This is a genomic window from Brotaphodocola sp., assembly GCF_983179755.1.
Genome location: NZ_CFAHBC010000003.1, coordinates 115343 through 159983, shown reverse-complemented (window position 1 = coordinate 159983; position 44641 = coordinate 115343). Strand labels below are relative to the sequence as shown.

General features: G+C 47.5%; 35 protein-coding genes and 1 tRNA gene (1 of these 36 only partly in view). 35 read left to right on the top strand and 1 reads right to left on the bottom strand.

Going from position 1 to position 44641, the window contains the following annotated elements; all coding sequences use genetic code 11:
* Positions 1-264: 264 nt before the first annotated feature.
* The 13 genes from nifS to AC4EVX_RS02620 all read left to right on the top strand — a co-directional run bounded on the left by nifS (position 265) and on the right by AC4EVX_RS02620 (position 16272).
* A complete protein-coding gene (gene nifS, locus AC4EVX_RS02680; protein WP_490159513.1) occupies positions 265-1446 on the top strand; it encodes a cysteine desulfurase NifS in 1182 nt (393 codons plus the stop codon).
* A 241-nt stretch (positions 1447-1687) separates the two neighbouring features.
* A complete protein-coding gene (gene mnmA, locus AC4EVX_RS02675; RefSeq protein ID WP_490159518.1) occupies positions 1688-2764 on the top strand; it encodes a tRNA 2-thiouridine(34) synthase MnmA in 1077 nt (358 codons plus the stop codon).
* 203 nt (positions 2765-2967) lie between these two features.
* Positions 2968-4038 (top strand): N-acetylmuramoyl-L-alanine amidase family protein, encoded by a 1071-nt coding sequence (locus tag AC4EVX_RS02670; protein ID WP_490159517.1) that lies wholly within the window; start codon positions 2968-2970, stop codon positions 4036-4038.
* 217 nt (positions 4039-4255) lie between these two features.
* A complete protein-coding gene (locus AC4EVX_RS02665) occupies positions 4256-5590 on the top strand; it encodes an enolase C-terminal domain-like protein (RefSeq protein ID WP_308450389.1) in 1335 nt (444 codons plus the stop codon).
* Positions 5591-5860: 270 nt separating this feature from the next.
* Positions 5861-5948: transfer RNA gene (locus AC4EVX_RS02660), tRNA-Ser, on the top strand.
* Between the two features lie 92 nt (positions 5949-6040).
* Entirely contained in the window at positions 6041-6823 is a 783-nt protein-coding gene (locus tag AC4EVX_RS02655; protein ID WP_490159512.1) for an HAD family hydrolase, read from the top strand.
* A gap of 136 nt (positions 6824-6959) precedes the next feature.
* Positions 6960-7949: a peptidylprolyl isomerase gene (locus AC4EVX_RS02650; RefSeq protein WP_490159511.1), complete on the top strand. Its 990-nt coding sequence runs from the start codon at positions 6960-6962 to the stop codon at positions 7947-7949.
* Between the two features lie 115 nt (positions 7950-8064).
* Positions 8065-8565: a DUF5721 family protein gene (locus tag AC4EVX_RS02645; protein ID WP_490159510.1), complete on the top strand. Its 501-nt coding sequence runs from the start codon at positions 8065-8067 to the stop codon at positions 8563-8565.
* A gap of 146 nt (positions 8566-8711) precedes the next feature.
* A complete protein-coding gene (htpG, locus tag AC4EVX_RS02640; protein WP_490159509.1) occupies positions 8712-10712 on the top strand; it encodes a molecular chaperone HtpG in 2001 nt (666 codons plus the stop codon).
* 269 nt (positions 10713-10981) lie between these two features.
* Entirely contained in the window at positions 10982-11848 is an 867-nt protein-coding gene (gene aroE / locus AC4EVX_RS02635) for a shikimate dehydrogenase (RefSeq protein ID WP_177977330.1), read from the top strand.
* Positions 11849-12338: 490 nt separating this feature from the next.
* Complete coding sequence (locus tag AC4EVX_RS02630; RefSeq protein ID WP_490159508.1) at positions 12339-13859, top strand: WYL domain-containing protein; 1521 nt, start codon at positions 12339-12341, stop codon at positions 13857-13859.
* Positions 13856-14923: a WYL domain-containing protein gene (locus tag AC4EVX_RS02625; RefSeq protein WP_490159507.1), complete on the top strand. Its 1068-nt coding sequence runs from the start codon at positions 13856-13858 to the stop codon at positions 14921-14923. Before AC4EVX_RS02630 ends, AC4EVX_RS02625 begins: the two co-directional genes overlap by 4 nt.
* A 29-nt stretch (positions 14924-14952) precedes the next feature.
* Positions 14953-16272: an RtcB family protein gene (locus AC4EVX_RS02620; RefSeq protein WP_490159506.1), complete on the top strand. Its 1320-nt coding sequence runs from the start codon at positions 14953-14955 to the stop codon at positions 16270-16272.
* Between the two features lie 307 nt (positions 16273-16579).
* Here AC4EVX_RS02620 and AC4EVX_RS02615 read toward each other — a convergent pair whose 3' ends face one another.
* Positions 16580-17941, bottom strand: coding sequence for a hypothetical protein (locus AC4EVX_RS02615; protein WP_490159505.1), 1362 nt, complete (start codon positions 17939-17941; stop codon positions 16580-16582).
* Positions 17942-18228: 287 nt separating this feature from the next.
* Here AC4EVX_RS02615 and AC4EVX_RS02610 point away from each other — a divergent pair, with 287 nt between their 5' ends.
* The 22 genes from AC4EVX_RS02610 to hemZ form a co-directional block, all read left to right on the top strand.
* The gene (locus AC4EVX_RS02610) at positions 18229-19338 is read left to right on the top strand and encodes a hypothetical protein (RefSeq protein ID WP_490159504.1); all 1110 of its coding nucleotides are present in this window, start codon (positions 18229-18231) and stop codon (positions 19336-19338) included.
* A 159-nt stretch (positions 19339-19497) separates the two neighbouring features.
* Positions 19498-21270, top strand: coding sequence for an arginine--tRNA ligase (argS, locus tag AC4EVX_RS02605; protein ID WP_177977336.1), 1773 nt, complete (start codon positions 19498-19500; stop codon positions 21268-21270).
* Between the two features lie 238 nt (positions 21271-21508).
* Positions 21509-22063: a biotin transporter BioY gene (locus AC4EVX_RS02600; RefSeq protein ID WP_177977337.1), complete on the top strand. Its 555-nt coding sequence runs from the start codon at positions 21509-21511 to the stop codon at positions 22061-22063.
* Positions 22064-22316: 253 nt separating this feature from the next.
* Complete coding sequence (locus AC4EVX_RS02595; protein WP_490159503.1) at positions 22317-23228, top strand: AEC family transporter; 912 nt, start codon at positions 22317-22319, stop codon at positions 23226-23228.
* Positions 23229-23551: 323 nt separating this feature from the next.
* Positions 23552-24217 (top strand): CRISPR-associated endoribonuclease Cas6, encoded by a 666-nt coding sequence (gene cas6 / locus AC4EVX_RS02590; protein ID WP_490159502.1) that lies wholly within the window; start codon positions 23552-23554, stop codon positions 24215-24217.
* A 2-nt stretch (positions 24218-24219) separates the two neighbouring features.
* The gene (cas10, locus tag AC4EVX_RS02585; RefSeq protein WP_490159501.1) at positions 24220-26499 is read left to right on the top strand and encodes a type III-A CRISPR-associated protein Cas10/Csm1; all 2280 of its coding nucleotides are present in this window, start codon (positions 24220-24222) and stop codon (positions 26497-26499) included.
* Positions 26496-26897, top strand: a complete 402-nt coding sequence (gene csm2, locus AC4EVX_RS02580; RefSeq protein ID WP_490159500.1) for a type III-A CRISPR-associated protein Csm2 — start codon at positions 26496-26498, stop codon at positions 26895-26897. Before cas10 ends, csm2 begins: the two co-directional genes overlap by 4 nt.
* Before the next feature lie 70 nt (positions 26898-26967).
* Positions 26968-27633, top strand: coding sequence for a type III-A CRISPR-associated RAMP protein Csm3 (gene csm3, locus AC4EVX_RS02575; RefSeq protein WP_490159499.1), 666 nt, complete (start codon positions 26968-26970; stop codon positions 27631-27633).
* A 10-nt stretch (positions 27634-27643) separates the two neighbouring features.
* On the top strand, positions 27644-28582 hold the full coding sequence (gene csm4 / locus AC4EVX_RS02570; RefSeq protein ID WP_490159498.1) for a type III-A CRISPR-associated RAMP protein Csm4: 939 nt from the start codon (positions 27644-27646) through the stop codon (positions 28580-28582).
* Between the two features lie 9 nt (positions 28583-28591).
* Positions 28592-29725, top strand: a complete 1134-nt coding sequence (gene csm5, locus AC4EVX_RS02565) for a type III-A CRISPR-associated RAMP protein Csm5 (protein ID WP_177977343.1) — start codon at positions 28592-28594, stop codon at positions 29723-29725.
* 883 nt (positions 29726-30608) lie between these two features.
* Entirely contained in the window at positions 30609-31619 is a 1011-nt protein-coding gene (locus AC4EVX_RS02560; RefSeq protein ID WP_490159497.1) for an isocitrate/isopropylmalate dehydrogenase family protein, read from the top strand.
* 239 nt (positions 31620-31858) lie between these two features.
* Positions 31859-33493 carry a precorrin-2 C(20)-methyltransferase gene (cobI, locus tag AC4EVX_RS02555; protein WP_490159496.1) on the top strand — a complete coding sequence of 545 codons (1635 nt, stop codon included), beginning with the start codon at positions 31859-31861 and terminating at the stop codon, positions 33491-33493.
* Positions 33494-33583: 90 nt separating this feature from the next.
* Positions 33584-34312, top strand: coding sequence for a precorrin-3B C(17)-methyltransferase (cobJ, locus tag AC4EVX_RS02550; protein WP_308450725.1), 729 nt, complete (start codon positions 33584-33586; stop codon positions 34310-34312).
* Between the two features lie 155 nt (positions 34313-34467).
* Positions 34468-35541, top strand: a complete 1074-nt coding sequence (cobT, locus tag AC4EVX_RS02545) for a nicotinate-nucleotide--dimethylbenzimidazole phosphoribosyltransferase (RefSeq protein WP_490159495.1) — start codon at positions 34468-34470, stop codon at positions 35539-35541.
* 129 nt (positions 35542-35670) lie between these two features.
* Complete coding sequence (cobM, locus tag AC4EVX_RS02540) at positions 35671-36453, top strand: precorrin-4 C(11)-methyltransferase (RefSeq protein ID WP_490159494.1); 783 nt, start codon at positions 35671-35673, stop codon at positions 36451-36453.
* A 118-nt stretch (positions 36454-36571) separates the two neighbouring features.
* Complete coding sequence (locus AC4EVX_RS02535) at positions 36572-38167, top strand: cobyric acid synthase (RefSeq protein ID WP_490159516.1); 1596 nt, start codon at positions 36572-36574, stop codon at positions 38165-38167.
* Positions 38168-38260: 93 nt separating this feature from the next.
* Positions 38261-38887, top strand: coding sequence for a precorrin-8X methylmutase (locus AC4EVX_RS02530; RefSeq protein ID WP_177976929.1), 627 nt, complete (start codon positions 38261-38263; stop codon positions 38885-38887).
* 178 nt (positions 38888-39065) lie between these two features.
* Complete coding sequence (locus AC4EVX_RS02525; RefSeq protein WP_177976925.1) at positions 39066-39908, top strand: MerR family transcriptional regulator; 843 nt, start codon at positions 39066-39068, stop codon at positions 39906-39908.
* Between the two features lie 141 nt (positions 39909-40049).
* Positions 40050-41081 (top strand): dihydrodipicolinate reductase, encoded by a 1032-nt coding sequence (locus tag AC4EVX_RS02520; protein WP_177976924.1) that lies wholly within the window; start codon positions 40050-40052, stop codon positions 41079-41081.
* Positions 41082-41243: 162 nt separating this feature from the next.
* Positions 41244-43523 carry a RelA/SpoT family protein gene (locus tag AC4EVX_RS02515; protein ID WP_308450721.1) on the top strand — a complete coding sequence of 760 codons (2280 nt, stop codon included), beginning with the start codon at positions 41244-41246 and terminating at the stop codon, positions 43521-43523.
* A gap of 98 nt (positions 43524-43621) precedes the next feature.
* The gene (locus tag AC4EVX_RS02510) at positions 43622-44272 is read left to right on the top strand and encodes an MBL fold metallo-hydrolase (protein ID WP_490159493.1); all 651 of its coding nucleotides are present in this window, start codon (positions 43622-43624) and stop codon (positions 44270-44272) included.
* Positions 44273-44348: 76 nt separating this feature from the next.
* Positions 44349-44641: the start of a coproporphyrinogen dehydrogenase HemZ gene (hemZ, locus tag AC4EVX_RS02505; protein WP_490159492.1), read on the top strand. Its footprint extends 1213 nt past the window's final position; the window shows 293 of its 1506 coding nt (coding positions 1-293); it begins with the start codon at positions 44349-44351; the stop codon falls past the right edge of the window.

The window sequence follows — 44641 nt, the reverse complement described above, 5'->3', positions numbered from 1 at the left end:
GTACGCACGGTGGTGTGAGAGGACGGCGGTTAGTCACCGCCTCCTACTCGATTTTTCCATGTGATACAGTGATATAGTTTGTGCATCACAGGAATGGGAATCAATTCTGCGGGAAAGGACATATAATAGGATACGGACAGATTGAAACTCGATCACTCAAATGCTATAATAAAAAAATGAGTGGATATTTAGTACTGTAAAGTGAAAAACAGTTACAGGATAAATGACAGAAAGTTTGAAGATTTTCCGGAAAGGCGGAGAAAAATGGAAAAGAAAAATATTTATCTGGATCATGCGGCGACGACGAGAACAAGACCGGAAGTCGTGGAAGCCATGTTGCCGTATTTTACAGAATTATATGGAAATCCTTCGTCTGTGTATGATTTCTCAGCGCCATGTAAGCAGGCGGTTGCAAAGGCGAGGGAGATAATCGCAAAATCGATCGGGGCAAAGCCGTCCGAGATCTATTTCACAGCGGGTGGAAGCGAGTCGGACAACTGGGCACTCGAGGCGACCGCAGATGCACTTAAGGACAAAGGTCGCCATATCATTACGAGTAAAATTGAGCACCATGCGATTCTTCACACCTGCAAGTATCTCGAGGAGCATGGATTTGAGGTGACCTATCTCGACGTGGATGAGAACGGAGTTGTGAAACTCGACGAGCTTCGTAAGGCGATCCGCCCGGACACGATCCTGATCTCTGTGATGTATGCGAACAATGAGATCGGCACGATTCAGCCGATTGCAGAGATTGGAGCGATCGCGAAGGAACATGGAATCTGGTTTCACACAGATGCCGTGCAGGCTTATGCTCATGTCCCGATCGATGTCAATGAGAGCGGGATCGACATGATGAGTGCGAGCGGACATAAATTTGGCGGACCGAAGGGAATCGGTTTCCTCTATATTCGGAGCAACGTGAGAATCCGCGCGTTTATTCACGGGGGAGCGCAGGAGCGTGGACGCCGTGCAGGAACGGAGAATGTTCCGGGAATCGTCGGCATGGGAAAAGCGTCTGAGCTTGCGATGGAGACGATGGAGGAGCGCGCAGAGCGTGAGGTGGAGCTTCGCGAGTACCTGATTGAGCGTGTGATGGAGAGAATTCCTTACACCCGTGTCAATGGTCACCGGACGCTCCGTCTGCCGAACAACGTAAACTTTGCATTCCAGTTTATTGAGGGGGAATCTCTGCTGATTGTCCTTGACAGCAAAGGAATCTGTGCCTCAAGTGGCTCGGCATGCAGTTCCGGTTCCCTCGAGCCGTCCCATGTGCTGATGGCGACGGGACTTCCGAAGGATATTGCCCACGGCTCCCTCCGCCTGACGTTAGGAGAGGAAAATACGAAGGAAGAGCTTGACTATGTGGTTGACTGCATGGAGGAGACCGTGAAGCGCCTTCGCAAAATGTCTCCGAAATATGAGGCATTTATAACTGCTCAGTAGGTCTGCGCACTTGTTGCGCTGACCGTAAGAAAACATAGGCTAGAAGGCAAAAATCCCATCGGCGTAGCCGATCTGGAATGGATTTTTGCTCGTAACTATGAATAGAGGAATGTGTGGATGGACTGTATGAGAATTCGACAGACCAGATTCTTTGTTAGAAATTTTGTGACTGTGAAGGCTGATAAGAGATGAAATGAAACAGTTACGAACAGGTGGAAGAGGAAAAGAAAGGAAGACACGATTGGCGAAGAAAGTAGTAGTAGGAATGTCGGGCGGAGTGGACTCCTCCGTCGCAGCATGGCTTTTAAAACAACAGGGGTATGACGTGGTTGGCGTGACGATGCAGATTTGGCAGGATGAGGACAGCAGTGTCGTTCAGGAGAACGGTGGATGCTGTGGTCTCTCGGCTGTGGATGATGCGAGACGGGTTGCATGGGAGATCGGAATCCCCTATTATGTAATGAATTTCCGTGATGAGTTCAAGGAACATGTGATGGATTATTTCGTGGCGGAGTATTTAAGAGGTCACACTCCGAATCCGTGTATTGCGTGCAACCGCTATGTGAAGTGGGAGTCTCTGCTTCACCGCAGTCTTGCGATCGGAGCAGATTATATTGCGACAGGTCATTATGCGCGCGTGGACAAATTGCCAAATGGCAGATATGCGCTGAAAAAATCAGTGACTTCTGCAAAGGATCAGACGTATGCGCTTTACAACCTGACTCAGGATCAGCTTGCGCGGACTCTGATGCCGGTCGGAGATTACACAAAGGATGAGATCCGGCGCATTGCCGATGAGGCGGGACTTCCGGTTGCGCATAAGGCGGACAGTCAGGAGATTTGCTTTATCCCGGATCACGACTATGCGAAGTTTATTGAGGAGAATGCACAGAATGTGCCGGGACCGGGCAATTTTGTGGACAAGAACGGAGTAATTCTCGGTCGTCATGAGGGCATCACGCACTATACGATCGGTCAGAGAAAGGGACTCAATCTTGCGATGGGGCGTCCGGTGTTTGTGACGGAGATCCGCCCGGAGACGAACGAGGTTGTGATCGGAGATGGAACCGATGTTTTCACCGATTATCTTGTCTGTGACCGCATCAACTGGATGAGTGTTGATGGACTGCATGGAGAGGAGCGGGAGATTGTTGCAAAGATTCGTTACAGCCACAAAGGTGCGCCGTGTATGATCCGCGAGATTGGGGAGGATCGCGTGGAGTGCCGGTTCCTTGAGCCGGTGCGCGCTGTGACACCGGGACAGGCGGTTGTGTTCTATGATGGAGATTATGTAATGGGGGGAGGTACTATTTTATGAGAAAGAAAGTGATGTGTGCGGTTGCAGTGATGACGGTTGCAGTGATGGCGAGCGGATGTCAGAAGCAGGAACAAGCTGGCGATGGCAGTGTTTCGGCAGTTTCGACAGTTTCAGCAGAGACTTCTTCGGCGGGAACTTTGGCTTCTCAGTTTCAGGGGACAGAAACGCCGGAACTTGTGCAGACGACCACGGCTACACTTGAAATGCAGAAGAGCGCACATGAGACGGAGCGAACGATGATGCCGATGGAGACGAGAAATGAGACGGTCTATGTCAATGCGGATCAGCTCAATGTGCGCAAAGAGCCTGGAACAACGGCAAAAATTGCCGGGAGAGTCAACCGCGGAGATACGCTTACGAGAATCGGATACAGCGATGAGTGGAGCCAGGTGATGTACAACGGCTCTGTGTGCTATGTTGCGACGACCTATCTGAGCACAGAAAAGGTGGAACCGACTGTGACGAAGACGGTTTCTGCTGATTCCACAACTTCTACAACGTCTCAGAGTGTTCCGGAAAATGCAGTTGTCGTCTCTCTGAATCCGAAGTGGACGTATGCGGGATTTGCGAAGATTACGTCGGGTTCTGCCCTGCTGTATCAGTCAACTTCTGCCTCAAGAAATGGAAAAGTGGTCTGCGTGAATGCGGGACATGGAACGAAGGGTGGATCTTCCGTCAAGACCCAGTGTCATCCGGACGGAACGCCGAAGGTGACCGGAGGAACTACGGGAGCCGGTGCGACCTCGGCAGTCGCAGTTTCCGGCGGAACTACCTTTCAGGATGGAACACCGGAGGCGAAGGTAACGCTTCAGGCGGCCCAGAAACTCAGAGACAAACTTCTCGATAAGGGATATGATGTGTTGATGATCCGCGACAGCGATGATGTTCAGCTCGACAACATTGCAAGAACCGTGATTGCGAACAACATGGCAGATTGTCATATCGCTCTGCACTGGGATTCCACGAAGAATGACAAGGGCGCATTTTATATGAGTGTTCCTGATGTAGCATCCTACCGTGCGATGGAGCCGGTTGCCTCGAACTGGCAGAAACATCATGCACTCGGTGACAGCCTGATCACGGGTCTGAGAAGTGCCGGAGTCAAGATTTTCTCAAGCGGAACAATGGCAATGGATCTGACGCAGACCTCCTACTCCACGATTCCGTCTGTGGATATTGAGCTTGGAGACACGGCATCTGATCACTCCTCGGCAACGCTGAACACACTTGCAGACGGACTCGCGGAGGGCATTGACCAGTTCTTTGAGAGATAATCCAATCCATTTAATTTGTTTTTTGAGAAGTTGTCGAAAATAAGAGGAAATCGAAAGAGAATCATAGGAAAGCTCAAGAAAAATAATTAAGAGAAATCTAAATTCTATTAATTTTACTTATGATTCCTCCTGTGATATGATGGTGTCAGTGAGAGATACAAACACTTATGCAAAACAGAAAAACAAACAGGCATTCAAATATAAGGAGGGTATTCACATGATTCCAACAATCACAAAAATGGAAGTTTTCCCGGTAGCAGGTCATGACTGCATGGAGCTGAACTTGAGCGGTGCTCATGCTCCGTACTTCACCCGTAACATTGTTATCCTGACTGACAGCGAGGGCAATGAGGGTATCGGTGAGGTTCCGGGCGGTGAGAAGATTACCGATGCTTTAGAGAAGATCAAGGATATCGTGATCGGAACGAGCATTGCAGATTACAAGCAGACCCTGAACAAGATTCGTGCATGGCTGTCTTCCAACGTAAAGGATGACAAGCGTGGTCTTCAGACCTTCGATCTGCGTGTCGGTGTACATGTAGTGACCGCAGTAGAGGCTCCGCTTCTCGACCTTCTCGGCAAGTTCTTAAACGTTCCGGCAGCCGCTCTGATGGGTGACGGCATTCAGCGTGACAAGGTACGTTTCCTGTCCTACCTCTTCTATGTTGGAGATCGCAAGAAGACGGATCTGGAGTATGAGGAAGAGCCGGATTCCGATTGCGATTGGTATCGTCTGCGTCATGAGGAGGCTGTAACTCCGGAGGCAATCGTTGCTTTAGCAAAGGCAACCAACGAGAAGTACGGTTTCGAGGACTTCAAGTTAAAGGGTGGCGTTTTCACTCCTCAGGAGGAGTTACAGGCTGTAACCGCAATCAAGGAAGCATTCCCGAATGCACGTGTAGACCTTGACCCGAATGGTTGCTGGAGCTTAAAAGAGGCTCTGGAAGTTGCACCGGGTCTGAAGAAGGTTCTGGCTTACTGTGAGGATCCGTGTGGTGCTGAGGATGGTTTCTCTGGCCGTGAGGTTATGGCAGAGTTCAGAAAGGCAACGATGATGCCGACTGCAACCAACATGATCAATACCGATTGGAGACAGATGTGCCATGCAATCGCTCTTCAGAGTGTTGATATTCCGTTAGCAGATCCGCACTTCTGGACGATGGAAGGTTCCGTTCGTGTTGGTCAGCTCTGCAACGACTTCGGTCTGATGTGGGGATGCCATTCCAACAACCACTTCGATATTTCTCTGGCTATGGTTGTACAGTGTGCAGCAGCAATCCCGGGCAAGATGAACGGTATTGATACCCACTGGATCTGGCAGGAGGGCCGTGAGCGCCTGACCAAGGAGCCGTTACAGATCGTTGGCGGATGCATCGACCTGCCGAAGAAGCCGGGTCTCGGTGTTGAAGTAGATCGTGATCAGATCATGAAGGCTCATCAGCTGTACATGGACAAGTGCTATGGCAAGGGTGCTCGTAACGATGCTGTTGGTATGCAGTACCTGATCCCAGGCTGGAAGTTCGACAACAAGAAGCCGTGTATGGTTCGATAAGCGAGACTGGCAAGCTTGATACAACTGCTGTGAACTTAAGAATCCTATAAAAACCATAATAAAGTCATAAAAATCCTGTATAGATAAAGAGGGCTGTCGCATTGGTAAATGTATTTTACTGTGCGACAGCCTATTTTCGTCTAACGCGGAAATCCAAAATGATTTCTTGGAAGAAGTCGAAGAGGATGAGTGCGAAGAATTAATTAATGATTTTGCTTTACAATTTTCCTAAGATCGTATATAATGGAAAAGCTGGCAGGTGCCAGCTACGGAGATGTACCCAAGTGGCTGAAGGGTCCGCACTCGAAATGCGGTAGGTCGGGTAACCGGCGCGAGGGTTCAAATCCCTCCATCTCCGTTGAAAACCGGACTCGGGCGACTGAGACCGGTTTTTTTCGTATTATGATAAAAAAACAGGCAGGTATTTTCAAGGAAAAGAGGAGGCGCGGAATGATCAAATTAGTAGTGTCGGATATTGACGGAACCCTTTTGCCGGACGGCGGACATGACATGAATCCGGAACTGTACGAGGTTATTTTAAAACTGCGCAAGGCGGGGATGCAGTTTGCGGCGGCGAGTGGCAGACAGTGGGCGAGCATTGAGCAGGTATTTGATCCGATCAAGGAAAAGATTTTTTATCTGTCGGACAATGGCGCTTATGTGGGATGCTGTGGTCGTCGCCTTATCGTAAATCCGATTGATCGTCATCTCGTTGTCGATGTGATTCAGGATATCCGTTCTGCTGGTTTGATTGCGATGTACAGTGGACCTGATATGGTCTACTTGGACGATCCTGATGAGGATTTTTATGACTGGCTGGTCAACGGATACAAGTTTCGTGTCCAGAGAGTCGAGGATGTGCTCAAGGTGGATGATCCGTGTATCAAGATTTCTGCATATAAAAAGTTCGGGATTGAACCGGCGACAACGGCGATCCGCGAGAAGTATAACGATAAAATGAAGATCACGATCTCCGGCGACATGTGGATGGACTGTATGAAGACCGGCGTCAACAAGGGTGCAGCAGTCAAACTGCTTCAGGACAGCCTGTCGATCAAGCCGGAGGAGACGATGACGTTCGGAGATCAGCTCAACGATATTGAGATGTTAAAGCAGGCATATTACAGTTTTGCAGTCGCAAATGCACGTCCGGAGGTGAAGGAAGCCGCGCGGTTTGAGACGGATTCCAATGTGCAGGATGGCGTTCTCAAAATCTTGAAATTTCTTGTATAGATGGATTATAGATTATATAGATAGATTATATAGATGGATTATGTAAATAGATGTGATGTATTTTGTGCAGGCAGATAGACAGTAGACATTTGTTTTGCGTAGACGGGTAGAGAGGAGACCGGAGAGAAAGAAAAGAATGAGAAGAGCAGGAACAAGAAAGCGGATTCTTCTGGCAGTGGCGGTGGCAGTGATGCTGGCGGGAGGTGTGTCGGGATGCAACGGAAAGATTTCTTCTATTGTCTCAGAGAGTATGGGAACGGAGGGATTTTCCGATGCGCAGATGATGCTGATTGTGGCATCGGAGCGGAACCGTTGTCAGAAGATTTATACCGATCAGATCTGGGACACCGTGGTGGATGATGCGGGGACGACCTTTCAGACGTATCTGTTAGAAGAGATCCAGAAGTTTTTGAGAGAACTGAAGGTCATGAATCTGCTTGCAGATGAGCGTCAGATCGCACTCTCTGCGCGGGAGAAAGAGGAGCTGAATGCGCTTGCAGATTCCTACTACGAGTCGATGAGCGACGCGGATCGTGCTTACACAGGTGCGACGCGGGATGATGTCTACACGATGTATGAGGCGTACCATCGCGCCAATCGTCTCGTTGATGCATTGACTCAGAATGTCAATCTCGAGGTCAGCGACAGTGAGGCGAGAGTGATTACGGTTTGTGAGGCTTCGTTTTCCCAGGAGAGTGAGGCACAGGCGTTTTTAAATCGCGTGACGGAGGATGGCGTGGATTTTGCGACAGCAGTCAAGGAGAGCAATTTAGAGGGAAGTGCCGAGAAATCGGTCGGACATGGAGAACGCTCGAAGGCGTATGAGGATGCAGTATTTGCGCTTGAGAGTGGGCAGATCAGTCCAGTCTTTCAGGACGGTGACCTCTGGTATGTCGTGAAATGCGTCAACGACTATGATGAGAATGCGACGCTTGATCGCAAACAGAAGATGGCGCTTGAGCGGAAGAATCAGGCATTCCGCCAGATCTATGACAGTTTTGCCGAGGATCATCAGGTGGAGTTAAACGGAAGTTTCTGGGAAAAACTTTCTCTGAAAGAGGGAACGGATTCACAGACGGACAATTTCTTTGAGCAATACCGTCAGATGATGGATGGAGAAAACTAGAAGACGAAGATATCAAAAGCCAGAGTTTTGAACAACGAGAAATATGGGAAACGACAAGGGATAGCAGGGATAACAAGGATAGCAGGAGAAAGACGAGGAGAAGGGAGCGGGAGATATGATTGCACTGAAGATAGAGGATCTCAAACATTTTACCGGTCAGCTCTTTGCCGGGGAGGCATTTGATCACTGGCAGGTTCGTGATGTCTCGATTGTGACGTTTAACACGTTCACGATCGACGGGCGGATTCGTCCCGCATACTACTCGGAGGAGGAGCGCAGGGAGCAAAAGATCAGGTCATACTCGCTCTGGAGCAGTCTGCGCCCGTTCTGCTATTCGTTGATTCGCGGGAAGCGTTTGCCGGAGAGTTTTCGGATCACACTTCAGCTTGCGCCGGATCAGACGGAAGATTTCTTAAAGAGTTCCGGAATTGGATTTACCGCAGATCAGATCGGAAGTCTCTGCTTAAACATCCGCTATGAGAACCGCGAGCTTATTTGTGTGACGGGTCTTTCGATGAATATTTTTACGTTGGATAAGCAGGCGGAGTATGCGTGGGATGAGGCAGTGCGCCGTTACTTTAAGGCGAAGCAGATTCCGTTTACGGAAGAGAATTGAGAATGATAAATTTTTTTGAACTGCGATATTTTATTAGCACTCATTTGAAATGAGTGCTAATTTTTTATTGACATTTGAATTCTGCTGTATTAAAATACCCTTTAGTGGCTTATTAAAGAATGAAAATTCGATAAGGAGTGAGATTGATGAGCAGTAAGAGTGGCAATTTATCTATTAACAGTGAGAACATATTCCCGATTATCAAGAAATGGCTGTATTCCGACCATGATATTTTCTATCGTGAGCTGGTTTCCAACGGCTGCGATGCAATTACAAAACTGAAAAAACTGGAGCTGATGGGAGAGTACACGAAGCCGGAGGATCTTGAGTACAAGGTTCAGGTCAGTGTGAACCCGGATGACAAGACGATCACCGTGACCGATAATGGTCTTGGTATGACTGCTGATGAGGTTGAGGAGTATATCAACCAGATCGCATTTTCCGGCGCACAGGATTTCCTCCAGAAGTATAAGGACAAGGCAAATGAGGATCAGATCATCGGTCATTTCGGACTGGGATTCTACTCCGCATTCATGGTAGCTGACAAGGTGACGATCGATACCCGCTCCTACAAGGAGGGAAGCACCCCGGTACACTGGGAGTCTGAGGGCGGTCTGACGTTTGAGATGAAGGATGGCGACAAAGCAGAGCAGGGAACTTCGATCACGCTGTATTTAAACGAGGATAGCTATGAGTTCTCCAACGAGTATCGCGCAAGAGAGGTGCTGGAGAAGTATTGTTCGTTCATGCCGGTTCCGATTTATTTAAAGAATGAGAAGGCAGAGCCGGAGTACGACACGATCGACAAGGACCAGCTGACGGACAAGGATACCGTGATTGAGACGGTACTCGAGCCGGCAAAGACCGAGGAGAAGGAAAATGAGAACGGCGAGAAGGAGACAGTTGAGGTAGAGCCGGCAAAGGAGCGCTACAAGATTCTGAGACGTCCGGTTCCGGTCAACGACACGAATCCGCTGTGGAACAAGCATCCGAATGAGTGTAAGGATGACGACTACCGTGACTTCTACCGCAGGGTCTTCCACGATTACAAGGAACCGCTGTTCTGGATTCATCTGAACATGGATTACCCGTTCAATTTAAAGGGAATCCTGTACTTCCCGAAGATCAACACGGAGTACGATTCCATTGAGGGAACGATCAAACTGTACAACAACCAGGTATTTATCGCAGATAACATCAAGGAAGTTATTCCGGAGTTTTTGATGCTGTTGAAGGGCGTCATTGATTGCCCGGATCTGCCGTTGAACGTATCGAGAAGTGCACTTCAGAACGATGGATTCGTCAAGAAGATTTCGGATTACATCACGAAGAAGGTTGCTGACAAGCTGACCGGTATGTGTAAGACGGACCGTGAGAATTATGAGAAATACTGGGATGACATCGCTCCGTTCATCAAGTTCGGTTGCCTGAAGGATGAGAAGTTTGCCGAGAAGATGAACGATTACATCCTGTTCAAGAATCTTGATGGCAAGTACCTGACCCTGAAGGATTGCCTTGAGGAGAATAAGGAGAAGCATGAGAACAAGGTCTTCTATGTAACCGACGAGAAGGAGCAGAGTCAGTACATCAACATGTTCAAGGAGGCTGGTCTGGACGCAGTGATTCTTCCGCACAGCATTGATTCTCCGTTTATCGGACATCTTGAGCAGAAGAATGAGGGACTCAAGTTCCTTCGTATCGATGCAGATCTGAATGATACCTTCAAGGAAGAAGTGAAGGAAGATGATGAGGTATTCAAGAAGAATGCGGAGACTCTGACCGCTGTCTTTAAGAAGGCACTTGGAAATGACAAGCTTGAGATCAAAGTTGAGAAGCTCAAAAATGAGGGGATTGCCTCGATGCTGACGGTATCTGAGGAGAGCCGTCGTATGCAGGATATGATGAAGATGTACAACATGTACGGAATGGACCCGTCGATGTTCGGCGGTGCCGGTGAGACGCTTGTGCTCAATGCGAACAACAAGCTGGTTCAGTATGTGATGGAGCACGGCGATGAGGAGAATACCTCAAAGATCTGCGAACAGCTCTATGATCTGGCACTTTTAAGCCACGGAACTCTGTCTCCGGAGCGTATGACGAACTTCATCAGCCGAAGTAATGAGATTATGATGATGCTTGCAAAATAACCTGCAAATAAAGTGGAATAAGTGGAATAAAGTGTTTGCAGGGCAATGCAGGATAAGCTACAATAAAATAAAGCGAAAACGAGATTATAAAATTAGATTATTAAGGATTAGATTATTAAGATAGTAATTTAAGTTATTAATCAAATCAAAGGATCTCGGGATCGATTAAAAGGACAGCCCTGTGCGCAAATATGTGTGCAGGGCTGAACTGGATTTCAGATGTTTTGTAGCGTGAAAAAAGATGGAAAAAGATGAAGGAGGAGTGATACATGGAAATCAACGGACACACTCGGATGCTTTGCCTGATTGGAAGTCCTGTGGGACATTCCGGATCTCCGGCAATGTACAATTACAGCTTTGAAAAATGCGGATTGGATTACGCGTATCTCGCATTTGATGTCAAGGAGGATGAGACAAAGAAGGCGATTGATGCGCTTCGTCTTCTGAATGTCAGAGGATTCAATATCACGATGCCGTGCAAGACGAAGGCTCTGGCATGCTGTGATGAACTCTCAAAAGACGCAGAGCTGATCGGCGCAGTTAATACGGTTGTAAATGAGGATGGAAAACTGATCGGTTACAACACGGACGGACGCGGTTGGGTCAGAAGTCTCAAGGAAGCGGGAGTCGATATTCACGGAAAGAAGATGACGATCGCGGGTTCTGGCGGTGCGGCAACCTCGATCGAGATTACATCTGCGCTGGAGGGACTCAGAGAACTCACGATTTTTGCAAGAAAATCATCGGCTTCTTTTGCAAATGCGGAGCACACAGTTGAGAAGATTCGCAGTGCGGTTGAGGAGTGCAAGGTTAATCTGTATGATATTGCGGATCGGGAGGTGTTTGCGAGAGAGATTGCGGACAGTGATATTTTCACGAATGCGACGAGTGTCGGAATGAAACCGCATGAGGATCAGACCTTGATTGATGATCCGGCAATGTTCCATCCGGGTCTTGTTGTATCGGATGTTGTATACAATCCGCGGAAGACGAAATTGCTTGAGGATGCCGAGAAAGCTGGATGCAAGATCGTGCCGGGAATTGGTATGCTCTTGTGGCAGGGCGCAGAGGCGTTCAAATTGTATACTGGAAAAGAGATGCCGGCGCATGAGGTAGAGGAGAAATATTTTCGCTGAAAAGCGTGAGGCGCATGACGCAGGAAATGCTAGAAGAGTTAGAATTCAAGTCGATGCTCACGGAGACTTGTCGCGTGATTTTGGTCAGCTCTGCTGACACCTTCCCATCAAAATTACTGTGCATTCACTCTGGGTTATAAACGGGATAAGAAATTTGAAAATAATAAGAGAAAAAAGGGGCTTCCCTGGCGAACAAAGTCACGCAAACTCGTTCTCCGGGAAGCTTATTTGAAGTTTTTAATCTGGTTTTAAGTTCTGGATGTCTTTATATCATTTATTTTTTATTTCATATATTTTGTGAATCCGATAAGTTACTGCATTAAAAGAAAAAGATCGCTGTTTTTTGTGTCGTTAAGTCTGAGAGGTTGCGTTTTTGATAGAGAAACCATATCTTCGCATCTTTTTTTCCATGACAAAGCAGGTGTGCGATGCTATCATTTTGGTAACAGGAAAGAGTACAGATGAAGCGATAGAGGGCTGAGGTGGAAGGATGGCATATAATGAGCTGATTAAGAAATTCAACCGGACTCGCGATTATATGCGGGAGTTTTACATATATGGATTTAAGAGCAGGGAAGAGTATACGAGAAAGAGTGCGCGCTCCTATGACGATGAGCGTAGGCGCATTGAGGCATGGCTCGGAGATTATATGGGATTTCGCCAGACTGCGGATGGAAAAAATGTTTTTCTCTCAATCGACAGTCGTCAGTCCCGCCACAATCCGTTTTACCGCGCATGGAAGATGAAGAGCTTTACGGATGGAGAGATTACCCTGCATTTTATTCTGATGGATATTCTTGCGTGTGCAGAGGAGGAGTTGTCGCTTGCACAGATCACTACGAAAGTTGATGCGTATCTTGCGGAATTTGAGACTCCACGCCTTTTTGATGAATCGACGCTTCGTAAAAAGCTCAAGGATTACGAAAAAGAGGGGATTGTCAGTTCCCGAAAGAAAGGTAAATTGGTCTATTATCGTTTGGCACAGAGTTGTGTGATGGAGAAATGTTTGACAGAAAGCTTATCGGTGGAAAGTCCGTCAGGGGATTTTGTGAAAGGAACTCAGGAGTATCTGGATTTGCTAGATTTCTTCTCGGAGGTAGCGCCGTGTGGTGTCATCGGTTCTTATCTGATTGATCGCGCTGAGGAAAATCGGGAGTGCAGTTCGAGTGCGAACATAAGGGAGCGAAAGGAATGCGGGGAAAGGGACGGGGAGTCGGAGAAAAACGGGAACAGGGGCAACGATAGCCATGTCGAACATTTCGTGTTCAAACATCACTATATCACATCTGCGATGGACAGCGAGATCCTCGGCGAATTGTTTCTTGCGATGCGGGAAAAAAAGAATATTACGCTTGAGACGATTAATCGGAATCGGGATAGGATTGCGGAAAATCACGTTGTTCCGCTTCAGATCATGATCAGCGTTCAGAGTGGTCGCCAGTACCTGATGGCATATATGCCGAGGCTCAAGAGGATCGCTTCGGTGCGGATTGACTCGATTGTGTCGGTTAAAATCAATGACAGAAATCCTCGCTTTGAGGAACTGCGTGAACGACTTCGCGCGATGCAACCTCACATGTGGGGCGTCAGCACACAGGGAAGATCCGGTCAGCGCTTGGAGCATGTGGAGTTTACGGTCTGTTACGGTGAGGGCGAGCAACACATTCACCGGAGACTTGAGAGGGAAAAGCGATGTGGAACGGTGAGAAAACTCGATGAGCACACGAGTCATTTTTCAGCGGATGTCTATGACGCGAGCGAGCTGATTCCGTGGATTCGGACATTTCTCTGCCGGATCACGCAGATCCATTTTTCCGATCCGCGTCTCGAGGCGCAGTTTAAGCGGGATATCGAGGAGATGTACCGTCTTTATGGGCTTGAGGAAGGGGATAAGGAAACACGAGATTATTGGCGTGATCAGACAGAGATGATGGATACGGAGCGGAGAGAAGGAAATTGTGTGTGCCCCAAGATAGGGGAATATTTGGAGAGAGAAGGTGAGGGGCGATGATGTTTCATGAAATTTATGGAAGCTATTATCAGACAGTCGCCCGTGTGCTGAGAACGGCAGTCGATCATCCGCTTGCGCCGAATGAACTAAAAGAAATCATCACAGGGCATGCGTTTGGGGAGAGTGAATGGAATATTGAGAGTGCTCTGCGGGAGGAGAGGTGGCAGTTGATCCGAAAGGATGGCACGACTCCGATCCGAAAGAAGCCAACTTGCCCACTCACTCTGCTTGAAAAGCGTTGGCTCAAGGCGATTTTGATGGACCCGAGAATTCAACTTTTTATGGATGCGGGTTGCGATGCAATTCCTGATTTTATTAAAATCGCGGATGCTGGTGAGTCGATCGAAGTGCTTGATTTATCAGAGGTGGAACCGCTGTTTTCGCCGGAGGATATCCGGGTGTTTGACCGGTATGAGGACGGTGATCCCTATGAGAACCCGGTTTATCAGAGAAATTTCCGTACAGTGCTCTCAGCGTGCAGAACACACAGTTCGATCGTCGTCGACAGCATGAATCGGAAAGGGCGAATTCGGACGGAGACTGTGGTTCCGGAATACCTCGAGTACTCTGAAAAAGATGATAAGTTTCGTCTGGTCGGCACGGGAAGCCGTTACGGCGGAATGATCAACCTCGCAAGAATCATCAGCTGTAAGGTCTGCGAAGAGGATGGAATGTGGAAGGAAGATGGAGGAAAAAATCCGAAGAATTCAAAAGAAGACGGGAAGAAGAAGCTGAGTGGTGAGGGCTGGAAAGAGACAACGGAACGAAAAGGTTCTGGGAGTCGGATGGTCGAGTTTGAGCTTATCGATCAGAGAAATGCGCTTGAGCGGGCGCTTCTCCACTTTGCTCACTTTGAGAAAGAGGCAGAGAGGATAGAAAGAAACCGCTATCGCATCAGAGTGAGATATGACAAGGACGATGAGACGGAACTTGTGATTCGGGTGCTCTCGTTTGGACCGATGATCCGGGTCACTGCGCCAGAAGTTTTTGTCGATCTGATTCGTAAGCGTTTGATCCGGCAGAAACATTGTTTCCTGAAAAATTTGACAGAGAAGAACGTTTGAATGAAATCAAAGTAGAAAAGGAGCGGAACATGCTTGAAATTAAAGGAAAAGTCAATACGGCGATCTGTTATGCGAAGGAGATTGAGGATGAGGCGATTGAACAGATCCGTCGGATGTGTGATTATGAGCTGACGCGCGGAAGCCGGGTGAGAATCATGCCGGATGTCCATGCCGGGAAGGGATGTACGATCGGGACGACGATGACGGTCACCGACAAGGTTTGCCCGAATATCGTCGGAGTCGACATTGGATGTGGAATGTACACGGTGCGCCTGAAGAAAACGGAGATTGATTTCGAGAAGATTGATGAAGCCTGTCATTTTATTCCGTCTGGAATGAATGTCTGGGAGGGGAGAATCGAGAGATTTCCGCTCACAGAACTTTACTGTTACCGTGCACTCAGAGATTCAAGGCGGCTTGAGCGTTCGCTTGGAACCCTGGGTGGTGGAAATCATTTTGTCGAGATCGACCGCGCAAAGGATGGAACGAACTATCTCGTGATTCATTCCGGAAGCCGAAATCTTGGAAAGCAGGTGGCGGAGTACTACCAGCAACTTGCGATTGATCTTCATATGGGAAAAGAGGAGTACTTCAAAGAGAGGGAGGAGATCATCCGCACTTACAAGGAAGCGGGGAGACGGTCGGAGATTCAGTCTGCACTCGGAAAACTCAAGCGAGATTATCAGGTGCACGCCCTGCTTGTGCCGGAGGATATCTGTTGGCTCTATGGGACATTTCTCGACGATTATCTTCAAGATATAGAGATCTGTCAGCAGTTTGCGCGCCGGAATCGTGAGAAGATGGCGGAAATCATTCTCGAGCGGACGGGAATGACGGGTGAGGAGAGTTTTCACACGATTCATAATTACATTGATGTGCAGGAGCGGATTTTGCGAAAGGGAGCAATTGGCGCACATAAGGGCGAGAAGGTGCTGATTCCGATCAATATGAGGGATGGGTCGATTCTTGCAATCGGGAAAGGAAATCCAGAGTGGAATGACTCTGCACCGCACGGAGCAGGGCGCGTGATGTCGAGAAAAAAGGCTAAGGAGTCTCTGGATATTGAGGCATACCGGGAGTCAATGAGAGGAATCTACACGACTTCGGTCAACGAGGCGACGATCGACGAGGCGCCGATGGCATATAAGTCACTTTGTGATATCATCGATGTGATTGGAGAGTCTGTCAATGTGATCGAGGTGTTGAAGCCGGTCTACAATTTCAAGGCATCGGATGAGGAGCCATGGGCAAAGAAGACAAAAAAAGATGATAAAGAAAAAATGGACGGGGAGGAGAAAAAACAGGAGCAGACTAAGAGTGCAGAGCAGGAGAGTGAAAGAAAAGCGTAAAAAAAGAGATCGATAAGAAAAATAAATAAGAAAAATGAATAAGAAAAACGAATTAAAAAGAAAAATCAGAAAAGAAAGAATGAGACAGAAAATCCGGTTGAAAGTGCCAGAAATCTGGTGTTTTCATCCGGATTTTTTGTGCTCGTTATCTCTGATAGCGATCGTTCATTGAGACCGCGGAAAGGTTACTGGACACGGACATCTTTGAGAGCATCATTAATCAGCAGTCGAACGATGTCGCAGGAGTGCAGAAATTCAATGATTTTTCGACAGATGTTATTTCTGCGTTCCAGTGGTGTTTTGAGGTTTAGGCTCCGAACTGTTTGATCGCGTCGAGGAGTGTCTGGATTGCGGAGTTGACTCCGCTCGCGAGGTCAGCTCCTGGTCCGCTGGCCGATGAGGTCTGGGCGGTGAACCGGCAGTTCATCATCAGCAGGTACTGTCCCTTCTCCAGCGTGATCGGGACTGGGGTTGTGTCAATGTATTTCATGGAAATCATATCTTTGTATTGACGTCGCGTCGCGGACATCACGAAAACGATTCCGGTGTTGTCCGGGTCATCCGTCACGAAATACCAGGTGCCTGCCGGAATGTGAACACCGACTTTGAATTCGGTTGCACTGCGATAGTCGAGATTCGGAACCTCCTCAATCGGGGAGGCAGTGGCATTTTCAAAAGTCAGATATTCTCCCTCCTTGACCGCTACAATCGCGTCTGTCTGGATTCCGCCATAGTCGATCAGATCCTCATGTTTGTCTGGATCTGCCTTGTCAGAAATCATATAGACACCAGGTTCTTCTCCGGTGGAGAGCAGAACGTACTCTCCGACAGGGAGGTCGGAACCGACGAGGTAGGTGTCGGCAGGATAGATCGTCTCCGGTTTGGAGGTTGAGGTCGAAAGTCCGGCAACGAGATCACCCGATACAAGGATCGGAGAGGTCTGCTGGCGTTTCAGCGCTTCCTCCTCGGCAATTGCGGTCTCTGAGGCGGTTGGAATGCGGTAGCGCTTGATGTCTTCCGCAGAGGCGGTCGAAGCGAGCAGGCAGTCCTCAAGCTGGAGATATTCTCCCTCGTGAACCGTAATCACCGCATTGTCTTTCACTTCCATGTAATCGATCACGCAATCGTAGGTGTTGCTCGGCCATGCGAGTGTGAATGCAACACCTGCCTGTGCATTTTTCGCACGCTTGAGCCGGTAAGTGCCCGCCGGAATGTGGTAACCAATCTTGTACATATTTCCGTAAAAATGATCGATCTGCGGAACCTCAGCGATCGGGGAGGCACTGCACCGCGTGAGCTTGAGCACTTGCCCCTCGCTCAGCGTCACGATTGAGTTGTACGGAAATGAGGCGTGATCAAGCACCTGAGCCTCGTCACTCAAGTCAGACAGAATTGAGTAGGAACCTTTGATTCCGTTTGTCAGCGTGAAGATCATGTATTCTCCGGCAGGAAGATCTGTTCCGACCTGGTAGATTCCCGGTCGGTAGACAGTCTCCGGAATGGAAGTGGATGTGCTCAGGATGTCTTTCGGTTTCAGAATTCCGCGACTGCTCGTGATGACCGGTGAGGTCGGAACAGCGGTTGCATCGGTATCCGCCCCGTAAGCGGGGGTGAGGACGGAAATCGAGAGGAGAAGAGCAGAAAAAAAGGTATGGAGTGGTTTCATCATGTCCTTTCTTAAAAAGGCAAGGTCAGCACAGTGTGAGAACCGTACCTCTTAAAGTTTCAAATTAAAAAAATCAGGGTCTTTAAAAACAGACCTTTAGATTGTACTATATAATTGAGACAACTTCCATAGGAAATCTGAAAGATTTATAGGGAGAAAACAAAAATAATTTCGTGAGTGTTTTTTCAGGTGAACGTTTCTTGACATTTGATGAAATGCGCGATATATTGAACCAAATTCGTTCTTGAACCGTTCTTGAACGAAGAACTTAGAAAAAGGAGCCGATCATTATGGTTTGTCCGAGATGTGGACGAAAATCATCTGGAAAAATATGTGTCTGGTGTCGGAGTGGGCGAAATTTGTCCGAGTATTCGATCAAAGATTATGATAAGTATAGCGCTGAGATCCCGGAAGAGGATTACAGGAGAGAGCTTGAGGAAAAGATCCGAGAAGAGCAGGAACGTGCAAAGAATGGGATTTTAGATCCGATTTTGGAGAATCAGGAACATAGAGAAAATAGAGAAGATAGAGAAAACCGGGGAAACGAAGAAAAACGGAAAAACGAAAGTCGGGAAAATGGAGAGGAGGAGATGAAAGAGGCACAGAGCGGGCGCGGGCGTTCGCGAAAAAAGGCGACAACGACACAAAAGCGGTCTTGGCGCAATGCAGATGCAGATCGCAGTGAGCGAAAGGAAAAAAAGCAAAAAGAGAGACAAAGAGAAAAACAAAAGGAAAAGAAAGATAAGCGAATTCGGGCGATGCAGTCAGAGCTTGAGGATTTGAGGGCGCGCCAGCAGGAGCACGAAGATTTAGAGCGGGAGCGGAAACGTCAGGAAAAAGAACAGAGTCGCCAAGATAAATTTCAGGAAAAAGCACAGAGCCACCAGGAGAGAGCGAAGGAAAAAATAAAGCCATCCGTTCTTGCGGTTGTGGGATTTTCCCGCCTGCTCCAGCTCGCATCAGCAGTTCTGATGGCACTTTTGACGGTGATGAGTGTATTTTCATTCTGGCAACACCGGGAGGGACTCGGAGGAATTATGACGATTCTCGATGAGCGAAACTATGCGCTTGCGCTCTATCTCGCGTCAGCCGGAGCTGTGGTCTTCTTCGGGATGATCTGGACGCTCTGGATTATGAGCCGAAAGGGAGCAGGCGGAGAGGTGCGCATGAAGACTTACGACACGGGACGGGGATTTCTGCCGTTTCTTCTGTGCCTGGGTGCAGTTTGTGTTGTGACCCGCCTGTCCGGGTTAGTGCCGGAGGATGGCGAGATGTGGCACGGAATGGCAAAGGCGGTCAGTGCGATTGTGATAGCCGTGCAGGAGGAGCGTCGTCAGCTGATGCTTGTGAGCACTGCGGGAGTCATCTTTTCTCTGATCCGCAAAATCCTTCATGTATAAAAAGTGCTGTTTGCGCAAAGCGTGAACAGTAACGAGAGGGTTGTCTGTCAGGACAAACCTGAGAGAAGCGGGTTGTATTTTCCCGTGAAATCCATTATAATAAGAAATCAGTCTGAAGAAATCTGAAGAACATTGAAGAAAAAAGGAGAGTTTGAGAACGTGAAGAAGATTCTGAATCTGATCGAAGAAAAGATGCGCACAGCGTTTGAGACCTGTGGCTACGAAGCCTCTTACGCAAGAATCGTGCTGTCAAACCGCCCGGACCTGTGTGAGTACCAGTGCAACGGTGCAATGGCAGCAGCAAAAGCATACAAGAAAAAACCGATTGACATTGCAACGGCAGTAGTGGAGAATCTGACCGGAGACGAGATGTTTTCCGAAATTACTGCAGTGATGCCGGGATTCATCAACATCCGTTTAAATCCGCAGTACCTTGCAGATTACCTTGGCGGTATGCAGAAGGAAGAAAAACTGGGTCTTGAGGAGACCGGACACGGTGAGACGATCATCGTCGATTACGGTGGTGCAAATGTAGCAAAACCGCTTCATGTCGGTCATCTGCGTTCCGCAGTTATCGGTGAGGCTGTGAAGCGCATGGGTAAATTCCTCGGTTACAATATGATCGGTGATGTTCATCTCGGAGACTGGGGTCTTCAGATGGGACTGATTATTGAGGAACTGCGCGATCGCAAGCCGGATCTCGTATACTTTGATGAGTCCTACACCGGAGAGTATCCGGCAGAGGCTCCGTTTACGATCAGCGAGCTTGAGGATATCTATCCGACCGCAAGCGGAAAGGCAAAAGAGGACCCGGCATTCAAGGAGCGCGCGCAGACTGCAACCTTCAAATTGCAGAATGGCTATGCACCGTTTACCGCAATCTGGAAGCACATCATGTCCGTTTCCCTCGCAGATCTGAAGAAGAACTACGGCAATCTGGATGTTCACTTCGAGCTCTGGAAGGGCGAGAGCGACGCTCAGAAATATATTCCGTGGCTGATTCAGGATCTTCAGGACAAGGGACTTGCACATGAGAGTGATGGTGCTCTCGTTGTCGACATTGCAGAGCCGACCGACAGCAAGGAGCTTCCGCCGTGTATCGTCCGCAAGTCTGACGGTGCTGCATTGTATGCGACCTCTGATCTCGGAACAATCATCGAGCGTGAGAAGGACTTCCAGCCGGTTAAATACATCTACATCACCGATAAGCGTCAGGAGCTTCATTTCGTTCAGGTCTTCCGTGTTGCGAGAAAGGCAGGCTATGTGAAGCCGGAGACCGAGATGATTCATATCGGATTCGGTACGATGAACGGAAAGGACGGCAAGCCGTTTAAGACGAGAGAGGGCGGAGTCATGCGTCTCGAGCGTCTGATCGCTGACATTGATTCTGCTGTTTATGATCGTATCATGGAGAACCGCACCGTATCTGAGGAGGAGGCAAAGGAGACTGCAAAGACCGTTGGACTTGCTGCGCTGAAGTACGGCGATCTGACAAACCAGGCATCCAAGGATTATGTCTTCGACCTTGACCGCTTTATCTCCTTCGAAGGAAATACCGGTCCGTACATCCTGTACACGATCGTTCGTATCAAGTCGATTCTGAACAAGTATCAGGAAACTCAGGCAGAGACTGCACCGGCAGACGCAAAGATTCTTCCGGCAGTGGGAAATGCAGAGAAGGATCTGATGCTTCGCCTTGCACGCTTCAATGATGTGATGGAGAATGCATTTGCAGAGACCGCACCGCATAAGATCTGCCAGTATATCTACGAGCTGTCCAATGCATTCAACAGCTTCTACCATGACAATCGAATCCTTGCGGAGGAAGACAAGGCTCGTCAGGCAAGCTGGATTCAGCTGATCACGCTGACGAAGGACGTTCTGACGACCTGTATCCACGTTCTCGGTTTCGAGGCTCCGGAGCGCATGTAATTGAGCGCCCATTTACTTATAAAAAAATTCTCAGATCGACGTGGCCGATTTGAGAAAAATAAAGTGAGACATACAAGAAAAGCACCTTCCTAGGGAGGTGCTTTTCTTTATGGCAAAATAGTGACAGAAAAATAGTGATTGTAATGGAATAAGAGAGAAAAACCTGTTATAATGAGATTGTTAAATACAGAACAGGGAAGGAGATACTGAGTTGATTAAACAAAAGAGGGGGGCGTCCATGAGCCTTGCGGTTTGTGGATTGTTTGCAGCACTGATTGCGGCAGGTGCATTTATCAAGATTACGATTCCGATGCCGTTGACGGACATGCATTTCACAATGCAGTGGTTTTTTGTCTTGCTTGCGGGACTTCTGCTCTCGTCCAATCAGGCATTCATGAGTGTGGCGACATATCTGATCGTTGGTCTGATCGGAATTCCGGTGTTTGCGTCCGGCGGTGGTCCGGCATATCTGTTGAAGCCGACATTCGGATTTCTTTTGGGCTTTGCGTTTGCTGCGTGGGTGATGGGATTCCTGAATGAGAGAATGCACACGATGCGCGCACTTCCAATGATGATTCCGGCGACAGCAGGATTTGTGGTATATTATGGAATGGGTCTGATCTATTTTTACATGATCGCGAACTTCCTGCTTGCCAATCCGATCGGCTGGAAAGAAATCTTTGTCGTGTACTGTGTAGGCACGATGGCACCGGACTATATTCTCTGCGTACTTGCGGTGGTTGTAGCAGGACGACTCAAGCCGGCGATCTCGCAGATGATGATGTATTCATAAGATGACTCAGAGAGAATGTCATTCGCTCTTGTGGATGGGGACCGCAAAGTGTATGCATGAAAGACAAAAGTATAGAGAGTATACAGATTAAAAACAGAAAATCCCGCTTGCGGGATTTTTTGCTGTAAAAAATGGTATGTTATATGTGATGCGCCAAGTCGATGCTTGCGTCAACTTGAAAGCAATAATAAAGAAAGAAGTACAAAGAAAAAAGAGAAAGAGTGAAGAGAAAAGGAAGAGGGAGAAAAAGGTTATGGGAGAGATACTGGTTCATGCAGGCTGTTTTGTGGGAATCATTCTTCTTGGATATGTTCTGCGAAACATCGGTTTTTTTGCGGAGGATGATTTCCATGTCTTGAGTAAGATCGTGGTCAAGATTACCCTGACAGCGGCGATTATCACAAACTTCTCGGGAAGAGAGATGGAGACCTCGATGTTGCTTCTGATGGTGATGGGTTTTCTATTCGGTGTGTTCATGATCGGAGTCGGCGCAGTCCTTTACCGAAAGCGGGGACGCGAGCATCAGTCGTTTGCGATCCTGAATATTTCCGGATGCAACATTGGAAACTTTGCGATGCCGTTTGCACAGGGATTTCTCGGACCGGTCGGAGTCATGGCAGTTAGCCTGTTTGACTGCGGAAACAGCTTCATCTGTATGGGCGGATCGTGCAGTGTCGCAGATATGGTAAAGTCCGGAAATGGAAAATTTGACATCCGCTCGATTATCCGGAGACTGTCCAAGAGCATTCCGCTCTTAACCTATGTGTTCATGACGATTCTGGCATTCTGCCATATGTCCCTGCCTCAGCCGATTATCGAGTATGCGGGAATCATCGGAAATGCGAATGTCTTTATGGCAATGCTGATGATCGGTGTCGGATTTCATCTGAGCGGGGATCGGGAGCAGATCGGAGATATTGTGAAAATTCTCTCGACTCGCTATTTCGTGGGAATTCTTTTCGCTCTGGCATCCTACTTTTCCCTGCCATTTCCGCTTGAGTACCGTCAGGCGCTTGTGATTACCTTCCTTGCACCGATCGCAAGCATCGCTCCGGCGTTTACCGCAGAACTCAAAGGAGATTTCGGACTGTCGAGTGCGGTCAACTCCCTCTCGATTCTGATCAGCATTGTGTTGATTACAATCGCACTTGTGGTGATGCTGTGATAAATACAGAATCTGTCAATAACAACTTTCAGACCGTCCGGTCATTTGGAGGGAAGAGATGCCCCACAGATGATCGGGCGGCTTTTTATAGGGAAAATGTCACCTTGAGGGCGACCATTTTAAATATGAAATTTGATATACTCATTGAGAAAGAAAACAGGAATTGCCATTGTAAAAGCAATGAGGTTGTTTTATAATAAAAAGAAAAACAAGTACAGAAATTTAAATGAAAAGGACAGAAAATGCCAGCACAATTAATCATGAAATTAGAAAGTTCAGGGACTCTGAATCACAGAATGTCATCCCTTTTTCACGGAGTATTGATGGAATTAATTCCGGAAGAGTATGCGGAGATTCTTCATCAATCGCGCCTTCATCCCTTTTCTCAGTATCTGAAAGTAAAAAATAAAGAATGGTATTGGATTGTAAATACATTGAATCAGGAAGCAGAAGACATTATTTTGCATCAGACTCTGGAAAATTTATCTGATTTTTATTTGAAGAGAAATGAAATCACAGTTCAGATAAAGGAAAAGGAATTTCAGAAAAAAACACTTTCTGAGATGATGCAACAATTTTATAAAGAAGATGCAGACAAGTTTGTATCCTTACAATTTCTGACACCGACAGCATTTAAACAGCAGGGGCAATATATTTTTTATCCGGACATTCGCTGTATCTACCAGAGCCTGATGAACAAGTATGATGCATCTGTGGAAGAGAATGTCATGATGGATGCGGACACTCTGGATCAGCTTTGTCAGGATACCAGACTTGTAAAATATGATTTGAGGAGTGTTCGGTTTGATATGGAGGGAATACGAGTTCCGGCATTTCTCGGAAGCCTGACGCTTCGGTTGACAGGAACACAGACGATGGCAAATTTCGCGAATATGCTGTTTGAGTTTGGAACGTATTCGGGAATCGGAATCAAGACAGGGCTTGGAATGGGAGCGTATGAGCTTGTAAAAGAGGGGAGGATAAAGTAAACATGCAGGAAAAGCAGATAAAACTTGTGATTGGAAGCCTGCTTCATGATATTGGAAAAGTGATTTTCCGCACAGGTAATATGAAAACTCACAGTCAGAGTGGCTATGAATATCTGAGAGATGTGATTGGAATCGAAGATGAAGAGATTTTAAACTGTGTTCGTTACCATCACGCAAAGGAACTAAATCAGGCGAAAATCTCAGAAAAATCGCTGGCGTATCTGACGTATTATGCAGATAACGTTGCATCTGCGACAGACCGCAGAGAGAAAGAGGAATTGCCGGAGGGTGGAATGTTTGATCGAAATGTTCCACTGAGCAGTGTCTTTAATCTTTTGAATGGAAATCAGTCTGTTTACCATTATGCAGAGCAGATTTTAGATGATGAGGGAACGATCAATTATCCTCAGCAACAGCAGATCAAGATGACGAAAGAATTTTATAAAAAAGTTCTGGCAAACATCACAGAAAATCTGAGAGGAATTGCATTTACAGAAGAGTATCTGAATTCTCTTTTGGCAGTGCTTGAAGCAAACTTATCTTACGTTCCATCTTCCACAGCGGTAAAAGAAGTTGAAGACATTTCGCTTTTTGACCATGTGAAAATAACCGCAGGAGTTGCCCAGTGTATTCAGCAGTACTTGGAGAAACAGAAAGAACCCAGCTATAAGAAAAAATTGTACGCGAAAGCAAAAGCGTGTGAAAATGAAAATATGTTTCTCCTGTATTCGATGGATATATCGGGAATTCAGAAATTCATTTATACGATCAACAGTTCCGGGGCATTGAAAGGACTTCGAGCAAGGAGCTTCTATCTGGAAATTCTGATGGAACACATGGCGGATGAGCTTTTGACGGCATTGTCACTCTCGAGAGCAAATCTGATTTATACGGGCGGTGGTCACTGCTATATGATTCTCCCGAACACCTGTGAGACGCGAATGATCATAGAGGAGCAGGAACAAAAGGTAAATCAGTGGTTTTTACAGACGTTTGACACGGATTTGTATGTCGCAAGTGCCTATGTGCCGTGTAGTTTAAACAACTTGCAAAATGTTCCGGAGGGGAGCTATTCCGGACTCTATCGCACGATTTCCAGGACGATCGCCTCAAAGAAGACACATCGCTATGATGCAGGGCAGATTCGCTATCTGAACAGCAGAAAGCGTGATGGTGAGAGAGAATGTATCATTTGCAGACGAACCGGAAAAGTAAATTCCGCAGGAAAGTGTAAGATCTGTGACCGGTTGGAGAAGATTTCCTCCGACGTGATTCATCAGGATTTTTTTGTTGTCACAAAATCGGAGTTTGAGGATAGTCTTCCCCTTCCGGGTGAGAGATATTTGTCGGGATGTTCACAGGATGGTTTGACTGAACTGATGGAGTCTGAGCAGTATGTGCGGGCATATTCCAAGAATAAGATTTTTACAGGTAAGCATGTTGCAACAAAATTGTGGGTCGGAGATTACACGACGGAAGATTCTTTTGAGGAGCTGGCGCAGAAGGCGAAGGGAATCAAGCGAATTGGAATCCTTCGTGCGGATGTGGACAATCTCGGACAGACATTGATCAATGGTTTTTATAGAAAGGATGTTGCAGGACGTTATATAACGATTTCGCGTACGGCAACCTTGTCCAGACAGTTATCCCTGTTCTTTAAGTTTTACATAAACAAGATTCTGAGAGACAAGAAGCGTGACGTAATGATTGTGTACTCTGGTGGAGACGATATTTTCCTCGCAGGAGCCTGGAACGATGTTTTGAATGGCTACAAGGATATTCGAGTGGCATTTGCGAAATTCACCCAGAGGACTCTCACAATATCCGCCGGAGTTGGAATCTACCACGCAGGATATCCGATCAACATTATGGCGAGGGAAGTCGAAGAGCTTGAGAAGACTGCAAAACAGTTGAAGGAAAAGGATGGAATTACCCTGTTTGAGAAATCTGGCGTATATTCGTGGAAGGTGTACATGGAACGTGTTATAAATGAGAAGTACAGCGCGATTCAGCAGTTTTTCAGGCAGACAGATGGATATGGAAAGGCGTTCCTCTATAAGTTATTAGAATTGCTCAGAGGAACAGAGACGATCAATCGTGCAAGATATGTGTATCTGTTGTCGAGGATGGAGCCAGGAGAAGATGCTTTGCCGGAGCAGAGAGAAGCGTACAAGGAGTTTGCAAATAAGATGTATGGTTGGATCGAGGGAGAGAATCGGCGGGAACTCGTCACAGCAATCTATATTTATGTTTATTTTAACAGAGAGGAAGAGGAAAAATGAGACAGGAAAAATCAGATTTTGTTGCCTTGAATGAAGAAAACTATGTGGATCTGGCGGAACAGGTGATTGAGAGTCTGGAGCGGGATCGAAGAGGAAACATCAAGCTCAGTACCTCTCAGATTCGCAATATTTTGGCGATGTCTTCGGATATTTACGGTGATGTGATGGAGATTAAGGGCGATAAACTGACACCGGAGATCATTGGAAGAATCAATTATCTGAAAGTGCGGATTGTCTATGAGGAAGGACGAAATCCAGATGTGAAGGATTTTGCAGAGAAGGCAAAGTTGCGTTTCTATCTTGATCATATATCGGGAAGCAAAGAAAAATTTCTGTATTTCAGCCGATATATGGAGGCACTGGTAGCATTTCATCGTTACAATGGTGGAAGAGATTAAGCGATTAAGAGATTAAGGCAATCAGAAAAGAACGAGAAGAATAATCAGGGAACTGCTAAGGAGGAGAAAAATGTTTGCGAAGGTACAGATTACAGGAACGATTGAGGTAGTGACAGGAATGCATATCGGTGGTTCAAGTGCATTTTCTGCAATTGGTGCTGTGGACGCTCCGGTGATCAAGGATGTCAAGAGTGGTCATCCGATGATTCCGGGAAGCAGTTTGAAAGGAAAGATGAGATCTCTGCTTGCAAAGCGTTACAATACAACGCTTGCGCCGACACCGGATGATGATACAGAATGTCTGACGAATCTTTTCGGATGTTCAAAGGGCAAAATCAAGACAAGCAAGGTACTTTTTTCCGATATGATTCTAAGCAACTGGGAGGAACTGAAGAAACAGGGTGTTACCAGCAAGACAGAAGTCAAGTTTGAGAACAGCATCAAGAGAACGACGGCTGTTGCAAACCCGAGACAGATTGAGAGAGTCATTAGAGGAGCAGAGTTCCCGCTCGATATTATCTACGAGGCATATGGGGACAATGCGGAGAAAGAGATGGAGAGAGATTTTGAGATCCTGAAAGAGGGATTTCAGCTTTTGGAATATGATTATCTTGGCGGAAATGGTTCCCGCGGATATGGAAAGGTGCGTTTCCATGATCTTCAGGCAGATGTGGTAGTGGGCGATGTGCCGGGGGAGATTATGGATCTCTGTCAGGCAATTTTGGACGAAGTATAAAGGTGGAGGAATGATTGAAGTGGAATATTCAGTCTATAAATTCAAGTTTTTAACGGATGTCCATCTTGGGACAGGACTGCTCAATGACAGTGCAATGACGTTTCATGCAGACACCTTGTTCTCTGCACTCTATATGGAGGCAATGCGACTGGGGAGAGAAAATGAACTTTTGAGTGCAGTCGAGCAGGGAAGATTACTGTTTTCGGATGCATTTCCGTTTGTTGATGACACTTATCTGATCCCAAAGCCGTTGTTGTATGTCGAGGGAGATGGATCGCAGACATACTCAGAAAAGAGAACGGTTAGAAAAATGCAGTTTTTGCCTGTGGAAAAATTGGAGGAATATCTTTCTGGAAATTTGAATCTGGAAAACAATCCGATGGAGGATTTTGGTGTTTCGTACCAGCGTGTTCTGGCATCGGTGCGTCTCTATGAGGAAGCCGGAGAAAAGGCAGATACACTGCCATATCATGTGGGAACGTATCGCTTCTCTGATCATTGTGGATTATACATCATCACAGCGGCGGAATCTTCAAAAGAGAAAATGTTGATGGAGGAACTTCTGGAAGCATTGTCCTATACCGGAATCGGTGGAAAGCGGTCGGAAGGACTTGGAAAGTTTGAGTTTTGCTTCGGAAAAAAGACAGAAAAACTCATGGAGCTGTTGCAGAAAAAGTCAGGAAATTCGCATATGCTTCTTTCTGTCGCACTGCCGGAGGATCAGGAGCTTGATCATACTTTGCAAAATGCTGTATATCAGATGGAAAAGCGTTCAGGATTTGTGGCATCGGAAACTTATGCAGAAGAATTCCGGAAAAAACGGGATCTGTATGTTTTTTCAGCGGGTTCCTGCTTCAAGAATACGTTTGAGGGCGGAGTCTTTGACGTATCTCAGGGAGGAAAACATCCAGTTTATCGATATGCGAAGGCATTATTTCTGGAGGTATAGAAAAATTAAATGAATAATTTTTTGAAACATTACAGATTAAAAATCCATACACTTAGTCCGGTGGCAGTGGGATCTGGTGAAAAGATTGGAAAAAAAGAGTATATTTATCTTCCAGCAAAAAAGAGAGCACTTGTGCCAGATATTGAGAAAATGTATGCAGATCTTTGCCGAAAAGGGTTGGGAGAGAGTTATCTGCGCTATATGCTGGACAAGAATGCCAGAGATCTTGGAAAATGGCTGAAGGAGCAGGGATTTTCAGAGAACGATTATAAAAAATGGAGTCGTTATGAATTAGACGCAAGAGATGCGATGTTTGAAGCTCAGGGAAAGAGCGGATCACCGCGAGAGATTCTTGCTTTTATAAAGGATGCTTATGGAATGCCGTATGTTCCGGGAAGCACTTTAAAAGGGATGATTCGCACGGCACTGCTTGCCTGGGAATGTGGAACGAATGAGCGCAGATATGGACAGATTCGTCAGGAAATTTACAACACTGTTCGGACAACAGGAGCAGGAATGGTACGGCGAGATAAGTTCCTGGGTGCAGAGACTCAAAAATTAGAAACAATTGCGTTTCACACACTCAAGAGAGAGGGAACAGCGGATCGGGATGCGGTCAACTGTAATCTGTCAGGTTTAATTGTAAGTGACAGTGAACCTTTAAATAAAGATTCTATGATGCTTGCACAAAAAGTAGATTATACGATGAAGCGAGAAGAGAAAGTTCTGCCGATTTTCAGAGAAGCGCTGATTCCGGGAACGGATATTTATTTTGACATTTCTCTGGACAGCAGTGAGTGTCCGTATTCGATTGAGGATATTTTTAAGGCACTTAATTACTTTCAGGAGATTTGCCAGAAGCATTTTTATTCAAAGTTTAGAAGAGGAGAGCAGAGAGAAAACTGTGTATGGCTTGGAAGCGGGTGTGGATTTTTATCTAAAACTGTGATATACTCTTTATTCGAGGAAGATGGTCTGATGATAACCGATAAGATTTTTAGAAATACCTTAGCGAAGAATTATCAGATTCATAAACATAATCAGGATACTCGACTGGGTGTATCTCCTCATATTTGTAAGTGTACCCGATACCATGGAAAGTTATATGATATGGGACTCGGACAAATTGAAGTAGTAAAATAAGCATTTTGCGCCGTAAGGCTTAAAATAAGGATTTGCGGTGAATTTGATGTTGCGGAGAACGGCAAAAATACAAGAAATTGTATTTGCGCCGTAAACCGTACTCAAAGCCCAGAATCCATAAGGGATTCGAGGGAGAGGATTGAAATTAAAGAGACCCCGATAGGGGACGAAAATTCCCGTTATACGGGGCACGTTCAAAAAGGATGCATTGAAATTAAAAAGACCCCGATAGGGGACGAAAATAGAGTGCCGGAGACTCAAAAGCCGGAATGATAGCAATTGAAATTAAAAAGACCCCGATAGGGGACGAAAATGAGACTTTGGACTCACTAACAGTGACATTACAGAATATTGAAATTAAAGAGACCCCGATAGGGGACGAAAATTTTACCCTCGTCAATCTTACGAACATAAGCGGAGTATTGAAATTAAAGAGACCCCGATAGGGGACGAAAACGAGATTAACAATCTCTTTTCCCGTCATGTTTTCCATATTGAAATTAAAGAGACCCCGATAGGGGACGAAAACCTTGCTTGCATCATATGAATCAATAAAACTTTTTTATTGAAATTAAAGAGACCCCGATAGGGGACGAAAACTTATTGCCTTTTTAGATCGTTTATAGATTATATAAAAGTTACGAAAGCTATCGTTGAATATATGGATGGAAGCAGTGACACGGTTAGCTGTGATGTGATAATGTTCAGAGATCGTTTTGACAAATACAAATATAAATAATCTTGTTCTAAATCAAAAGCAATACATTGTGATCGCCACAATATATTGACTTTAATTATCTGGTGTGCTAAGATTGGAAAAAATTTCATATAGCAAAAAAACAAAAAGCATACAGGATAAAGGAAAGGGCAGGAGGTCACACTTATGAAGAAAATGATCACAGTGTTTAAGGGAGACGGAATTGGACCGGAGATCACAGATTGCGTTTTGGAGATTTTGGAATCAGCGGGCGCAGGACTGGATTATGAGATTTACAACGTCGGGGAAGCAGAGTGGAAGCGAAATGGCGCTTTGATTCCGGATGAGGCTTATGCGTCGTTTGAGCGGAATCGTGTTCTGCTCAAATCCCCGATCACAACTCCGATCGGTCACGGTTTTCGTTCTCTGAATGTGACACTGCGGAATAAGTATGACCTGTATGCGAATATTCGCCCCGCAAAATCAAACATTGCGGTGAAGACTCCATTTTCAGATGTGGATATGGTGATTTTCCGGGAGAACACCGAGGATCTCTATGTCGGTGTGGAGGAGAAGATCGATGAAGATACCGTTCACGCAAAGAAGATCATCACCCGAAAAGCGAGCACAAGAATTATTCGTGACGCTTTTGAGTATGCGAAGAATCATGGGCGAAAGAAGGTGACCTGTGTCCACAAGGCGAATATCCTGAAATTGTCGGATGGTTTGTTCCTGGATATTTTCGAGCAGATTGCGAAAGAGTATCCGGAGATTGAGCACAATGATAAGATCATCGACAATACATGTATGCAGATGGTAATGAATCCGAACCAGTTTGATGTGATTGTGACACCGAATCTATACGGAGATCTGCTGTCTGATCTTGCGAGTGGTCTGATCGGTGGACTTGGACTTCTCCCGTCGAGCAATTTGGGAACCGATTATGCGATGTTTGAGGCGGTTCACGGCAGTGCGCCGGATATTGCGGGAAAGCACATCGCAAACCCGACGGCACTTCTGTGGTCTGCTTGCATGATGCTTGAGTATCTCGGACAGAAGGAGTGTGCCGGAAAGATCCGCAGAGCAGTTGATGAGGTGCTTGCAGATGGGACTTGCCTGACGCCGGATCTTCACGGAACAGCGACGACCGAAGAGTACCGGGATGCAATTATCCGAAAGATCAGAGAAATGAATTAAAAATAAATCTGAGAGCGTGAAATGATATGCTCCCTTTTAAGAAAACAAGTTTTATGAGTTTACTTGTCTACCTAGAAGGGAGTATATCATTTTTTTGTGCTCTTTTATGAGTTATCGCATTCCTTTTTTTATTGGTGTCTCGCGCCTGTTTATGGTATGATAGGGGAGTTGAGACGGAACAAAAAATAATAACAGAATGAAGGATAAGTATAAGATAAGATAGAAAAATGGAGAAACAGATGGAAAACAAAAATGAAGTGCAGGAACGTGCACAGGTAAATACACAGAAGAGTGTGCCGGAAAGAGCGCAGGCAAACGAGAAAAAACGAGCACTTCTTGTGATCAGTTTTGGAACGAGCTATCCGGAAACGCGAAAGAAGACGATCGATGCAATCGAGGAGGAGATGAGGCAGGCATTTCCGGAATATGACTTTTTCAGGGCATTTACAAGTCCGACGATCATGCGAATCATGAGAGAGCGAGAGGGCATCTGGGTGGATGATGTGGAGCAGGCATTTGAGCGTCTTCTCGCAGAGGGCTACAAGGAAGTTCTCGTGCAGATGACCCATGTGATTCGCGGATTTGAGTATGACCGGATGATGGGAACAATCCGCAGATATCAGGATCGTTTTCAGTGGTTTGCATGTGGAGAACCGCTTCTGACGGATGAGAAGGACTATCAGAGGCTGGCGGAAATTCTGGAAAATAAATTTGCAGAGTATCGCGTTCCGGGAGCAGCAGTTGTTCTGATGGGTCATGGAACGGAGCATGTTGCAAACTTCTCTTACGAGCGTCTCCAGAAGCATTTGACGGATGATGGTGCAGGAAATCTTCTGATCGGAACCGTCGAGGCATCTCCGACACTTGATTCGATGATGCAGGCAGTGGAGGCTCAGAAACCGAAGCGAGTACTGCTTGCCCCGCTTCTGATTGTCGCAGGAAACCATGTGATGATTGACATGGCAGGGGATCAGGAAGATTCGTGGAAGAATCAGTTTTTGCGTGAAGGCTATGAGGTGGAGTGCAATTTTGAGGGTCTCGGAGAGTATCCGGAGATTCGCAAAATGTATGTGGAGCATGCCAAGGGTGCATGGAAACGCGCCGAGGAGATGCGTGCGCAGGAGGAGAGGATTTCTGCGACTCAGATGGAGATGGGGGCAGGAGATGGTTCTGCAAAATCGGGAAAGATTGTGCCGGGGATTCTCTGGGGAATCGGTGTCGGACCGGGCGACCCGGAGCTTTTGACGCTCAAGGCGGTGCGCAAAATTAAAGAGTGCGATGTGCTGATGGTTCCGGGAGAGGATTACCGCAGTAGCATTGCGTACCAGATTGCACAGCGCGCAATCCCGGAGGTTGAGAAGAAACCGTGCGTGGGCGTGGAGCTTCCGATGACACGCGACAAGGAGCGTCTTGCACAGGCGCATGAGACGGCGGCAAAGCAGGTGATGGATCTTCTTGCACAGGGCAAACAGGTCGGTTTTCTGAATCTTGGAGATGTGACGCTGTATGCGACTTACCTCTATATTCATCGTCTTGTTCAGCAGGCGGGATATGAGGCGAGACTGATTAATGGAATTCCATCGTTTTGTGCGACGGCGGCGACGCTGAATGTGGGACTTGCGGAGAATTCCGAACAGTTCCATGTGCTGTCTCAGCCGGGACAGATCGAGGAAGGGCTGAAACTTTCGGGAACGAAAGTCATCATGAAAATGGGAAAAAATTTAGATCGCGTCAAAGAAATCATTGCGCAGTCCGGCATGGAGGCGATGATGGTGGAAAACTGCGGACTTCCGGGCGAGAAGATTTGCCGGAGTGTCGATGAGATTCACGATGGAGCAGGATATTATTCGCTTGTAATTGTCAAAGAAAAATAAAAAATAGCAATCGGACAGATAAATCAAAAAACGGATGGCATGTAAAATTTAGTGGAAATCGGAAAATCGTTGAGAAGCGAGGAAGAAAAAATGAACGAAATTTACGTTGTGGGAATGGGACCCGGAGAAGAAAAGCAGATGACGATCGAGGCGCAGGAAGTGCTTGAATCCTGCGATGTGATTGTCGGTTATACGGTGTATGCAGAACTGATGAAAAAGATGCTTCCAGAAAAAACGTATCTGACGACACCGATGCGTCAGGAGGCAGAGCGCTGTCGTCTTGCGTTTGAGGAGGCACAGAAGGGCAAGAAAGTGGCAATGGTGTGCAGCGGAGATGCCGGCGTCTATGGAATGTCCGGTCTGATGCTTGAGATCGGAGAGGAGTATCCGGATTGTAAGGTCAAGGTCGTGTCCGGTGTGACGGCGGCGCTTGCAGGCGGAGCTGTGCTTGGAGCACCATTGATGCATGATTTTGCAGTTATCAGTCTCAGCGATCTTCTGACACCGTGGGAGAAGATTGAAAAGCGCCTGAGAATGGCAGCTGCCGGAGATTTTGTGATCTGTCTCTACAATCCGTCGAGTAAGAAGCGCGCCGATTATCTCAAGCGTGCGTGCACGATCATTCAAGAAGAGATAGGGGAGGAGAGAGTCTGTGGAATCGTCTCTCAGATCGGAAGAGACGGCGAGCACGCCGAGGTGATGACACTCTCCGAGCTTGCTGATCGTCAGGTGGATATGTTTACAACCGTATTTGTCGGAAATTCACAAACAAAAGAGATTGACGGAAGAATGGTGACACCGAGAGGATATCGCATTTAAATCTGACAGATATGAAAGAAAAAACTTAAGCATATATGGCTGGAAAATAAAAAGCACAAAAGACACGAGAGTACAAGATGTGAGATGAGCGTGTGAGATGGATTGACGGATCAGATCAATCAGGAATTACAAAACAGAAGGGTGAAAAACAGTAGATGGAAGAGTATTATCAGAGACAGTTAGACTGCCTTTGCGGGCAGGTGCGTCCGTTGAGCGAGGAGGCAAAGGAGGCATCTGTTTGCCACTGGGACGGAATTGCAAAACCGCTAAATGGTCTTGGACGTTTTGAAACGATTCTGACGCAGATTGCAGGAATTCAGAGAACTGAAAATTTCTCTCTCGACCGCAAGGCAGTTGTCGTGTTCTGCGCGGACAACGGGGTTGTGGAAGAGGGCGTGAGCCAGACAGACAGCAGTGTGACGGCGATTGTGACCGAGAATTTTGCACGAGGAATTGCGAGCGTAAACCGCATGGCGTCGACAGTCGGAGCAGAGGTGCTTCCGGTTGATATTGGAGTTGCCGGGGAACTTCATGAGCCAGGAATCCGCAATATGAAAGTGGATTTTGGCACAAAAAATTTCTGCCGGGAGATGGCAATGACGAGGGAGCAGGCGCTTGAGGCGATTCACAATGGAATTGCACTTGCGGGAGAACTCAAGGATGCCGGATATGATATTCTCGCAGTCGGGGAGATGGGAATCGGAAATACGACGACATCGAGCGCGATTGCGAGTGTACTGCTTGGCGTAGATCCGGAGGCGGTGACAGGAAAGGGAGCAGGTCTTTCAGACGAGGGACTCACAAGAAAGATCGATGCCATTCGGCGCGGAATTGCGCTCCATCATCCGGCCGCGGATGATCCGATCGGTGTGCTTGCCTCACTCGGCGGGTTTGACATTGCAGGAATGACGGGACTGATGCTTGGCGGAGCAATCTCGCGAATTCCGGTTGTGCTTGATGGAATCATTTCGGAGGTTGCAGGTCTTCTTGCGATGGCAATCTGTCCGCAGACGGTTTCTTATCTGATTCCGTCTCATCTCGGAAAAGAGCCGGCATGCGCGCAGATTTATGAGCGACTTCATTTAGAGCCGGTGATTCATGGAAATCTCGCACTCGGGGAGGGAACCGGAGCGGTGATGCTCTTCCCGCTTCTCGACATGGCATGGGAAGTCTACAAGGAAAACAGCACGTTTGAGGACATCCATGTGAAGGCATATGAAAAACTGTAACTCAGAGGCACAGTGAGTTTGATCGGAAGATGTCAGCGAAGCTGAGGAAAGTCATATGCTAAGTATCCCCGCGCGTTGGCTTGAACAAAGAAAAAAGAAGTGTGGGACAGAGGAAAGGAGAACAGCGAAATGGTTTATTTTATCGGAGCGGGACCGGGCGATCCGGAGCTGATCACTATAAAAGGAAAACGATTGATCGAGGAGTCGGATGTGATTATCTATGCGGGATCTTTAGTTAATCCGCAGGTGCTTGCCGGGGCAAAGCCGACTGCCGAGATTTACAACAGTGCGGGAATGACGCTCTCGGAGGTGATCGAGGTGATGAAGCAGGCAGAGGCAGAAGGAAAGCAGGTGGCGCGCGTCCATACCGGTGATCCGTCGATCTATGGTGCTCACCGCGAGCAGATGGTGCGTCTTGATGAGCTTGGAATCGCGTATGAGGTGGTTCCGGGAGTCAGCTCATTTCTTGCAACCGCAGCGGTGCTCAAGCGCGAGTACACGCTTCCGGAGGTCAGCCAGACCGTGATCCTGACGAGAATGGAAGGGCGCACACCGGTGCCGGAGCGGGAAAAGATTGAGGCACTTGCGTCCCATCAGGCGACGATGGTCATTTTCTTGAGTGTCGGTCAGCTCGACCAGCTTGTTGGACGACTGATTGAGGGCGGATACCCGGAGGAGACGCCGGTCGCGGTTGTATACAAAGCATCCTGGCCGGATCAGAAGATTGTGAGAGGAATGCTCACCGACATCGATGCGAAGGTCAAAGAGGCGGGAATCCGAAAGACGGCGCTTGTGGTTGTCGGAAGATTTCTCGGGGATGATTTTGCACTCTCCAAACTTTACGATGAGAATTTTACGCATGAGTTTAGGGAGGCAAAGAAGCATGATGGAGAACAACATGACGGAAAATAAGATGAACGAGCGCAAGATGACAGCGGACATCATAGATAACATAACGGATAACGTGACAGGTGACGTGGTAGGCGACATATCAGGTGACATCGCAGAAAAGCCTTTAGCGCGAAAAATCATGGTTCAGGGCACGATGTCCAATTCGGGAAAGAGTTTTCTTGTCGCAGGACTGTGCAGGATCCTGAAGCAGGACGGATACCGCACGGCTCCGTTTAAATCTCAGAATATGGCGCTGAATTCCTACATCACAAAAAATGGACTTGAGATCGGGCGAGCGCAGGCGATGCAGGCGGAGGCGGCAGGGATTGAGCCGACGGTTGAGATGAACCCGATTCTCTTAAAGCCGACGAGCCAGATGGGAAGCCAGGTCATTGTAAATGGTGAGGTCTACGGAAATCTGCGCGCGATGGATTATTATCGGAGAAAACCGGAATTTATTCCTGCTGTGAAGGAAGCGTTTGGAAAACTGGAGGAGAAGTTTGACGCGATTGTGATCGAGGGAGCAGGAAGTCCGGCAGAGATCAATCTCAGAGACAACGACATCGTGAATATGGGACTTGCAGAGCTCGTCGATGCGCCGGTCATCCTTGTCGGAGATATTGACCGTGGTGGAGTTTTTGCCTCTCTGTATGGAACCGTCAGTCTGCTTGAGCCGAGGGAACAGGCGCGTATCAAAGGACTTGTGATCAACAAATTCCGCGGAGACAAAAAAATCCTTGAGCCGGGACTTCGGATGATTGAGGAAAAACTTCACATTCCGGTGATCGGTGTGATTCCGATGGAGCAGATCGACCTCGACGATGAGGACAGCCTGTCTGACCGCCTGACAAGAACGGGCTCGGAGGAGATGATAAAAGGTGGTCTTGACCTTGCCGTGATTCGGTTGCCTCATATTTCCAATTTCACGGATTTCAATGCGCTTGAGCGTCATCCGGGCGTACAGCTGCGCTACGTTGAGAGAGCTTCTCAGCTTGGTAATCCCGATCTGATTCTTCTTCCGGGAACAAAGAATACGATTTCGGACCTGATCTGGCTGAGGGAGAGCGGATTGGAACCGGCAATCCTCCGAAAGACGGAATTTGATCGTGTTCCAGTGATCGGAATCTGCGGAGGATACCAGATGCTCGGAGAACAGCTCTCAGATCCAAATGGAGTTGAGGGCGAGGAGGGCAGAATCATCCGCGGAATGGGGCTTCTCCCGGCGCGGACAGTCTTTGAGCAAAGAAAGACGCGCGGTCAGACGGAGGTTATTCTTTGCAAGAATACCGGAATGTTTGAAAAGTGTGATGTGGGAACGAGAATCACCGGATATGAGATTCATATGGGAATTACAGAGCTGACCGGAAAGGCAAAGCCGATCTTTGCGAGAAATCCGGAGCAGACAGAAAAGGAGAATGGAACTGAGAGTTTCCATGATCAGGAGCGTCAGGTGCAGACTTCACAAACATGGGAGAGTCAAAACTGGGAGGGACTTGAGCGTGAGGATGGTCTTGTGCTCGGCACCTACCTGCACGGATTGTTTGACAATGAAGAATTGACGGAGGCGCTTCTTGAGAAACTGGCAAAGAAGAAGGGAATCTCTCTGGAGATGACGACGGAGAGTCAGGAATCCTATAAACAGCGTCAGTACGACAAGCTCGCAGACCTCGTTCGCGAATCCCTTGATATGGAGGCGATTTATCGGATCATGGGGTTTGATCGCAAGGAGTGCTGAAACGCAGAGCTTCGAAATAAGGAAAGTAAGAAATTGAAATTACGAGTCAAGCGATAAATTTAAGAAAGGACAGGCAGAGACGTGTTTGAACAGATGGAATGGGTAAAGCCGGAGGAGATTGAGACGAGAAGCATGCAGATCATCGAGTCGGAGATGCCAAAAGGAAACTGGACACCCGGGGAACTCCTTGTTGTGAAGCGATGCATCCACACCTCCGCCGATTTTGATTATGCAGAAAATCTGTATTTTTCTGATCATGCGGTGGAGCGGGCGATTGAACTCTTAAAGGCGGGTGCGACGATCGTGACCGATACCAATATGGGAATGGCGGGCATCAACAAGCGCGCGCTGAGCGCACTCAATGCGAGCGTTCGTTGTTTTATGGCAGATCCCGATGTCGCAAGAGAGGCGAAAGAGAGAGGGGTGACGCGGGCGGTTGTCAGCATGGAGCATGCGGGAAAGCTGGAAGGACCGGTAATCTTTGCGGTTGGAAATGCGCCGACTGCGCTGATTCGCCTCTATGAGATGATTCAGGAGGGAACGATCTCGCCGGCATTTATCATTGGAGCGCCGGTCGGATTCGTCAACGTCGTGGAATCGAAGGAACTGATCTGCGGTCTTGATGTTCCCTGCATCGTCGCGAGAGGACGAAAAGGTGGAAGCAACATCGTGGCTGCGATCTGTAATGCACTGATGTATCAGATTCCGGGGACTCGGTAGAGATTTGATTGAAATATATTGTCTTTTGATAAACGAAAAAAGAGAGCAAAACTCTCAAGTTGCATGAGAGTTTTTCGGGCGTATTAGGTCCGACCGTTTATGCGTTGATATGTGCAAAGCGGATGTCTGGTGTTGTCCGAAAATGGAAAAAAACAGGAGAGAAGAGGGGGAAAAGCAGATGGCTTACAAATATTTGAGTATCGGAGAGATGGCAAAAATCAACAATATTTCGATTCCGACGCTTCGATTTTATGATTCTGTGGGACTTCTGCACCCTTGTTACACCGATCCGAACACGCATTATCGTTACTATGATATTCGCCAGAATGCAAGGCTGGACATGATTCAGTACATGAAAGAACTCGGAATGGAACTCAGGGAAATTCAGGAAGTGCTTGCTTCGGAGGATCTTCGTAAAATTGAGGCGGTTCTGATCAAAAAGCGGGAGCAGACAATTGCGGAGATTGAGCAGAGAAAAGTGCAGAGGGATGCGATTGACCGGGCGATCGAGAGTATGGAGCGCTACCGAAAGTCTCCAAAGAGAGGGACATTTACTTTAGAGTATATCCGTCCGAGAAAAATTTACGGGATTGAGACGGATCTCAATTTTTACGACCACGATATTGACACCTACGAGGTGATCTTAAAAAAGCTGAAAATGAGACTTTTGGAGCACAATGTCCCACCGGTTTATTATTGTAACGCCGGAACCGTGCTGAAAAAAGAGGATTTTCTGCAACAGCGTTTCGTCTCAAACAAGATTTTCGTCTTTGTGGATGAGCATTTTCCGCTCCGCAATGAGGTTGAGATGATCGAGAATGGAATGTATGCCTGTGTCTATCTCGATGAGTTCAGTGATGAACAGGAATTTGCGGGGCGGTTGTTGAAGTACTGTCAGGATCAGGAATACGAGATCGCCGGGGACTACATCTGCGAGACGATGACCGAGTTTAACGTGTTTGACACTGAGAAGCGCTCGATGTTTTTGCGTCTTCAGGTTCCGGTAAATTTCACAAAATAAGTGGGGAAATTTGGGCAGAATACACAGTTGACCATCAAGTGACATGAGACCTTATACTATGGGTATGACAAATAAATAACAAAGCGACAGGGATGAAACAAAACGAAAAAACCTGTCGTGCCCGTAGAAGGAGGTTTCTGTATGGAGAAAATTAAAGTCGTTCAGTATGGTTGTGGAAAGATGAGCAAATACATTCTTCGTTATCTGTATGAAACCGGTTGCCAGATCGTAGGCGCGATTGATAACAATCCGGCGATCGTAGGCATGGATGTGGGCGATTATGCAGGAATCGGTGTGAAGACAGGAATCCTGATCAGCAACGATGCGGACAAGGTTCTCGATGAGTGTGATGCAGATATCGCCGTAGTGACGCTGTTCAGTCTTGTGAGCGACTGCTTTGACCACTATATGAAGTGTCTGACGAGAGGAATCAGCGTCATCACAACGTGTGAGGAGGCAACGTACTGCTGGACGACCGATGCAGTTCGTGCAAATATTCTCGATGTGACCGCGAAAGAGAATGGCTGTACCTTTGTTGGAAGTGGTATGGAAGACATCTTCTGGGTAAATATGGTAGGAATGGTAGCAGGCGGATGCCACAAGATCGAGAAGATCGAGGGCGCAGTCAGCTACAACGTAGAGGACTATGGTCTTGCACTCGCAAAGGCACACGGTGTTGGACTCACACCGGAAGAGTTTGAGAAGCAGATTGCACATCCGGAAGAGATCGAGCCGTCCTATGTATGGAACTCGAACGAGGCACTTGCATCGAAGATGGGATGGACGATCAAGAGCCAGACGCAGAAATGTGTTCCGTATTTCCATGACAGTGATCTCTACTCCTCCACGATGGGCACAACGATTCCGAAAGGAAACTGCATCGGTATGGCAGCTGTTGTGACGACCGAGACGTTCCAGGGACCGGTGATCGAGACCCAGTGTATCGGTAAGGTATATGGACCGGATGATGGAGATATGTGTGACTGGAAGATCACAGGCGAGCCGGATACTGAGTTCCACGTTGTGAAACCGGCAACCGTAGAGCATACCTGTGCGACGATTGTCAACCGAATCCCGGCAGTTCTTCGTGCACCGGCAGGTCTTGTGACGATGGATCAGCTCGAGGAGATCGCTTATCCGACGTATCCGATGGAGTTTTATCTTAATAAGTAGAGATAAGTATAAGTAATAAATATAGGAAGAAATTCCCATACGGGGTGGAGCGCAACTGCAAATGAGCAGGGGCACTCCGCCCCATTTTTATTCCCCCTTGCTTTTTTTGACAAAAATAATTATAATACATAATAACTTATGCGCAGAAGAGGTGGCTTTCCCATGGCAAACGAAGAAGCAAAGAAAGTTGAGAGAGAACTGGAAGATCCGGCAGACTTTACAACTCCGGAGGAATTGTATAAGGACCTCGTCCGCACGATTCGCAGATATCATCCGTCAGATGACATTTCGATGATTGAGAAAGCGTACCGAGTCGCGGACGAGGCCCATGAAGGACAGAAACGAAAATCGGGTGAACCGTACATCATTCACCCGCTTTGTGTTGCGATTATTCTTGCTGACTTAGAGATGGATAAGGAGACGATCGCAGCCGGTTTGCTTCACGATGTCGTGGAGGATACAGCGATGACGCTTGATGAACTCACGAAGGAGTTCAATGCCGAGGTAGCGTTTCTCGTAGATGGAGTAACAAAGCTGACACAGCTGTCATGGGATAAAGACAAGGTGGAGATTCAGGCAGAGAACCTGCGAAAGATGTTCCTCGCAATGGCGAAAGACATCCGTGTTATCATCGTAAAACTTGCCGACCGTCTGCACAATATGAGAACCGGACAGTACTGGAAGCCGGAAAAACAGAAGGAAAAGGCGCGTGAGACACTTGAGATCTATGCTCCGATTGCAGATCGTCTCGGTATTTCCAAGATCAAGATTGAGCTCGATGATCTCTCCTTCCGTTTCCTGAAACCGGATGTGTATTTTGATCTCGTCGAGAAGGTTAATCTCCGCAAGGATTCGAGAGAAGCCTTTGTTCAGGAGATTGTAGATGAGGTTCAGGACCACATGAAGGAAGCCGCGATCGAGGCGACGGTTGTCGGACGCGTAAAGCATTTCTTCAGTATTTACAAGAAGATGGTCAACCAGAACAAGACCCTCGATCAGATCTACGATCTGTTTGCAGTTCGTATTCTTGTTGACAGCGTGAAGGACTGTTATGCGGCTCTCGGTGTCATCCATGAGATGTATAAGCCGATTCCGGGACGTTTCAAGGATTACATTGCAATGCCGAAGCCGAATATGTACCAGTCGCTTCATACGACACTGATCGGAAACACCGGACAGCCGTTTGAGATTCAGATCAGAACCTACGACATGCACCGGACGGCTGAGTACGGTATTGCGGCTCACTGGAAGTATAAGGAGAGTGGAAGCGGAAAGATTGCAGCCGGAGACGAGGAGGCAAAGCTGTCCTGGCTTCGTCAGATTCTGGAGTGGCAGCGCGATACCGACGACTCCAAAGAGTTCCTCAGCATGGTCAAGGGCGATCTCGATTTGTTTTCCGACAGTGTATACTGCTTCACCCCGACTGGTGATGTCAAGACTCTGCCGAGTGGATCGACGCCGATCGACTTTGCATACGCGATTCACAGTGCAGTCGGCAACAAGATGGTCGGAGCGCGTGTCAATGGAAAGCTCGTCAACATCGATTATGTGATTCAGAATGGTGATCAGATTGAGATCATCACGTCTCAGAATTCCAAGGGACCGAGCCGTGACTGGCTGTCTCTCGTGAAGAGCACGCAAGCGAAGAATAAGATCAATCAGTGGTTCAAGAATGAGCTCAAGGAAGACAACATCATTCGTGGTCGTGAGCTGATTGACCGTTACTGTAAGGCGAAGGGCATTAATTACCCGGAGATCAACAAGCCGGAGTTTCAGGAGAAGGTCATGGTGCGCTATGCGTTCAAGGACTGGGATTCTGTGCTTGCCTCGATCGGACATGGCGGTCTGAAAGAGGGTCAAGTCATCAACAAGATGCTTGAGGAGCGGGAGAAGAAAAAGAAGAAGGAGATCACGGACAAGACGGTTCTCGACACGCTTGCCGAGTCGGATGCAAAGGTTCCGGTATCGAACAAGAAGTCCAAGAGCGGAATTGTCGTCAAGGGTGTTCACGATCTCTCCGTTCGCTTCTCACGCTGTTGTAGTCCGGTTCCGGGCGATGAGATTGTCGGCTTTGTGACTCGTGGACGTGGTGTCTCGATTCACCGCACAGACTGTATTAACATCATCAACCTTCCGGAGGATGAGAGAGCGCGTCTGATGGATGCAGAGTGGCAACAGCCGGAGAGCGATGAGGGCAAGGAGAAGTACTCGACGGAGATTCAGATTTATGCGAACAACCGAATCGGAATGTTCGTTGACATCTCCAAGGTATTTACAGAGCGCCAGATTGACATCACCTCGATGAATGTGCGGACGAGCAAGCAGGGCAAAGCGACGATCGTGATGACATTTGACATTCACGGAGTGGAAGAACTGAATCGTTTGATCGATAAATTACGCCAGATTGAAGGCGTTCTTGATATTGAGAGGACTGCGGGTTAACCACCGCAGTTCTTTTCATATGATAGGAAATTGCGTCCTATCATATGAAATTATGTAAAATGATTTTGCCATATGATAGAAAAGGAGCTGAGAACGAAATGAGCGATTTTCGTATAAAGACTTATGTGCTGGGCGGAATCAGCACAAACTGTTACGTCATTTACCATGAGGGAAAGAAGGAGGCTGTGATTGTAGATCCAGCGGATAACGGCGTATTTCTGCTGAACAAATGCAGAGAGCTTGGAGTGGAGCCGACCGCGATTCTTTTGACTCATGGTCATTTTGACCACATTCTGGCAGTGGAGGACATTCGTCGTGCGTTCCACTGCCAGGTGTATGCGCATGTGGATGAGGAGCGTCTGCTCGAGGATTCCTCGATGAATCTCTCCGGAACGCTTGGAACCGAGAGAATGGAGCTGAGTGCCGACGAATTTCTGCGCGATGGTCAGGTAATTCATCTGCTCGGCGATGAGTGGAAGGTTCTTGCAACTCCGGGTCACACCGCAGGTTCCGTTTGCTATTATCTGGAGTCGGAGCAGGTGCTGATCAGCGGAGACACGCTCTTTTATGAGTCTATGGGACGGACAGACCTTCCGACTGGAAGCTCTTCGGCGATCGTGAAGTCGATCACGGAGAAACTTTTTGTGCTTCCGGACGACACGATGGTTTATCCGGGACACGGAGATCCGACGACGATCGGTTACGAGAAGAAATACAATCCGGTTGTGTCGTATACTCGTTTTCGCTGATGTCGAGTCGACTTGAATGGGAAGCCGGACAGAGGCAATTAGAGCGATAGAGGGATAAAGAGATAGAGGTAGACAGATGATAGGAATTTTACTGAATGATGATGCTTACGAGCAGGATATCCGGGAACTGATGATGGCATTTTTTCCGGGAGAGACGTTTGTCCATGAATATCAGGACGGACTCAATCTGGCGGTCAAGGGAACACTCTCAGACGACAGAAGGACCTTCGCTCTCCATGTGATTTCGTTTGGAGAACCGCAGTTTTTTGCTTTTTCTGAGCTGAAACTTGAGCCGGAGATGCGCGAGGAGCGCCGTGCGATCGAGGGAGAACAGCCGATTGAGGTCGATTACGACAACCGCTTTGAGAC

What these genes read in the sequence shown, in the direction of transcription:
- AC4EVX_RS02520 (WP_177976924.1), top strand. Translation starts at nt 40,050, where the DNA reads ATGGAGAAAATTAAAGTCGTTCAGTATGGTTGTGGAAAGATGAGCAAA.
- AC4EVX_RS02665 (WP_308450389.1), top strand. Translation starts at nt 4,256, where the DNA reads ATGATTCCAACAATCACAAAAATGGAAGTTTTCCCGGTAGCAGGTCAT.
- AC4EVX_RS02595 (WP_490159503.1), top strand. Translation starts at nt 22,317, where the DNA reads ATGGGAGAGATACTGGTTCATGCAGGCTGTTTTGTGGGAATCATTCTT.
- cas6 (WP_490159502.1), top strand. Translation starts at nt 23,552, where the DNA reads ATGGAATTAATTCCGGAAGAGTATGCGGAGATTCTTCATCAATCGCGC.
- csm2 (WP_490159500.1), top strand. Translation starts at nt 26,496, where the DNA reads ATGAGACAGGAAAAATCAGATTTTGTTGCCTTGAATGAAGAAAACTAT.
- AC4EVX_RS02610 (WP_490159504.1), top strand. Translation starts at nt 18,229, where the DNA reads ATGGTTTGTCCGAGATGTGGACGAAAATCATCTGGAAAAATATGTGTC.
- AC4EVX_RS02515 (WP_308450721.1), top strand. Translation starts at nt 41,244, where the DNA reads ATGGCAAACGAAGAAGCAAAGAAAGTTGAGAGAGAACTGGAAGATCCG.
- nifS (WP_490159513.1), top strand. Translation starts at nt 265, where the DNA reads ATGGAAAAGAAAAATATTTATCTGGATCATGCGGCGACGACGAGAACA.
- AC4EVX_RS02655 (WP_490159512.1), top strand. Translation starts at nt 6,041, where the DNA reads ATGATCAAATTAGTAGTGTCGGATATTGACGGAACCCTTTTGCCGGAC.
- aroE (WP_177977330.1), top strand. Translation starts at nt 10,982, where the DNA reads ATGGAAATCAACGGACACACTCGGATGCTTTGCCTGATTGGAAGTCCT.
- AC4EVX_RS02625 (WP_490159507.1), top strand. Translation starts at nt 13,856, where the DNA reads ATGATGTTTCATGAAATTTATGGAAGCTATTATCAGACAGTCGCCCGT.
- AC4EVX_RS02650 (WP_490159511.1), top strand. Translation starts at nt 6,960, where the DNA reads ATGAGAAGAGCAGGAACAAGAAAGCGGATTCTTCTGGCAGTGGCGGTG.
- AC4EVX_RS02535 (WP_490159516.1), top strand. Translation starts at nt 36,572, where the DNA reads ATGGTTCAGGGCACGATGTCCAATTCGGGAAAGAGTTTTCTTGTCGCA.
- cobM (WP_490159494.1), top strand. Translation starts at nt 35,671, where the DNA reads ATGGTTTATTTTATCGGAGCGGGACCGGGCGATCCGGAGCTGATCACT.
- AC4EVX_RS02530 (WP_177976929.1), top strand. Translation starts at nt 38,261, where the DNA reads ATGGAATGGGTAAAGCCGGAGGAGATTGAGACGAGAAGCATGCAGATC.
- htpG (WP_490159509.1), top strand. Translation starts at nt 8,712, where the DNA reads ATGAGCAGTAAGAGTGGCAATTTATCTATTAACAGTGAGAACATATTC.
- AC4EVX_RS02600 (WP_177977337.1), top strand. Translation starts at nt 21,509, where the DNA reads ATGAGCCTTGCGGTTTGTGGATTGTTTGCAGCACTGATTGCGGCAGGT.
- AC4EVX_RS02620 (WP_490159506.1), top strand. Translation starts at nt 14,953, where the DNA reads ATGCTTGAAATTAAAGGAAAAGTCAATACGGCGATCTGTTATGCGAAG.
- csm5 (WP_177977343.1), top strand. Translation starts at nt 28,592, where the DNA reads ATGAATAATTTTTTGAAACATTACAGATTAAAAATCCATACACTTAGT.
- cobI (WP_490159496.1), top strand. Translation starts at nt 31,859, where the DNA reads ATGGAAAACAAAAATGAAGTGCAGGAACGTGCACAGGTAAATACACAG.
- AC4EVX_RS02615 (WP_490159505.1), bottom strand. Translation starts at nt 17,941, where the DNA reads ATGATGAAACCACTCCATACCTTTTTTTCTGCTCTTCTCCTCTCGATT.
- AC4EVX_RS02510 (WP_490159493.1), top strand. Translation starts at nt 43,622, where the DNA reads ATGAGCGATTTTCGTATAAAGACTTATGTGCTGGGCGGAATCAGCACA.
- AC4EVX_RS02525 (WP_177976925.1), top strand. Translation starts at nt 39,066, where the DNA reads ATGGCTTACAAATATTTGAGTATCGGAGAGATGGCAAAAATCAACAAT.
- csm4 (WP_490159498.1), top strand. Translation starts at nt 27,644, where the DNA reads ATGATTGAAGTGGAATATTCAGTCTATAAATTCAAGTTTTTAACGGAT.
- cobT (WP_490159495.1), top strand. Translation starts at nt 34,468, where the DNA reads ATGGAAGAGTATTATCAGAGACAGTTAGACTGCCTTTGCGGGCAGGTG.
- AC4EVX_RS02560 (WP_490159497.1), top strand. Translation starts at nt 30,609, where the DNA reads ATGAAGAAAATGATCACAGTGTTTAAGGGAGACGGAATTGGACCGGAG.
- csm3 (WP_490159499.1), top strand. Translation starts at nt 26,968, where the DNA reads ATGTTTGCGAAGGTACAGATTACAGGAACGATTGAGGTAGTGACAGGA.
- cobJ (WP_308450725.1), top strand. Translation starts at nt 33,584, where the DNA reads ATGAACGAAATTTACGTTGTGGGAATGGGACCCGGAGAAGAAAAGCAG.
- cas10 (WP_490159501.1), top strand. Translation starts at nt 24,220, where the DNA reads ATGCAGGAAAAGCAGATAAAACTTGTGATTGGAAGCCTGCTTCATGAT.
- AC4EVX_RS02645 (WP_490159510.1), top strand. Translation starts at nt 8,065, where the DNA reads ATGATTGCACTGAAGATAGAGGATCTCAAACATTTTACCGGTCAGCTC.
- AC4EVX_RS02670 (WP_490159517.1), top strand. Translation starts at nt 2,968, where the DNA reads ATGCAGAAGAGCGCACATGAGACGGAGCGAACGATGATGCCGATGGAG.
- AC4EVX_RS02630 (WP_490159508.1), top strand. Translation starts at nt 12,339, where the DNA reads ATGGCATATAATGAGCTGATTAAGAAATTCAACCGGACTCGCGATTAT.